The sequence below is a fragment of the Alicyclobacillus shizuokensis NBRC 103103 genome, from assembly GCF_001552255.1.
Taxonomy (GTDB): domain Bacteria; phylum Bacillota; class Bacilli; order Alicyclobacillales; family Alicyclobacillaceae; genus Alicyclobacillus_G; species Alicyclobacillus_G shizuokensis.
In genome coordinates this window covers 1-51,736 of sequence record NZ_BCQV01000031.1, presented here as the reverse complement: position 1 = coordinate 51,736, position 51,736 = coordinate 1, and the positions used below count along the sequence as shown (strand labels likewise).

General features: G+C 61.9%; 44 protein-coding genes and 1 pseudogene. 13 read left to right on the top strand and 32 right to left on the bottom strand.

Going from position 1 to position 51,736, the window contains the following annotated elements:
* Positions 1 to 461 precede the first annotated feature (461 nt).
* The 7 genes from ASH01S_RS12640 to mmgD form a co-directional block, all read right to left on the bottom strand.
* Entirely contained in the window at positions 462 to 1,907 is a 1,446-nt protein-coding gene (locus ASH01S_RS12640) for an NAD-dependent succinate-semialdehyde dehydrogenase (protein WP_067928771.1), read from the bottom strand.
* 101 nt (positions 1,908 to 2,008) lie between these two features.
* A complete protein-coding gene (locus ASH01S_RS12635; RefSeq protein ID WP_067928769.1) occupies positions 2,009 to 3,133 on the bottom strand; it encodes a zinc-dependent alcohol dehydrogenase family protein in 1,125 nt (374 codons plus the stop codon).
* Positions 3,134 to 3,244: 111 nt separating this feature from the next.
* Positions 3,245 to 4,090: an AhlS family quorum-quenching N-acyl homoserine lactonase gene (ahlS, locus tag ASH01S_RS12630; RefSeq protein WP_067928767.1), complete on the bottom strand. Its 846-nt coding sequence runs from the start codon at positions 4,088 to 4,090 to the stop codon at positions 3,245 to 3,247.
* Positions 4,091 to 4,249: 159 nt separating this feature from the next.
* Complete coding sequence (locus tag ASH01S_RS12625) at positions 4,250 to 4,945, bottom strand: Rpn/YhgA-type helix-turn-helix domain-containing protein (protein ID WP_067928765.1); 696 nt, start codon at positions 4,943 to 4,945, stop codon at positions 4,250 to 4,252.
* A gap of 36 nt (positions 4,946 to 4,981) precedes the next feature.
* Positions 4,982 to 5,899 carry a methylisocitrate lyase gene (prpB, locus tag ASH01S_RS12620; protein WP_067928763.1) on the bottom strand — a complete coding sequence of 306 codons (918 nt, stop codon included), beginning with the start codon at positions 5,897 to 5,899 and terminating at the stop codon, positions 4,982 to 4,984.
* A 119-nt stretch (positions 5,900 to 6,018) separates the two neighbouring features.
* Complete coding sequence (locus ASH01S_RS12615) at positions 6,019 to 7,461, bottom strand: bifunctional 2-methylcitrate dehydratase/aconitate hydratase (RefSeq protein ID WP_067928788.1); 1,443 nt, start codon at positions 7,459 to 7,461, stop codon at positions 6,019 to 6,021.
* Positions 7,462 to 7,552: 91 nt separating this feature from the next.
* Positions 7,553 to 8,668, bottom strand: coding sequence for a citrate synthase (gene mmgD / locus ASH01S_RS12610; protein WP_067928762.1), 1,116 nt, complete (start codon positions 8,666 to 8,668; stop codon positions 7,553 to 7,555).
* 199 nt (positions 8,669 to 8,867) lie between these two features.
* On the opposite strand from mmgD, the gene ASH01S_RS12605 reads away from it, so the two are divergent.
* Positions 8,868 to 9,599 (top strand): pseudouridine synthase, encoded by a 732-nt coding sequence (locus ASH01S_RS12605; RefSeq protein WP_067928760.1) that lies wholly within the window; start codon positions 8,868 to 8,870, stop codon positions 9,597 to 9,599.
* Positions 9,600 to 9,613: 14 nt separating this feature from the next.
* Here the strand turns inward: ASH01S_RS12605 and ASH01S_RS12600 are convergent, their stop codons facing one another.
* The 5 genes from ASH01S_RS12600 to ASH01S_RS19520 form a co-directional block, all read right to left on the bottom strand.
* Positions 9,614 to 13,408 (bottom strand): AAA family ATPase, encoded by a 3,795-nt coding sequence (locus ASH01S_RS12600; RefSeq protein WP_067928758.1) that lies wholly within the window; start codon positions 13,406 to 13,408, stop codon positions 9,614 to 9,616.
* Positions 13,395 to 14,672, bottom strand: a complete 1,278-nt coding sequence (locus tag ASH01S_RS12595) for an exonuclease SbcCD subunit D (protein WP_067928756.1) — start codon at positions 14,670 to 14,672, stop codon at positions 13,395 to 13,397. Before ASH01S_RS12595 ends, ASH01S_RS12600 begins: the two co-directional genes overlap by 14 nt.
* A gap of 119 nt (positions 14,673 to 14,791) precedes the next feature.
* Complete coding sequence (locus ASH01S_RS12590; protein WP_067928786.1) at positions 14,792 to 16,006, bottom strand: acyl-CoA dehydrogenase family protein; 1,215 nt, start codon at positions 16,004 to 16,006, stop codon at positions 14,792 to 14,794.
* Between the two features lie 6 nt (positions 16,007 to 16,012).
* Positions 16,013 to 18,283 (bottom strand): putative bifunctional diguanylate cyclase/phosphodiesterase, encoded by a 2,271-nt coding sequence (locus ASH01S_RS12585; RefSeq protein WP_067928754.1) that lies wholly within the window; start codon positions 18,281 to 18,283, stop codon positions 16,013 to 16,015.
* 53 nt (positions 18,284 to 18,336) lie between these two features.
* On the bottom strand, positions 18,337 to 18,462 hold the full coding sequence (locus ASH01S_RS19520; protein WP_281178222.1) for a hypothetical protein: 126 nt from the start codon (positions 18,460 to 18,462) through the stop codon (positions 18,337 to 18,339).
* A 243-nt stretch (positions 18,463 to 18,705) separates the two neighbouring features.
* On the opposite strand from ASH01S_RS19520, the gene ASH01S_RS12580 reads away from it, so the two are divergent.
* The 6 genes from ASH01S_RS12580 to ASH01S_RS12555 all read left to right on the top strand — a co-directional run bounded on the left by ASH01S_RS12580 (position 18,706) and on the right by ASH01S_RS12555 (position 26,128).
* The gene (locus tag ASH01S_RS12580) at positions 18,706 to 19,473 is read left to right on the top strand and encodes a TSUP family transporter (protein ID WP_067928784.1); all 768 of its coding nucleotides are present in this window, start codon (positions 18,706 to 18,708) and stop codon (positions 19,471 to 19,473) included.
* A 263-nt stretch (positions 19,474 to 19,736) separates the two neighbouring features.
* Positions 19,737 to 21,188, top strand: a complete 1,452-nt coding sequence (locus ASH01S_RS12575; protein ID WP_067928782.1) for an aldehyde dehydrogenase family protein — start codon at positions 19,737 to 19,739, stop codon at positions 21,186 to 21,188.
* A gap of 91 nt (positions 21,189 to 21,279) precedes the next feature.
* Positions 21,280 to 22,683 (top strand): sigma-54 interaction domain-containing protein, encoded by a 1,404-nt coding sequence (locus ASH01S_RS12570; RefSeq protein WP_067928752.1) that lies wholly within the window; start codon positions 21,280 to 21,282, stop codon positions 22,681 to 22,683.
* Positions 22,684 to 23,018: 335 nt separating this feature from the next.
* Positions 23,019 to 24,002 (top strand): agmatinase, encoded by a 984-nt coding sequence (speB, locus tag ASH01S_RS12565; RefSeq protein ID WP_067928751.1) that lies wholly within the window; start codon positions 23,019 to 23,021, stop codon positions 24,000 to 24,002.
* Positions 24,003 to 24,086: 84 nt separating this feature from the next.
* On the top strand, positions 24,087 to 25,460 hold the full coding sequence (locus ASH01S_RS12560; RefSeq protein WP_067928749.1) for a purine-cytosine permease family protein: 1,374 nt from the start codon (positions 24,087 to 24,089) through the stop codon (positions 25,458 to 25,460).
* A 5-nt stretch (positions 25,461 to 25,465) separates the two neighbouring features.
* Entirely contained in the window at positions 25,466 to 26,128 is a 663-nt protein-coding gene (locus ASH01S_RS12555; RefSeq protein WP_083517129.1) for a cyclase family protein, read from the top strand.
* A 222-nt stretch (positions 26,129 to 26,350) separates the two neighbouring features.
* On the opposite strand, the gene alr is transcribed toward ASH01S_RS12555, so the two are convergent.
* Genes alr through ASH01S_RS12540 form a run of 3 tightly spaced genes read right to left on the bottom strand, consistent with a single transcriptional unit; the run spans position 26,351 to position 29,712 of the window.
* On the bottom strand, positions 26,351 to 27,496 hold the full coding sequence (gene alr, locus ASH01S_RS12550; RefSeq protein WP_067928747.1) for an alanine racemase: 1,146 nt from the start codon (positions 27,494 to 27,496) through the stop codon (positions 26,351 to 26,353).
* 28 nt (positions 27,497 to 27,524) lie between these two features.
* Complete coding sequence (ald, locus tag ASH01S_RS12545) at positions 27,525 to 28,640, bottom strand: alanine dehydrogenase (RefSeq protein ID WP_083517121.1); 1,116 nt, start codon at positions 28,638 to 28,640, stop codon at positions 27,525 to 27,527.
* A 13-nt stretch (positions 28,641 to 28,653) separates the two neighbouring features.
* The gene (locus ASH01S_RS12540) at positions 28,654 to 29,712 is read right to left on the bottom strand and encodes a dipeptidase (protein ID WP_067928743.1); all 1,059 of its coding nucleotides are present in this window, start codon (positions 29,710 to 29,712) and stop codon (positions 28,654 to 28,656) included.
* A gap of 250 nt (positions 29,713 to 29,962) precedes the next feature.
* Between ASH01S_RS12540 and ASH01S_RS12535 the strand changes: the two genes are divergently transcribed.
* On the top strand, positions 29,963 to 31,339 hold the full coding sequence (locus tag ASH01S_RS12535; protein WP_245629059.1) for an APC family permease: 1,377 nt from the start codon (positions 29,963 to 29,965) through the stop codon (positions 31,337 to 31,339).
* Positions 31,340 to 31,551: 212 nt separating this feature from the next.
* The gene (locus ASH01S_RS18000) at positions 31,552 to 32,103 is read left to right on the top strand and encodes a cupin domain-containing protein (protein ID WP_083517120.1); all 552 of its coding nucleotides are present in this window, start codon (positions 31,552 to 31,554) and stop codon (positions 32,101 to 32,103) included.
* Positions 32,104 to 32,857: 754 nt separating this feature from the next.
* Here the strand turns inward: ASH01S_RS18000 and ASH01S_RS12525 are convergent.
* Positions 32,858 to 33,613: a Cof-type HAD-IIB family hydrolase gene (locus ASH01S_RS12525; protein ID WP_067928739.1), complete on the bottom strand. Its 756-nt coding sequence runs from the start codon at positions 33,611 to 33,613 to the stop codon at positions 32,858 to 32,860.
* A 128-nt stretch (positions 33,614 to 33,741) separates the two neighbouring features.
* On the bottom strand, positions 33,742 to 34,494 hold the full coding sequence (locus ASH01S_RS12520) for an MOSC domain-containing protein (RefSeq protein ID WP_067928737.1): 753 nt from the start codon (positions 34,492 to 34,494) through the stop codon (positions 33,742 to 33,744).
* A gap of 235 nt (positions 34,495 to 34,729) precedes the next feature.
* On the opposite strand from ASH01S_RS12520, the gene ASH01S_RS12515 reads away from it, so the two are divergent.
* Both ASH01S_RS12515 and ASH01S_RS12510 read left to right on the top strand, forming a co-directional pair.
* The gene (locus ASH01S_RS12515) at positions 34,730 to 35,425 is read left to right on the top strand and encodes a tetratricopeptide repeat protein (RefSeq protein ID WP_067928735.1); all 696 of its coding nucleotides are present in this window, start codon (positions 34,730 to 34,732) and stop codon (positions 35,423 to 35,425) included.
* A 161-nt stretch (positions 35,426 to 35,586) separates the two neighbouring features.
* Positions 35,587 to 36,060 (top strand): hypothetical protein, encoded by a 474-nt coding sequence (locus tag ASH01S_RS12510; protein WP_067928733.1) that lies wholly within the window; start codon positions 35,587 to 35,589, stop codon positions 36,058 to 36,060.
* A 309-nt stretch (positions 36,061 to 36,369) separates the two neighbouring features.
* Here ASH01S_RS12510 and ASH01S_RS12505 read toward each other — a convergent pair whose 3' ends face one another.
* The 11 genes from ASH01S_RS12505 to ASH01S_RS12455 all read right to left on the bottom strand — a co-directional run bounded on the left by ASH01S_RS12505 (position 36,370) and on the right by ASH01S_RS12455 (position 46,029).
* Positions 36,370 to 36,576 carry a DUF1657 domain-containing protein gene (locus ASH01S_RS12505; protein WP_067928731.1) on the bottom strand — a complete coding sequence of 69 codons (207 nt, stop codon included), beginning with the start codon at positions 36,574 to 36,576 and terminating at the stop codon, positions 36,370 to 36,372.
* 101 nt (positions 36,577 to 36,677) lie between these two features.
* Positions 36,678 to 36,890, bottom strand: a complete 213-nt coding sequence (locus ASH01S_RS12500; protein ID WP_067928729.1) for a CLC_0170 family protein — start codon at positions 36,888 to 36,890, stop codon at positions 36,678 to 36,680.
* 7 nt (positions 36,891 to 36,897) lie between these two features.
* Positions 36,898 to 38,220: a Ger(x)C family spore germination protein gene (locus ASH01S_RS12495; protein WP_083517127.1), complete on the bottom strand. Its 1,323-nt coding sequence runs from the start codon at positions 38,218 to 38,220 to the stop codon at positions 36,898 to 36,900.
* On the bottom strand, positions 38,186 to 39,316 hold the full coding sequence (locus ASH01S_RS12490) for a GerAB/ArcD/ProY family transporter (protein WP_157067130.1): 1,131 nt from the start codon (positions 39,314 to 39,316) through the stop codon (positions 38,186 to 38,188). Before ASH01S_RS12490 ends, ASH01S_RS12495 begins: the two co-directional genes overlap by 35 nt.
* On the bottom strand, positions 39,317 to 40,927 hold the full coding sequence (locus tag ASH01S_RS12485; RefSeq protein WP_067928726.1) for a spore germination protein: 1,611 nt from the start codon (positions 40,925 to 40,927) through the stop codon (positions 39,317 to 39,319).
* Between the two features lie 184 nt (positions 40,928 to 41,111).
* Complete coding sequence (locus tag ASH01S_RS12480; RefSeq protein ID WP_067928724.1) at positions 41,112 to 41,858, bottom strand: ABC transporter permease; 747 nt, start codon at positions 41,856 to 41,858, stop codon at positions 41,112 to 41,114.
* Positions 41,855 to 42,658 carry an ABC transporter ATP-binding protein gene (locus ASH01S_RS12475; protein WP_067928722.1) on the bottom strand — a complete coding sequence of 268 codons (804 nt, stop codon included), beginning with the start codon at positions 42,656 to 42,658 and terminating at the stop codon, positions 41,855 to 41,857. The genes ASH01S_RS12480 and ASH01S_RS12475 overlap by 4 nt, the downstream gene beginning before the upstream one ends.
* 2 nt (positions 42,659 to 42,660) lie before the next feature.
* The gene (locus ASH01S_RS12470; RefSeq protein WP_067928720.1) at positions 42,661 to 43,401 is read right to left on the bottom strand and encodes an MBL fold metallo-hydrolase; all 741 of its coding nucleotides are present in this window, start codon (positions 43,399 to 43,401) and stop codon (positions 42,661 to 42,663) included.
* 78 nt (positions 43,402 to 43,479) lie between these two features.
* Entirely contained in the window at positions 43,480 to 44,046 is a 567-nt protein-coding gene (locus ASH01S_RS12465; RefSeq protein WP_157067128.1) for a hypothetical protein, read from the bottom strand.
* 63 nt (positions 44,047 to 44,109) lie between these two features.
* Entirely contained in the window at positions 44,110 to 44,850 is a 741-nt protein-coding gene (locus ASH01S_RS12460) for a transglycosylase domain-containing protein (protein ID WP_157067127.1), read from the bottom strand.
* A gap of 9 nt (positions 44,851 to 44,859) precedes the next feature.
* Complete coding sequence (locus ASH01S_RS12455; protein WP_067928717.1) at positions 44,860 to 46,029, bottom strand: D-alanine--D-alanine ligase family protein; 1,170 nt, start codon at positions 46,027 to 46,029, stop codon at positions 44,860 to 44,862.
* Between the two features lie 162 nt (positions 46,030 to 46,191).
* Here ASH01S_RS12455 and ASH01S_RS12450 point away from each other — a divergent pair, with 162 nt between their 5' ends.
* Positions 46,192 to 47,577 carry a UDP-N-acetylmuramoyl-tripeptide--D-alanyl-D-alanine ligase gene (locus ASH01S_RS12450; RefSeq protein ID WP_067928715.1) on the top strand — a complete coding sequence of 462 codons (1,386 nt, stop codon included), beginning with the start codon at positions 46,192 to 46,194 and terminating at the stop codon, positions 47,575 to 47,577.
* A gap of 107 nt (positions 47,578 to 47,684) precedes the next feature.
* The gene (locus ASH01S_RS12445; protein WP_083517117.1) at positions 47,685 to 48,791 is read left to right on the top strand and encodes a 5-methyltetrahydropteroyltriglutamate--homocysteine S-methyltransferase; all 1,107 of its coding nucleotides are present in this window, start codon (positions 47,685 to 47,687) and stop codon (positions 48,789 to 48,791) included.
* A gap of 71 nt (positions 48,792 to 48,862) precedes the next feature.
* Here ASH01S_RS12445 and ASH01S_RS12440 read toward each other — a convergent pair whose 3' ends face one another.
* The 4 genes and pseudogenes from ASH01S_RS12440 to ASH01S_RS19035 all read right to left on the bottom strand — a co-directional run.
* On the bottom strand, positions 48,863 to 49,516 hold the full coding sequence (locus tag ASH01S_RS12440) for a J domain-containing protein (protein ID WP_067928713.1): 654 nt from the start codon (positions 49,514 to 49,516) through the stop codon (positions 48,863 to 48,865).
* A 29-nt stretch (positions 49,517 to 49,545) separates the two neighbouring features.
* Positions 49,546 to 49,722 (bottom strand): hypothetical protein, encoded by a 177-nt coding sequence (locus ASH01S_RS12435; protein ID WP_157067126.1) that lies wholly within the window; start codon positions 49,720 to 49,722, stop codon positions 49,546 to 49,548.
* Between the two features lie 16 nt (positions 49,723 to 49,738).
* Positions 49,739 to 51,286 carry an L-glutamate gamma-semialdehyde dehydrogenase gene (gene pruA / locus ASH01S_RS12430; RefSeq protein WP_067928710.1) on the bottom strand — a complete coding sequence of 516 codons (1,548 nt, stop codon included), beginning with the start codon at positions 51,284 to 51,286 and terminating at the stop codon, positions 49,739 to 49,741.
* Positions 51,287 to 51,502: 216 nt separating this feature from the next.
* Positions 51,503 to 51,736 (bottom strand): annotated as a pseudogene (locus ASH01S_RS19035) (ABC transporter permease); the annotation flags it as partial.

The window sequence follows — 51,736 nt, the reverse complement described above, 5'->3', positions numbered from 1 at the left end:
CCCCCCCCCCCCGGAGGGGGAATATGGTTTTTCACCCATATTCTGATTCACTCCGCAATACGGCAGCATTCTCTGGTCTCTCTCCTTTGTCCAAGAAACGCTCAACAGCGGCGCCAATCGGGGGCTGCCGCTGCTGTAAAAGATTCTATATGCCGATTCATCCCGTGGCAGCCCGGTCTCCCGTACCGTGTCTCCGTCCGGGACCCGCGGCTTTGCTTCCGAGCATTTCTATTGGTTGGCCATGATGGCCGGAATTTATTGGTAGATATTCTTGGCATGTGCCACCGACATGTTACGACACAATGTGCCACAATGCAAGACAAAATTCGCTTCGTCTGGGCCGCCGGCGCGCTCAGCGGGAGCGCGGCAAAACGGCCTGCTCCGCCGTCTGGCGCACAGGCCGCTCTCACCCTTTGCACGCGGCTCGCTTCGACCGCGTCGAAATATGCCGGGAAACCCGATTAACTGAGAATGCCACCCAGCGACACGTACTTAATGTCAAGGTACTCTGCGATCCCGTACTTGCTGCCTTCTCGGCCAACACCCGATTCTTTCACGCCTCCGAACGGCGCTTGGGCAGTAGAAGGAATGCCGTCGTTGGCGCCGAGAATGCCATACTGCAGGCGCTCCGCCAAGCGGAACACGCGGCCGACGTCGCGAGTGAAGTAATACGCAGCCAAGCCGTAAGGAGTGTCGTTGGCGTAGCGAACAGCCTCCTCCTCGGTATCGAACGGCAGCACGGCCGCCACCGGGCCAAACGTCTCCTCCTTCGTGATGAGCATGGAGTGATTGACGTCGGCCAAGACGGTCGGCGTGTAGAACCAGCCCGGCGCCGGTTTTGCCTCCCCGCCGACCACCAGGCGGGCTCCCTTGGCGACGGCGTCCGCCACGTGGCGCTTCACCTTCTCAATGGCCGCCGGCTCAATCAGCGGCCCCACTATCACGCCGTCCTCCAGGCCATTGCCCACCCGCATGCTGCCCATCCGTTCGGCCAGTTTCTGCACGAACTCTTCGTAGATGGGGCGCTGCACATAGATGCGGTTGGCGGAGACGCACGTCTCGCCCATGCCGCGCATTTTGCAACTGACCGCGTTCGCTACGGCCGCCTCCAAGTCCGCGTCCGCAAAGACGAGGAACGGGGCGTGGCCGCCCAGCTCCATGGAGACGCGTTTCACGGTGTCGGCCGCCTGGCGCATCAAGATCTTGCCCACCTCGGTCGATCCGGTGAACGACACCTTCCTGACGCGAATATCGTCCATGATCACCTTGGCCAGTGCGGGCGCGTCGGTGCCGACGAGGACGGAAAGCACGCCTTTGGGCAGTCCGACCTCCTCCAAGATGCGCGCCAATTCCAACGCGGACAGCGGCGTGAGCTCGGACGGTTTTATGATCATCGTACATCCAGCGGCCAGCGCGGGCCCGAGCTTGCGCGTGATCATAGCTGCCGGGAAGTTCCAGGGCGTAATCGCAGCCGTGACACCGACCGGCCGCTTGATGACCAACAGGCGCTTGTCGGGCGAACTGGAGGGAATCGTGTCGCCGTAGACGCGTGTGGCCTCTTCCGCGAACCAATCCAAAAACGACGCCGCGTAGTTGACTTCGCCGCGCGCCTCGGCCAGCGGCTTGCCTTCCTCCATGGTCATGATGCGCGCCAGCCTGTCCGCCTCCGCCCGCATCTTGACGGCCGCTTCGCGCAGGATGCGCGCGCGGTCTCCGGCCAGGGTGTCCGCCCACTCGTCCTGAACGGCCGCCGCCTTGTCAATCGCCGCCTGCATGTCTTCGGGCGTGGCGTTGGGCACCGTCGCCACGACCTGTTCGGTGGCCGGATTGACCACGTCGAACGTCTCCTTGGCGAAGCCGTTTGTCCACTCCCCGCCGATGTAGTTCTGATAGGTTCCCAGTTCCATGGCTGGCCGTCAACTCCCCCTTGACAAGGTTGTCCGAAGCGGCGTCCACAGGCACACGCGCCTCGGGTACACCGTTTCGGACATGCGCGTAGACGCGCGTGTTACATGCTGACTACTAGCCGGGAGACTTCTCCCCGGTCGAGTCGATCAAAACCCCTGTTAATGTCCTCCAAAGGCAGGGTGGCTGTCAACAATCTGTCCACTGGAAGCCTGCCCTGCTTAAACAATTCGATAAAGCGCGGGATGTCCCTGCTAGGAACACAACTGCCGACGTAGGACCCTTTGAGGGTGCGCTCTTCCGCTGTCAAGGTCACCTGTGGGAAGGAGAAGTGATGGTCCGGATGCGGCAGGCCGCTGGTCACGGTGGTCCCGCCGCGGCGCGTGATGGCGAAGGCAGTTTGCAGCGCCGGCACCGCGCCCGCGGTTTCAAACGCGTACTCCACCCCGCCCCGCGTCAGCTCGCGAATGCGGCGGGTGACATCCGGATCGCGCGCGTCGAACGTGTCCGTGGCGCCCAGGCTCTCGGCCAGGGACAGCTTGTCGGGATTGACGTCCACGGCCACGATGCGGGCGGCCCCGGCCACGCGCGCACCCAGCAAGGCGGACAGGCCGACGCCCCCCAGCCCAACGATGGCCACGCTGGCTCCCACCGGCACGCGGGCCGTGTTGACCACGGCGCCGACCCCGGTGATAACGGCGCAGCCAAACAGGGCCACTTGATGAAACGGAACGTCCGTATCCACCGGAATCAGCGAATTGCGGGCGATGACGGCGTATTCGCTGAATCCGGATACACCAAGGTGGTGATGGATGGGCGATCCGTGCAGCGACAGCCGGCGCGCGCCGGACAACAGGGTCCCCTCGGTGTTGGCGGCTGCCCCTGATTCGCACAGGGCGGGACGCCCCTCCTGACAGGGCAGGCAGTGGCCACAGCTAGGCACAAACGCGCAGACCACATGGTCACCGGGGCGCAGGTCGGTCACGCCGGGCCCCACTTCCACCACTTCACCGGCCGCCTCATGGCCGAGCGCCATCGGCGTGGGGCGCGGGCGCGATCCGTTGATGACCGACAGGTCGGAGTGGCAGAGGCCTGCCGCCCGGATGCGCACCAGCACCTCGCCGGGGCCTGGCCCATCCAGGTCCAGGGTCTCGATCTTCAGCGGCTGGCTCTCCGTGTACGGAGTGGGCAGTCCTATCTCATACAGGACTGCGGCTTTCGTCTTCATCGTGCATCCCCCTTTCGCGATGCTGGAAAACGGATTCCGCGCCATCCGAATTCGCCCGCAGCAAGCCCAGGCGTCTCGGGAGGCGCCCAATTCCGAGCGTTGTCGGCGCGCTTACTCGTAATACCCTTCGTCCGACGTGCGGAAGGTCGCGAACTGCTCGGCGTCGTGCCCAAACCAAACCTCTGCCCTGTACTCGTTGGCCAGCGTGCGAATGCGCTCGACCGTGCGGACGAAGCCGACCGAATCGTAGAGGATGCCCGGCGGCTTGACCGGGGGTCCGTAGCTCTCTTTGGCGTAAATCGCGTCCGAGGCGAGGATGATATTGCCTTTCTCAGGCAACTGCACGTACAGCCCCAGCATTCCCCAGGCGTGGCCGCTGCCGAAGTTGAGCACGCGCACGCCGTCGGCCAGCAGGAGGTTGTCCTCGTGCCGCTTGATGGTGCGCCACTGCAGGTTGTTGCGAATCCAAGCGTCGATGTCCGCCCAAATGTAGGCGCCCGCCTTTTGGTTGCGCGCATAGACTTCCAACGCCCCATGAAATTCGTCCTCGTGAACAATAATAGTCGCATTCGTGAACATCTCGAGGCACCCTGCGTGGTCAAGGTGCAAGTGCGAGGCAATCACGTACCGAATGTCCTCCGGCCGGACGCGCAGTTGCTCAAGGCGGTGGTGCAGGTAGCACTCCTCATTGGCGGTCCAAGGAAACTGCGATTGGGTGACTTCCGCCCAGCGCCCGCTCGGGCCCATGGAGTTTGGGTTGCAGGATGTGTCGAAGAGAATCTTGCCTTCCGGGTGGTCAATCAGCACCGTGTAGATAGGGAATTCCACCATCTCGTTGGGCCGGTTGGGTTCCTCGGCGGTGGCCGGGTTGTGCATGGCAATCATCCAGTTCTTGTCCATTCGCATGCGCCCGTTGTCCATCACGTACAGCTTTGGATGCGGTTTCATAATGTTCATAGCTTCATCACCTCACACGGTTCATGGTCGATGTCTATGAACGATCTGTCCGCCACTAGAACAGCGTAGCTCTGGATGCATGCCACGAGACCGGCGATTCTATGGAATTCCCAGTAACAAACGCACCGAGGCATGAACGTGAGGTCATTTCAGAAGGCATCAATGGATTTGCCGACGGAGTGCTTCAATTTCCTCCCGGGTCAAGCCGGTTGTCTTGACGACGACATCAAGGCTGACTCCTTCGGCGAGCAGCTTCAGAGCCACCTCCTGGCGGCCTTGCTGAATGCCTTCTTGGCGGCCTTGCTGGATACCCTCCTTGCGTCCCTGTTCAAGACCCTTCTGCCAACCTTCCTGCTCCGCCTCCTCCATCAGTTCACGAACCACGTCCGTCATCCCCATTGCCTCCTTCAGGAGTTGTCTCTGGTTATCTGTCATGCTCCCGCCGCTTAACCCGAGAATCAAGGCCGTGACGTAGTTTTGCTCCTGCCGGTCCGGGATGCTCTGCGTTAATTCCAGTACCTCACGAAATACCTCGTCCCCAGACCGGGTTTGAAAGTGCATATGAAACGCGAACGCCAGACGGACTCGGTCCGATTCAGTCCAGTGGTTCGAGTTCAGGTGTCTCCGTACCGTATCGAGAACCGCATCGCCGTCCAGCTCGCTGAGAAACACGTTGTCAATCCGGTAGATGGCGGCACCGATGTCAAGCAAGTCCGGCGCCGTACGAACATTCCCGGTATACAACACCACAGTCCGAACCTTTAGGTCAAACCGTTCGGCCAAGGCGACGTCGTAGGAAAGAAACCGATACAGCGTACGCTCCCGCCATGCCCCAGCCAGCCCACCACCCGACACTGCCCAGAAGCTCCGGACCGCCCTCCGGAACCGGCGTCAGCTCCCGATTTCAGGCAACACCGTTTTCGCGATGTGGTTGTCCAGGTCTTCGTAGTCGTAATAGCGGATGGTCTCATACAGTTCCTTGCGGGTCTGCATGTCCTCCAGGGATTTCGCCTGCGTCCCTTCTCTGAAGATCTCCTGGAACACCCGCTCGTAGGCCTTGGCGGCCACGCGCAGCGATGTGACCGGATAGATGACCATTTTGAAACCCCAGGAGGCGAATTGCGCGGCCGTGTAGTAGGGCGTTTTGCCAAACTCGGTCATGTTGGCGAGAAGCGGGACGTCCCCGCCCAGCTCCCGGCCGACGCGGGCAAACTCGTCTTCGCTGGACAGGGCCTCGGGGAACAGCCCGTCGGCGCCGGCGGCCACGTACTGGCGCATGCGCGCCAGGGCAGCGTCCAGACCTTCCACCGATTTGGCGTCGGTGCGGGCAATGACCACCAGCGAAGGGGCGATCTCCTTGATGGTGCGGATCTTCTGCGCCATCTCCTCCGCCGGAATCAGTTTCTTGCCGTTGAGGTGGCCGCACTTTTTCGGCATCTCCTGGTCCTCAATCTGAACGGCGGCAACATTGGCCTCCACCATCTCGCGCGCCGTGCGGGCCACATTCAGAATCCCACCGTAGCCGGTGTCGATGTCCACCAGGACCGGCAGGCCGGTCGCCCGCACCAGGTCGCGGGCGCGTTCGGCCATCTCCGTGGACGTGACGATGCCCAAATCGGGCAGCCCGCGGCTGGCGGTATACGCGGCGCCGGACAGGTAGAGGGCCTGAAACCCGACCTTGTGCGCGACCAAGGCGGCCATCGCGTCGTGGGCGCCGGGCATCTGCAGGATTTGCGGCCCGTGCATCAGTTCGCGAAAGCGCTGGGCCAGCTGCGATTGGTCGGCTTCGTCTCGTATCAACCAGGACAAGGGAAGTACCTCCTAGACGGTTGGAATCGCGGACCGGGCGGAGGGCCCGACGGGTCTCCGCCCCTGTCCATCGTGCTGGGCTGACATCCGGCCGTTCAACGGCAACAGTCTATCATCTGTCAGATCACAAACAGGTCCATGAAGTCCTGCACGTCGGTGCGCATCAAGCGCTCCTCGTCCTGAATGAGTTGGACAATCTGCTGCACCTGCTTTCCCGGGAAACGGGTCTCCAGGTTGGCACGAAACTTTTGCTCCAGTTTGGGCATCGCCTCGGCGCGGCGGAAGCGGTGCCCGAGCGGATAGTGCTGCTCTACCTTGTCCGTCTGACTGCCGTCGCGGAAGTGAACCTGAATCGCGTTGGCGATGGAGCGCTTGTCAGGATCTAGGTAATCGCGGCTGTACTGTTCATCCTCGACTACCACCATCTTCTCCCGCAGCCGGTCAATGCGCGCATCCGCCGCCACATCGTCCTCGTAGTGCTCGGCGGTGAGCGTGCCAAACAAGAGCCCGATGGCCACCACGTACTGGATGCAGTGGTCCCGGTCCGCCGGGTTGTGAAGCGGCCCGGTCTTGTCGATGATGCGGATGGCCGACTCCTGGGTGAAAATCGTGATGCGGTCGATGTCGTCGAGGCGGTCCTTGACCTGCTCGTGCAAGGCGATGGCGCACTCGGCAGCCGTCTGGGCGTGGAACTCGGCCGGATAGGAAACCTTGAACAGCACGTTCTCCATCACGTAAGACGACAGCGGCCGCTGCAGGGTCAGGCGCTTGCCGCGCATCACCACGTCCTCAAAGCCCCACCCCGGCGCGGACAGGGCGCTCGGATAGCCCATCTCACCCCTCTGCGCCATCAGGGCCAAGCGCACCGCGCGGCTGGCGGCGTCCCCGGCTGCCCACGACTTGCGCGATCCGGTGTTCGGCGCGTGCCGGTAGGTGCGCAGACTGCCGTTGTCGACGAAGGCGTTGGACAGGGCGCTTTGCACTTCCTCCCGACTCCCCCCGAGCAGGGCGGTGACCACGGCAGTGGAGGCCACCTTGACAAACAGGACGTGGTCCAACCCCACCCGGTTGAGGCTGTTCTCGAGCGCCAGCACGCCCTGAATTTCGTGCGCCTTAATCATCGCGGTCAGGACCGCTTTCATGTCGAGGCCCGGTTTGCCGCGGGCGGCGCGCTGGCGGCTCAGGTAGTCGGCCGTGGCCAGGATGGCGGCCAGGTTGTCAGACGGATGGCCCCACTCGGCGGCGAGGAAGGTGTCGTTGTAGTCCAGCCAGCGGTTCATGGCGCCGATGTTGAACGCCGCCTGGACCGGATCGAGCTCGAAGGAGGTGCCCGGCACGCGCGCGCCGCCGGGCAATGTGGCCCCTGGAACCAACGGACCCAGCAGTTTCGTGCACTCCGGGAAGCGCAGGGCGAGGATGCCGCAGCCGAGCGCGTCCATCAGCACGTAGCGGGCTGTGGTGTAGGCTTCCCGGCTGGTGATCTGGGTATCCAGGACGTAGTCCGAAATCTCGGTGATGAGCGCATCATACGGATGGGACTGCGGGTTTCGATTCGCTGGCACGTGAATGTCTCCCTTTCTCGTGTTGATCATGCGAAAGGCCGAGCACGACGAAGGCGTGGACTCTCTTGTTATGATACCAAGGTTACGTCGATTATGGACGCAGGCCCCGTGGGCCGGTGTAGCGCACCCGCGGACGAAACAGCCGGTTATGGTCATGCTGCTCCATCACGTGGGCCACCAGTCCCGCCGTTCTGGCCGCAAAAAAGACCGGTGTGTACAGAGGAATGGGAATGCCCAACAGGTAGTAGACAGGCGCCGCGTAGTAGTCCAGATTGGGATAGAGCCCTTTCTCCTGGTACATCACCGCTTCGCCGCGTTCGCACATCTCCAGCAGTTCCCTGTGTCCGCTTTCATAAACCAGTTTCTTCAGCGCCTCTTTCATCAGCAGGGCCCGCGGATCCGGACGTCTCATGTAGACGCGGTGGCCAAAGCCCATGATCCGCTCCTTCTGCGCCAGCCTCCTTTTCATCTCCTGCTCCAATTGGTCGGCCGTCTGCACCTGTTCCAGCATGTGCATCACGGCCTCGTTGGCCCCGCCGTGCAGGCTGCCCTTCAGCGAGGCGACCGCTCCAGTCAGGGCGCCGTAGATGTCAGACTGCGTCGAGGCGATGACGCGGGCGGCGAAGGTGGAATTGGGCATCTCGTGTTCGCTGTAGACGATCAGTGATTGATCAAAGACGGCCTCTTCCACTGGCGTGGGCCGCTTGCCTGTGATCATGTACAGCAGGTTGGCGGAAAAGGAGAGATCCGGTGCGGGCGCGACGGGCGTCTCTCCCTGCAGGATGTGATAGCCGTTCGCCACCAGATGAGGCATGCGCGCCAGGATGCGCGCGCCTTTTTCCCGATTGGCCTGGGCCGAGCGGTCGTCGAGCAGCGGATCATATCCGGCCAGTGCGGACAGGCCCGTGCGCAGAGCATCCATGGGATGGGTCCGCGGCGGCAGGGCATGGAAGACATCCAACACCCCGTCGGGCAGGTTCAGGTTCTCAGCCAAGGTTTGCTCCAGTTGCTTCCGTTCTTCCTCCGTGGGAAGGTGGCGATTCCAGAGCAACAAGACCACGTCCAAGTACCGTTTCGTCTTGGCCAACTCAATCAAATCGTAGCCCCGCACGACAATCTGTTCGTGTTCCACGTCAAGGTAGGAAATCTCGGTCTCTGTGGCGATGACCCCTTCCAAACCCGGATGATAGGCTTCGCTGACCGCCATACGATACACGCCCTCTCTCATGTTATGATAGGAGGCCCCACTCGCTCTTACCTATTATTCTATATCGGGATTGTTTGCTCTCAAACGATGTTTTTGAAAATTATGCCGGGTATGCCGGGTCAAGGTTGCCATTGGGCTCTGCGGGAAACGCGTGTACACTGGAGGGCAGAAGATTCATCCAGCGGAGGGACGCCAAGAGATGGACAAGCTGCGCATCGACAGGATGTTGGCGCATATGCGCGTGGCCACGCGCAAACAGGTGAAGAAGATGATCCGTGAGGAACGGATCTTTGTCAACGGCTTGCCGGCGCGCGATCCGGGCATGTACGTGCATCCCGAGGCCGACACGGTGGAAGTGGACGGACAGATCATTCCATTTCGAATGCATCTGTACCTGATGATGAACAAGCCGCAAGGGGTGCTGTCGGCGACGAAGGATTCGGCGCAGCGGACAGTGCTGGACCTGATTGAACCCGAGCTGCGCGCGTTCGCTCCCTTTCCGGTCGGGCGCCTGGACAAGGACACGGAAGGCTTGTTGCTCTTGACCACCGACGGCAAACTGGCACACCGGCTGATCTCGCCCAACCACCATGTGCCCAAGCGCTACTTTGTCCGGGTGGCGGGGGAGGTGACCGAAGCGGACGCACGGGCGTTCGCCGCCGGGGTGGTGTTGGACGACGGCTACAAGACCTTGCCGGGTGAACTCGCCATCCTGCGCCAAGGCGCCGCATCGGAGGTCGAGCTGACGATTTTTGAAGGGAAGTTCCACCAGGTCAAACGGATGTTTGCCGCCGTCGGGAAGCAGGTGGTTTATCTCAAGCGGGTGGCCATGGGCCCGCTGGAACTTGATGCGTCCCTGGCCCCGGGGGCGTACCGGGAACTGTCTCCCGCCGAGCTGGACCTGCTTCAGTCCACCGGCAGCCCGGGCTAGGCGTCCCCGGACGCCTACGCCAACTCCAGCCGCACGCGGCTGCCGCGTCCCGCCGGCTCGGCCGGCTGCACTATCAGGCGCCGCGGCATGCGCGCCCGCAGCTCTGGAACGTGGCTGATGACGCCAATCGTCAGTTGCTCCAGGCGCAGCCGCTCCAGCGTCGACATCACCACGTCCAGCCGCTCCGCATCCAAGGTGCCAAACCCCTCATCGAGGAAGAAAAACTCCAGCGGGTGGCGGCCGCGCAGTTGAATCTGGGTCGAGAGCGAGAGCGCCAGCGCCAGCGAAGTCAGGAACGTCTCGCCGCCGGAGAGCGAAGTGACTGGGCGGCGGACGCCGCCGTTGTAATCGTCGCGCATGACAAACCGGCCGTCGGCCGCCACCTCGAGCGCGTAGCGGCCGCGGGTCAACTGATGCAGCCTGTCCGACGCCATGCGCGCCACAAGCTCCAGCTGCTCCTGAGCGACAAACTCGACAAACCTGTTGCCGCTGAACAGCTGCCGCAGCGTCTGCAGGTTGTCCAGCTCCGCCTGCAGGGCGCGGCGCTGTTCCTCCAACCGTATCCACTCCGCGTGGCGTCGTTCCACATCACGCGCCACTTCCTCCGCGCGGCCGAGTTCGCGGGTGGCCGCGCTCAACGCCTCCTCCGCCTGTCGGTGCGCCTGGTCGATCTCCTCCCAAGCGGCATCGTCGACAAACCGACCAGCCAGTGCCTCGAGCAGCCGCCTTCGCTCCTCCGCCAGGCGGCGCCCCTCGTCCTCGTAAGCCTGCAGCTGCACCCTGGCCTCGGATTGCTCCGTATCGGTGAAGCGAGCGTCGGCCACATCCCCGATGGACGCAAATCCGGCGTCTGCCAGGGCCGCGTCCACCGCGGCCGCGGCCGTCTCCAGCCGCGACGCAGCCGCCTCCACCCGCGTCCGCCAAGCCGTGCGCTCGTTATCCAGCCGCCGCAACTGCTCGCTGGCCGCCGCCAGTTCCGCCTCCGCCTGCTCTACTGCGGCCGTCAGTCTGTCGGCCTGCGCCGCCAGCTCGGCCAACGCCTCGGCAATCGGCTGACCACCCGTTTCCTTCTCGAGTACGGCGGCCAGGTCGTCCGCTTTGGCGCTCCAATCCTGCATCTGCCACTCGACGCGCCGCCGCTCTTCCGCCAGGCTCTGCAGCTCTGCGCTGAGCGCCTCCAGTTTGGGCTGCACCTCTTGCTGCACTTGCCGCGCCGCCGCCAGTTGCTGATTGGCCGCCTCCATTTGCCGATCCCGCTCCTCCACGTCACTCACGGCCTTGGCCAGCCACGTCCCGGCGGATGAAGCCCAACCGAGGTCAGCCTTGTCCTGGTCCGCAAGCTCCGAGTCGGGCCAACCGGCGGCCTGCAGGGACCCGCGCCATTGCCGCCACGCCTCATGCAGCGCAGCGCTGGACTCCGCCGCCTCCGCCCGCGCCCGCTTCCACTCCAGCTCGGCTGAGGACAGCACCGTCTCCGCTCGCGCCAACCTCTCCTGAAGCTGGCGTCGCGTCTCCTCTTGCTGGGCAACCCGCGCTTCCCCGTCCGCCTGGCGCTGGCGCCAGTCCTCGAGACTCTGGGACAACTCCTGCAGACGCTGGTGCTCCGACTTGAGAAAGGCGGCAAACGCCTGGCACGCCGACGTATCCAGGTACACCGGCTGAAGCCCGTCGCCACGCCCGAGAGACCCGTCGTCCGCCTCCGTCCCGGCGCCCCCCGCGCCGCAGTCGCCGGCTGCCTGGACCTCCGCCCGTCCGCCCCGCGCCGGATACTCCCATTCCGGCCAGGCCGCCATCACCTGTTCATACACGCCCGCCAGTTCGGCCGCCTCCGCCCGGGCCGCCTGTTGGCCACTCTCGTACTGCGACGCCGCCACCGCCAACGCCTGTTGATCCGCCCGTATGCGCGCCTGCGCCCGGTTCAGCTCGTCCTGGGCCGCCTGCAGCGCGGCCGCGGTCCCGTCCATGGCGGCCAAACCGGCCGCATGGGCGGCACCGGCCTCCACAGCCAGCCGCGGATGGTGCACACTGCCGCAGACCGGACACGGATCGCCATCCTGCAACCCTTCCGCCAGACGCTGGGCCATGGCCAGTCGGTCGGCCCACACGGCCTCCGCCTGCAGGCGCTGCGCCTCCTGCTGGCGCGCCAAGGCCTGTTCCCACGCGCGTTCGGCCTCACTGAGGCGCTCCTGGGCCTTGGCGCAGGCCGCTTTCGCCTGCTCGGACCGCTGCATCCACTCTCGCCAGCGCGCCAATCCGTTGCGCCAGGCCTCCCACAAAGGGCGACCGGACGCCGCGAGCCGCGTCTGCCGCCGCCGCAGCTCCTCCTCGTCCAACGGCGGCACCGCCAACGCCTCCAACTGGGCCCGCGCTTCCCGCCACGCCCGCTCCACCCGCTCGTGCTCAGCGCGCAGGTCGGTGAGCTGAACCGCGGCCGCGTCCTTCGCCTCTTCCCGCTGGCGAACCCGCTGCTCGGCACGCTGCGCCTGCTCCGCCGCCTGCCGGTATTTGCCCTCGTCCTCTTTGGCCGTCTGCAGGGCCTGGCGAAACGGAATGGGAACGCGGCTGGCGGCCAGCTGTGCCTCGGCATCGGCAGCCTGATGCTCCGCTTCCTGCAGCTGCTGGCGCAGTTGCCGCTCCGCCGCCGTCTTGTCCGCCCACGCCCTGTCCATCGCCCGGCGTCTTTCGTCCAGTTCCGCCAGGCGTTGGCGCAAATCCAGCAGTTCCCGCTCGCTCTCCTGCAGGGCGCTCAGCCGGTGTCGGCGCTCGGCCAGGACAGGTTGCTGCTCCGCCAGCGTTTGTCGGGCCGCTTCATATTGGCTGCGCACCGCCTGTTCCCGGGCATGGGCGGTATCCCAGGCCGTCTCCGCGGCCGCCAGCTGCGAACGCGCGGCCCCCGCCTCCAGCGCCGCCGCTTGCTGCGCCTCCACCACCGGCCACACCGTCTCGGCCGCCGCAGCGCGGGCCAGACGCCCTGCCAGCTGTTGCATCGATTCCGCCCGGCGCTGGTGTGCGGCTAGCCCCATCTCGACCTGAGCCAGATCCGCCTGCACCGCGCGCAGCCGGCGCGCTTCATCGTACTCGGCGGACAGCTTGTCCAGCTGCTGCCGGCAGGCAGCCTCCGCCAGGGCGGCCTGCGCCTCTGCCTCCCGCGCTGCCGCCAGGGCTTCTGGCGAGGCGTCGCCCAGACCCTGCTGGCGGTTGACCACGGCCTCGTACTGCAGCCGCCGCTCATCCCAGCGCTCCCGCAGCCGCTGCATCAGTCCGTCGCCGTACCGCTCCAGCGCAAACAGGCGCTGCAGCATGCGGTTGCTGTCGGCGCCGCGCAGGTTGAGAAACTCGGCAAACCGCCCCTGGGGCAGCACCACCGCCCGCGTGAAGTCGTCCAGCTCCAAGCCGAGGATGTCCTTAACGCGAGCCGTCACCTCCGAGTCCCGGTCCGCCAGGACCACCTCGTCCCCGCCCATCACCTGGACCAAGCGGCTGCGCACGTTCTGCACGGCCACCTCGTCGCGCCGTCGGTACGTCCGCTCCACCCGGTAGCGGCGCCGGTCCTGCGCGCGGCCAATGGCAAACTCGAACGCCACCGCCAGCCGGTCCTCGGCGTGGTTGAGGATGCCGCGCGTATTGTGATCCGCCCGCGTCACACTGCCGAACAAGGCCAACGTCATGGCGTCCAGGATGGAGGACTTGCCGCTGCCGGTGGGGCCGAAGATGCCGAACACCCCGTCTTGGGCCAACTCGGCGAACGGGATGACCTGCTCCTCGCGAAAGCTGTGCAGGCCGCGGATGCGCAGTTCAATCGGCTTCACGGGCAACAACCTCCTCGTCGGCTATATCGGCGGGTCCGTCCGAGACCGCGTCGGCCCCCTCGGCGGCCAGTTCCAAAAACAGGCGCACCAGCCCATCGTCCGGCGCCACACCGCGCTGCTTCTCAAAGAAGCGAATAAAGATTTGCTCTATCGACAGGTTGGCCAGCTCCTCGCTTTGCCGCAGCTCGCCGCTGCCCACAAAAACCGGGCGGATGCTGACAAAACCCGGGTGCAGCTGGCGCAGATTCTGCGCGTCCTGGATGGACAGGGCTTCGGTCAGGTGAATTTCGAGGTCAATCCAGGCGTTCGCGTCGCGCCCTTCCTCCACCCAGCGCACCGCTTCGGGAAGCCCGCCCCGCGCCACCCAGCGCACCAACGGCCGGCCGGCGGACAGGTGAATCTCGCGTACAGCGGCCGGCCGAGCCGGTTCCACATCCGCCAGCACCACCGACTTGGCGTATCCAACTTCGGAAAAGCTGTACGCCAGGGGCGATCCGGAGTAGCGCGCCGGCACTGGCGTTCCCTGCACAATCTGCGGCCGATGCAGGTGCCCTAGGGCGACGTACTGGGCCGCCGTCGGGAAGGCGTCCGGGGCGACGGCGTAGGTGCCGCCGACCTGAATCGGGATCTCCGACTCCGACTCGATGCCACCCTGCACGAACAGGTGGCTCATCGCCAGGTTGACCGTGTCCGCCCGGTAGTGGGCGGCCAGCTCGGCAAACAGGCGGGCGACGCGTTCACTGTAGCTTTGCTGCAGGTCCTCTTCGTCCAGGCTCCGGGTCAAGAGCTCGCGCAGCCGCGCCTCCGACGGATACGGCAGGGCCGCGATGACGGCGGTGTGCGGACAATCGGGCACGGCCACCTCCAGCCATGACGGGCCGGCGGCCAGGCGGCGCACTCCGCCGGCCAGGGGTGGACTCGGCGGCAGTTCGTCGTGCGGGCGGCCGATGAGCGTGATGCCGAGCCTATCCGCCAGCGGTTTGGGCGCGGCGATGCGCTCCGGGTTGTCGTGATTGCCGGCTATCACCACCACCGCCCGCCGCCCTCCGTCCGCCAGCCGGTCCAGCGCCTCATAGAACAGTTCCTCCGCCTCCGCGCTCGGATTGACTGTCTGGAACACGTCCCCCGCCACCAGCACCAGCTGCACACTTTCTTCCTCGCAGATGCGCACCAGTTCGTCCACAAACTGCGCCTGCTCCGCCAACCGCTCCCGGCCCTCCAGCGTTTTGCCAAAGTGCCAGTCGGCCGTATGCAAGACCCGCATCGGACTCCTCCTCGTTCACCCGCGTGCACTTGCGGGAAAGGCCGCGATCGACATCCGAGGCCCGTCCCAGCCTCCGCGTCTGTGCGTACATAGGTTCCGATTCTCTGATTCTACTTCTTCTACTTCAACGGCGCACCGCCAGGTTCCTCCCCCTCCCACTTCGGCAGCGGACGCGAAAGCGGTTTATCCCGGCGGTAACCCAGAACGTAGTCCGCCTGCATGAGGGTGTGGATTTCCCGCGTGCCTTCGTAGATGACGAGCGCCTTGGCGTTGCGCAGGAAGCGCTCCACCGGGTATTCGTTCGAGTAGCCATACGCGCCGTGAATTTGCACGGCGTCGCAGGCGCTGGCGAAGGCGGTGTCGGCGGCCACCCACTTGGCGAGCGAGGTCTCGCGCGTGTTGCGCAGCCCTTGATTTTTCAGCCAGCCGGCCCGATACACCAATAGCCGCGAGCTCTGGTAGCCGGCCTCCATCTTGGCAATCATCTGTTTGACCAGTTGGTGCTGGCCGATTTCGACGCCAAACGTCCTGCGCGTCTTGGCGTAGGCAACCGAGGCGTCCAGGCAGGCCCGCGTCAACCCGACGGCACCGGCGGCCACGCTGAAACGCCCGTTGTCCAGCGCTGACATGGCAATTTTGAAGCCCTCACCCTCTTCTCCCAGCCGATTGGCCAGGGGCACCCGCACGTTCTCCAGCACCACCTCTCCGGTGTCGCCCCCATGAATGCCCAGCTTCCCCCGAATCGGGCGCGTGCTCACGCCCGGGAAGCCGCGCTCGACCAGGAACGCCGTGATCCCTTTATGGCCGAGCTCTGGTTGTAAATTAGCAAAAATCAGGAAATTATCCGCATAGTCGGCCATAGAAATCCACACTTTCGATCCGTTCAGTACATAGGCATCCCCGTCCCGCCGGGCGCGGGTCCTGATGGCGCCCGCGTCCGACCCGGCATCTGGTTCCGTGAGGCCGAAGGCGGCGAGCTTTTTCCCCTGCGCCTGCGGCACCAGGTACTTTTGCTTTTGTTCCTCGGTCCCCCACTGCAGGATGGTCAAACTGTTGAGAGCGGTGTGCACGGAGACGGCGGTACGGTAGGCGGTATCGCCGTACTCCAGTTCCTCGCACACGATAGCCAGGGCGTTGTAGTCCATGCCGGCGCCCCCGTACCGCTCCGGGATGCAGACGCCCATCAGGCCGAGGTCGGCGAGCTTGCGGATGACCCCCATCTCAAAATGATGGTCTTCATCCCACTTCTGGATGTGAGGCAAGATTTCGGTCGCGGTGAAACGGCGCACCATCTGCGCCAGTTCCACCTGCTCGCGACTCAGGGAAAAATCCAGCACGTGTCACCCCTCCTCGTTTGTGGATCCGAACTCTGCCGAGTTACTCCTCGTGGATTCCGGCCCCTCGGCCTCCAACGCGGTCGATTCCTGTGCGAACGGTGGCACAGTGGGTGGCGCCGCAGCCGCCGTTTCCCACGCCGCAGGTGGAGAGAGCGGTGGAACGGACGGATCGGCCGCCAGGCGCTGGGAGTAAAACCACTCGAATTTCTCTCCCGGCTGGGGCTCCAAAAACAGATACCCCTGGGCCTCGTCGCAGCCGCACTGGCGCAGGCGCTGCAGCTGTTCCTCGCGCTCCACGCCTTCGGCGACCACCCGCATGCCGAGCGCATGGGCCATCTGGATGATGCCGGAGACAATATGAGCAGCCCTGGGATTGTCATCAAGGCCTTGGATGAACGACTGGTCCACCTTGAGTTCGTCGGCGCGGATGTGCGCCAGGTACTTCAGGGACGAGTAGCCAACGCCGAAGTCGTCCACGGAGACGGCAACGCCCAGGGACGCGACCTGCTCAATCACGTTGGCGACGTGCTCCAAACGATTGACGAAAGCCGACTCGGTGATCTCCAGTTCCAGACACCTGGGATTCAGCCCAGTGTCATTGAGAACCCGCTTGAGTACCGCCAGAAAGCCGGGGTGCTCTAGCTGCACCATGGATACGTTGACCGATACCCGGATGGCCGGCAGGCCCTGTTCCTGCCACGCCCGGCTTTGGCGGCAAGCCGCCTCCAGCACCCAGTTGCCAATGTCCCAGATGAGGCCCGACTGTTCCGCGACGGGAATGAACCCGTCTGGAGACACCAGCCCGTGCACGGGCGAGTGCCAACGGATGAGGGCCTCGACGCCCGACAGCCGTCCGCTCGCCATGTCGATCTTCGGTTGATAATAGAGGCGAAACTCCTCGCGTCGCAGCGCTTCGACCAACGCGTCGTACAGGATGGGGCTGTCCTTCGCCCCGGTGGCCAGCTGCGGCGAATAGAGGACGCAGCGCTGCCCGCCACTCTCCTTGGCGAAATACATCGCCACGTCCGCATGGCGCAGGAGAGCCTGCGCGTGATCGCCGTGATCCGGATAGATGGAGGCGCCGATGCTGCAGTGCAGGGTCAACCGATCCTCGCTGCCGAGCCACAGGGGGGACCGGAATCGGTCGAGGATGGCCCGCGCCAACTCTATCACGTCGCGATCCTCGTTTACACTTGTAGCCAGAACCGTGAACTCGTCGCCGCCCATGCGGTACACCCGCACGTTCTCGGATGCGCACTGCTTCAGCAACGCCCCGATGCGCCCCAGCACCTTGTCGCCAAACTGGTGGCCGAAGGTGTCGTTCACGTCCTTGAACCCGTCAAAGTCGACAAACAACACGCCGAACTTGCCGCCGTTCACCGCCGCCTGTTGAATGGCTTGGCCCAGGTCCTCATGGAACTGACTCTGGTTGGGCAGCGAGGTCAACGGGTCCGTGTACGCCATCTCCTGCAATCGTCGTTGATGCTCTTTGCGCTCGGTGATGTCCATCGCGATGCCGTCGACAACCGCGGGCAGGTATTTGTCGTTACTGCGCGGGTACAAGGTCACCTCCAGCCAGCGTTCCTGGCCGTCCTTGCGCAGCACTCGGTATTCCAACTTGACTGATCCGTCCGGGGGCAGTTTGTCTGGCACCAAGGCCCGATCCTCGGGGTGAATCACCTTGCGCCACAGATCACCATCGGCCATAAACTCCTGTTCCGTATACCCGTACAGTGGCTCGGTTCCAGTGCCGAAAATTTGCCGATTATGGACCACATCGTGCGAGAAGATGGCGATATTGGCGAGGGACACCACCCTTTCGATGGTCGCATGTGCCTGCTCCAAGTCTCGATACAGCTGCGTGCTCTCGCAGTTGTCAGAAGTGAACACGGCCACCCCGGTGACAGCGCCCGCCTCTACAATGGGGCAAACCCAAACCAGCGTGGGGATAATCTCGCCGTTGCGCCGCTGTTGCTTCACCACCCGCCCGTCCACGCGGCCTCGCTGCAGCACATGTTGAAACAGTTCCACGGCATGGGCCCATTCGTTCTCTGGGATGGTGGGAATGCGCCGGCCCAGAACCTCGTCCCGCGCCCAGCCGAATAGGCGCTCGGCGGAGCGTGGCCAGAGCAACACAAGGCCCTTCGTGTCCAAGCAGTACAGGGCCCCCGGCGCGTGGTCGGCCAACCATATGGAAAACCTACGCCGGTCGATCTGCTTATGAGCCCCGTCAGGACGGTGTGCATCGGCGGAGTATGCATCCGCTGCTGCCATGAGACTTCCTTCCCCCTCTTTCCTAGCATGGCTCCTGCATTCGCCCGCGTGGACTAACGGGGCTCCGGCACAGAATCGACCTGCGGATGCGATGCGGCCCGGTTCCCACGCGTCGTGGCGATGACAAACAACATGCTGAGAACCACCAGCACCAGGTAGTCCGCGCCCTCCCTGGTCACTGTCCAGGCTGCCTGACGTACCCAGATCTACACAACTTATTGTATACCTGCGGGCAGGCTGCGGAAAGCGGTCCAACCGGGGGACAGGAAGGTTATGGATCGAGAGGCACGTCTGCCCGGATGGATGGGGCTTGGCAAACATCCCGATTGAGGCAGGAGGCCAGTGGGCGGTATCATGGGGAGGTGGCGGCTCATCGGCGCGCCTGTCAGCGCGCGCAAGACTGCAGCAAGGGAGACCTTGGCGTGGATCACCTGCATTTGACGCTCGGACTGATTTCGTTCCTGTTTCTCTCTGGTTTTGTAGCTGCCTTCATCGATTCGACGGTGGGTGGCGGCGGATTGGTCACTCTGCCTTCCCTGCTGCTGGCCGGGTTGCCGCCGGCGCTGGCACTTGGGACCAATAAGCTGGCCGGCACGATGTCCTCCCTGACCAGCACGCTCAACTACCTGAAAAGTGGGAAAGTCGACTTTCGCTTGACCCGCTGGTTGTTCCCATTGTCGGTTGCCGGCTCCATCCTCGGTGCGGACCTGGCTCGCCACCTGCCCTCCGAGTTCCTCAAACCGCTGGTCGTCGTGTTGCTGGTGGCAGTCACCGTCTACACCATCTGGAAGAAGGACTTCGGCCTGCGCGAAACCCGCCGCACGTTGACCGCCAAGCTTGTCGTCGCGTTGGCCGGGCTGGCCCTTGCGATTGGCTTCTACGACGGCTTTTTCGGCCCCGGCACCGGGTCTTTCCTTATCTTTCTGTTTGTCTTTCTCGGCTGCGACTACGTGGCGGCGTCGGGCAACGCGAAAGTGCTCAACTTCGGCAGCAACATCGGCGCTTTGGCCACGTTTGCCTGGCTGCGCGCCGTTGATTGGCGTATTGGGCTCATCATGGGCGTCGGCATGGTACTGGGGGCTGTGGCCGGATCGCAGGTGGCCATTCGTAAAGGCGCGGCCTACGTGCGCCCCATCTTCATCCTGGTGACGGTGATACTGATAGGTAAGCAGGTCTGGAACTGGTTGTGAAGGCAAAGATGGAAGTCTGACGTGGCCCGACTCGGTGCCGGGCCTATCCATATCCGCGCCGTTCCCCCACCCTTGTCTCCCGGCCACCCCTCATGCCGCTGATGCCGCTCCCGGCCGCCATTGGCATAGTTCTTGCTTTCACATTCCCTCGTCCGACTTATTTTGCATCCAGAAAGGTGTGGGGTGTGATGTCCAATTTGACGGAAGCGGCAGCGCGCCAGGAGGCAGACCTGTTGCCGCACGACACAGACGGTGTCCTCTTCATGTACATCGATGGACGGTTTGTCCCGGCCACAGCCGGGCGTACGCGCACCTTGATCAATCCGGCCACTGGCGAGGCGATTGTCCGCGTGGCGGAGGGCGGACCCGAAGACGCCGAACGGGCCATTGATGCCGCTCGGCGCGCGTTTGACGACGGTCTGTGGGCCGACTCACCAGCCCGGGAACGGGCGCTCCTCCTGCTGCGTCTGGCCGACGCGCTGGAAGCGAACGCCGACACCTTCGTTCGCTTGGAGACCTTGAACAACGGCAAGCCGCTGCGCGAGGCGAGATTGGATGTCGAGGATGCGGTGCACTGTTTTCGTTATTACGCGGGGCTGGCGCTGCAACCGCAGGGCCAGGTGCTGACCGTCCCCGGCCCCACAGAGACCTACACCCGGCGCGATCCGGTCGGGGTTTGCGCCCAAATTGTCCCGTGGAACTTTCCGCTGCTCACGGCGGCCTGGAAGCTGGCCCCCGCCTTGGCTGCCGGCAACACGTGTGTGCTGAAGCCGTCAGAGTTAACACCTCTGACCGCTCTGCGCCTGGCCCAACTCATGGATGAAGTGGGCTTCCCGCAAGGCGTCGTCAACATCGTGCTGGGGACCGGCCAGGCGGTCGGCCAGGTGTTGGCAGAGAGTGCACGGGTGGACATGGTTGCATTCACTGGCGGCACGGCCACCGGGCGCAAGGTCATGCAGGCCGCGAGCGGCAACCTGAAAAAACTGGCCCTGGAGCTGGGCGGCAAGTCGGCCAACATCGTATTCGCGGACGCCGACTTGGAGGTGGCGGTGGACCACGCCCTGCTCGGTATCTTCTTCGGCAGCGGCCAGGTGTGCGCCGCCGGATCGCGCCTGTTGGTGGAGGCCTCCATCTATGACCGGTTTGTGGACGAGCTGGTCCGGCGCGCGAGGCGCATTCGGGTGGGCGACGGGTTTGACGCGGAGACGGAGATGGGTCCCCTGATCTCCCCACAACACCTGGAGCGGGTCGTCGGCTACGTGGAAGCAGGCCGACGGGAAGGGGCCACCCTCGCGTGCGGCGGGAACCGGCCGTCGCACCTGCAGCGGGGCAATTTCCTGAACCCCACAGTCTTTCTCGACGTGCGCCCGGACATGCGGATCGTACAGGAAGAAATTTTCGGTCCCGTTTTGGTGGTTGAGCGGTTTGCGGGCGAGGAAGAAGCGGTGCGCATGGCGAATGATAGTGTGTACGGTTTGGCCGCGGGGGTGTTTACCGGCGATGTCGCCAAGGCGCACCGCGTCGTGCGACGGCTGCGGGCCGGCATCACCTGGGTGAACACCTACCACCCTGCCTATGTCGAAGCCCCGTGGGGCGGATATAAGCAATCGGGCATCGGTCGTGAACTGGGCATCCATGGATTGGAGGAATACACGGAGGTCAAGCAGGTGAGCATCCAGCTCCATCCGGAACCGTCTGGGTTTTACCGCGGCTGAACGTTCACCTCCACACTTTGGCCCCGACGGCCCCCAGACCCCGATGGAGAACAGACTCAGGCACAACGCGCCAAGGACGAGGGGGCTCGTGATGGCAGAGATCGACATCACCGAGGAACTGAAACGGATTCTCGACTTCGTCTACGAGGATGTGCTCATCGCCGACGGCAGCGGTCGTGTCCTGTTTGTCTCGAAACTGTTTGAGCACCGCTACGGCGTGTCCTTGGAGGAGATTGCCGGGCTGTCGGTGGTGGAGTTGGAACAGCGCGGTGTGTTCAATCCGTCCATCACCCGGCGCGTGCTGGAGACCCGCGCGCGCCAGAGCGTGGTGCAAAAGACGCTGGACGGGCACCGCGTCCTGGTGTCCGGTGTGCCCATTTTTGACGAGCAGGGTGAACTGATTCGCATCGTTTCCTACTCCTACGACGTGACGGAACTGCTGGAACTGCGCGAGCACATGCTGGAACTGGAAACGGAAATGGACCGCGTCAAGTCGGAGCTGGAACGCCTGCGTGAACAAAACGCCCGCGTCGAAGGCGTGATAGCCACCAGTCCGGCGATGCGCCGCACGGTGGACACGGCGCTGCGCGTGGCCGCCCACGACGTGCCCGTGCTGATGCTGGGCGAATCGGGCGTCGGCAAGGGCGTGCTGGCAAAGCTGATGCACTCGAAAAGCCCGCGCAACAAGGGACCGTTCATCAGCATCAACTGCGCCGCCATCCCGGAGGCGCTGCTGGAATCGGAGCTATTCGGCTACGAGCAGGGAGCGTTTACCGGCGCCAAGCGCAGCGGCAAACCGGGGCTGATTGAACTCGCCGACCAAGGCACCCTGTTTCTTGACGAGGTCGGCGAGCTGCCTTTGGCCATGCAGGCGAAGCTGCTGACCGTCATCCAAGAGCACCGGTTTTTCCGCGTTGGCGGCCAGAAAGAGCTGTTCTCCGACTTCCGCTTGATTGCGGCCACCAACCAGGACCTGGAGCGGATGGTGGCAGAGGGTCGGTTTCGCAAAGACCTCTATTTCCGCCTGAACATCGTCCCACTCGTCATTCCCCCGCTGCGCGAGCGTCGGGACGATATCATCCCCCTGGCCCGCCACTTCGCCGCTGAGATGTGCCGCCGCCACGGTGTGCAGCGGACGCTGTCCAGCGCAGTCCTGCAGCGGTTCCACGCGTACGATTGGCCTGGCAACGTACGTGAGCTGGAGAACATGGTGGAGCGGCTCATCGTGCTGGCGGAGAGCAAGGTTGTCACGGAGGCCGATCTACCTTCGCACCTCCTGGGCACCGAGGCGACCCCTGTGCTGCCCCCGGTTGGATCCGTGTCTTTGCCCGCGCTGCTTGACGCTTACGAACGCCGCATCCTGGAGGAGGCGCGCAAGCGCGCCCGAAGCACCATGCAGTTGGCCAAGCTGCTCGGCATCAGCCAACCGACGGTTGTACGAAAGCTGCGAAAACACTTCGGCAACGCGGCGTCCCGTTCCGGCCAGAGTGACTGAACCCACCACTGCGCGATCGACCTATACACATGTGAATCAGATGATTCACTTCTGTATAGGCGACCGTATACAGGCAGACGTACCCGTGGAATTCCCCGTCACCAGCGGCGCACCGGAATATGCGGCCGGTCACGGACGACACCGGCAACCCATGCCCCTGTCCGCGTTATTCACATTTGCATCACCCAGGCGCCTCTTTTGTTATATTTTCTAACATAAGTCGTTTGGTGAATTCGCTTTCCTGTGCCCATTTTTCGATTGTGGCATGATTCTTGCTTCTTTTTTTCATACAGGGATGCAGCTATTCTCCCAAACGCACCGAAGGAGGCACACCGATGAGCAAGTTTCAACCAAGAGATTCCTTCCAATCGCCACGCTTCTGCGGCGTACGCACGTTCATGCGGCTCCCGTACGTGGAGCAGCTCAGCGACGGGATTGACTTCGCAGTGGTCGGGGCGCCGTTTGACACCGGCCAGTCGTTCCGCACCGGCGCCCGCTTCGGCCCGGAGGCCATTCGCGACTTTTCCGTCCTGCTGCGCCCCTACAACGTGGAGCAGCAGATTGACATCTTCGCCCATATCTCCGGCATTGACCACGGGGACCTGACGGTCATCCCCGGCTACATCCAGGAGACGTACGAGCGGATGGTGGAAGGCCTGATGCCGTTGGTCGAACGGGGCATCGTCCCGATTGTGCTGGGCGGCGACCACTCCATCACCCTGGCGGAATTGCGCGCCGTGGCGCGGCGCTATGGGCCGGTGGGACTGGTGCACTTCGACTCGCACTCGGACACGTGGGACGCCTATTTCGAGCAGAAGTACAACCATGGGACCACCTTCCGGCGCGCCGTGGAGGAAGGCCTGCTAGACGTAGGGCGCGCGATTCAGGTGGGCATGCGCGGACCGCTGTATGCCCCCGATGATTTGGACGCGGCCCGCGCCCTGGGCCTGGCCGTGTACACCACGAGCGACCTGCGCCGGCTGGGCATCGCCAAGATGCTCGAGACCATCCGCGAGCGCGTGGGAGATGGCCCCACCTTCCTGTCGTTTGACATTGACTTTCTCGATCCGGTCTACGCCCCAGGCACGGGGACGCCGGAAGTCGGTGGCGTCACCAGCAGTGAAGCCCTGCAGCTGGTGCGCGGGCTGACCGGCATCCGGTTTGTCGGATTCGACCTGGTCGAGGTCCTGCCCGCGTTTGATCACGGTCAGGTGACGGCGGCGGCCGCGGCCAACATCGTCTATGAATTCATCACCTTGCTCGCCCTGCAAGCCAAGACGCAGAAGGAGACCTCGGCAAGTTCGGCGACGGCCCGCTAAAGAGCGTCCCATGCGGGGGGAGCGCACGCTCCGCCCGTCCGCTTGGCGGCGCCGACCGCAGCAGAGAAAAAGGGGGTTTCATAGATGGCAGAATCTTTTGCGTCGATGACCCATCTTGGTCAGGATTCGGTCCGGCCCGTTCCCGAATCCGAGCGCACGATGCGCTGGTTTTCCACGTTCAGCCTGTGGGTGGGCGCGAACGTGGTGGTTACCACCGTGTTCACCGGTATGCTGCTCGTCCCGGACCTGAAGTTCGGCACCGCCATCCTGATCATCGTATTGGGGTCCCTGGTCGGCGGGATTCCCCTCGTCCTCACCGGCAACATCGGCACCCGCACCGGATTGCCGACCATGATTTTGACGCGCGGATCGTTCGGACACAGGGGGGCCGCCCTGCCGTCGGCGGTCAACACCCTCTCCCTCATCGGATGGAGCTGGGTACAGGCGTATATGGGCGGCCTCAGCCTGGACCACGCGGTGCAGTACTTGACCGGCTACAGCAACATCGATTTGTTTGTCATTCTGACCGAGGCTTTGGTCGTCCTTATCACCATTTACGGCCACCGGGGAATTGAGAGAACGGAGAACGTGGTGGCCACTATGATGCTCATCCTGTCGGTCCTGGTGTTCGGGTACATGTTCACCCACTTCCACATCTCCAAACTGCTGGCCATGCCGCAGACGCCGAAATCGGGCACCACCGTGATGGTCGCGTTCGACATCGTTGTGGCGACCGCCTTTTCCTGGGTCACGTCCTCCTGTGACTACAACCGCAACTGTGTGTCGCAAAAGGTCAGCCTGTGGGGAACATGGATTGGCTACACCGTCGCCACCCTGGTGGCGATGGGACTGGGCGCCGCCGTGTCGGGCTTCTCGCTGATGGGCCACCAAGCGCAAACGTACGATCCGACCGATCTCATCGGCTCCATCAACCCCACCCTCGGCTTTGTCGCCGGCGTGGTCATCTTCTTCTCGGTACTCTCGACCAACGTGATGGCCCTGTACAGCGCATCGATGTCCTATCTGGCCATCTTTCCCCGCCAGCGGTTTTTCCTGCCGACGCTGTTCATGGGCATCGTGTGTGTGATGGGGGCGCTCTTGAAAGGCTGGCTGCTGGACAACTTTGAAAACTTCCTGTTGATGATAGGCACGCTGTTCATCCCGGTGACGGCGGTGGTATTGGTCGACTACTATGTGCTCAAGCGAGGTGTCTACGACCCCGCGGAGATTATCGAAGGGAACCGCAGGCAGTACTGGTACAGCGGCGGTGTCAACGTGTTGTCCTACATCGCCTACATCGTCGGGGCTGCGTTTGCCTACTACTTTTCCTATATCCACACCCTGCCCACCGGGGCGACACTGCTCACGTTTATTCTCACTGCGCTCGTGTACTATGGACTCATGAAGACCGTGGGCAGCCAAGCGTCGGTGGAGCGGGCGCCCGCCCTGGAGGAGTGAAGGACGTGCTGTTTCCGAAGAAGATTGTCGACCTGTCGCTGGTCATCGACAACCACACGCCGATTTACCCAGGAGACCCGGAGCCGCGGCTGTCCGTCGCCACGACGATAGCCGGCGAAGGGTACAACCTGCACCATGTGCACATCGGATCGCAAACCGGCTCACACGTGGATGCGCCGTACCACTTTCTCGATTCGGGCCAGCGCATCGACGAGATGGACCTCAAGGCGTTTGTCGGGCCGGGGCTGCTCATCCCCGCACTCGGTAAATCGGAGCAGGAGCCCATCACGCTGGCGGACGTGGGCGACTATGTGGAGCAGGCGCAGGCTGGGCAAATCGTGCTCTTCCACACCGGCTGGTCGGCCTATGCCGGACAGGAGAAGTACTTTCGCCATCCCTACGTGCACATCGAGGTGATCCAGGCTCTGCTGGCCAAGGGTGTGCGGACGTTTTGCATCGATTGTATCAACATGGACATCACCGGCGGCAGCGAGTTCCCGGTGCACGACGCGGTAGCCGCTGTGTCGGGCGTGATCGCGGAAAACCTGACGAATTTTGCGGCGATAGACTTTCCCGATCCATTCATCTCCATTCTTCCGCTCAAGCTGGCCGGGTGCGATGGGGCGCCGGTGCGGGCGGTGGCGATGCAGTTGTTTGGACACGGTTGAACGCTCCTTGGCGAATCCCGACAGGAGGTCAAATTCCGCTTCGCGGTACTCCGCGGTTCTCCACCAGTGGATATCCGTTTGGCTGTCAAAGATAAGTTATAGGACTGCTTGGCCAACGATGGGTCTGTCGCCCATTCCCTCTCGGAACTTTCACCTATAGATTCGGGCCATGTCGGGTGTGTATGATAACGGGTGTGCCTTTTCTGGCACCACCCGTTGTCATTACTCACCACGCCAATAACAGCGTGGCACCCTGGGAGCGATGGCGCAGAGGAGCTCGTAAGGAATTGTGTTTGCGAGTTCAGCCAGTTCGATCAAGGTCAGGTTGTCATAGATGACCACTTCATCTCCTTCCTGCACGTCTGAGAGCGAAGTGACATCCACCAAGGTTTGGTCCATGCATACGCGACCGATGATGGGACACCGTTCACCGTGAATGCGGAAGTATCCTCGGTTCGAAAGAGAGCGCGGGAGTCCATCTCCGTATCCAATCGGGATAGTCGCCACGCGTGTCGTCCTGGTTGTCACGAACGTACCGCCGTAGCCGATGGCCGTCCCTGGTGGTACTTCCTTGAGCATACCAATCCGCGACATCAGACGAAGCGACTGAATCAACGTTACGGAATGATTTTTCAGGTTTTTGGAAGGATACACCCCATACAGGCTAATGCCGAGCCGGACCATATTGAAATAGCTGTCTGGCAGTTGCAGAATGCCTCCCGAGTTCGCCGCATGGAACAACAACGGACCCTCATTTGGAATGGCCTGCTTCAATAGCTCAAAGAATGCGCGGCTTTTTTTCAGTTGTTCTATGGAAAAAGAAAGATCACGTGCGTCCGACTGCGCCAGATGAGTAAATGCACCCGTCAGCCGAATATATGGGTGTCGCCCAATCAGCATCACGGCCTGCAGTAGCTCGTCCGCGTGACGCACACCAAGTCTGGCCATGCCTGTGTCAATCTTCAGATGAACGTCCAGGAGTGGGCCTTGAGCCGTTGTCATACTTGCAGCCAGCTGCTCAGCGTGGCTCACAGACACCACGGTAAGCGTGATCTGATGGCGGGCTGCAACGACCGCATAACGTGGGGAAACATGCCCGAGCACCAGAATCGGCACGTCTATACCGGATTGCCTCAGTTGCAGTGCCTCATCCAGCGTCGCAACGCCTAAGCAGCGGGCGCCCGCCTCCAGTGCGGCCTCAGCGACTTGACAAGCCCCGTGTCCATACGCATTTGCCTTGACGACCGCCATGATTTGAACGTCGGGTCCGACATGCTTTTGGACCGCCCGTACATTGTGGATAATTGCGTCGAGGTTTACGTCCGCCCACGTATCCCTGTAGTAGGTGCCCTGTAAACTCGTCGTCATCACCCTCAGTCTGACCTGGTGCCCTCTGTCAAGAAACGACAAATTCGTATTCGTGGTATGGCATATCCAGGGCCTCAGCCACCGTTTTGTGAGTCACTGCACCGCATGCGACATTCACCCCGCCCCGAAGCGCCGGGTTTTGCTGTGCAGCCTGCTCCCACCCGAGGTTTGCAATTTGCAGTGCAAATGGGAGAGTGGCGTTGGTCAGTGCGATGGTTGAGGTTCGAGCCACTGCACCCGGTATGTTGGCAACCGCGTAATGAATCACACCGAACTTTGTGTATACGGGATTCTCATGGGTCGTGATGTGGTCGATGGTCTCAACTGAACCGCCTTGGTCTATCGCAACATCTACAATAACGGAACCAGGTTTCATGGATTGCACCATCTCGGTGGTCACCAATTTCGGAGCCTTCGCGCCAGGTATCAGGACCGACCCAATGAGCAGGTCCGCCTCTGCGGTGCACGCAGCGAGGTCGTAGGGATTAGAAGCCATAGTCTGAACCCGATTCCCAAACAAATCGTCCAGAAATGCAAGGCGCTCAGCGCTCTTATCTAGAACCGTGACGCGCGCACCCATTCCCACAGCGATTTTCGCCGCATTCGTGCCGACTGTGCCCCCACCGACAATCACCACATAGGCCGCGCGTACGCCGGGGACACCACCGATAAGAATGCCAGGTCCCCCATAGTGGTTTTCGAGGAATTGGGCACCGATTTGCGGCGCCATTCTTCCGGCAATCTCGCTCATGGGCGCTAGTAGAGGCAGTGCACCACTTTGGGTTTGGACGGTTTCATACGCGATCGCGGTCGTCCTGGACTCCATCAGTTGTTTTGCGAGTTCCGGTTCTGCCGCAAGATGCAGATAGGTAAACAGCGTCAGACCTTCCCGGAAAAACGCGTATTCTGACGGCTGTGGCTCTTTCACCTTGACGACGAGATCCGCTTCTGTCCAGGCATCTTCGTGGGAGACCAGCCGTGCCCCCGCCGCTCGATATTCCTCGTCAGTGAAACCGCACCCCTGACCCGCACCCGCTTCGACAAGAACTTGGTGACCTTGCGCGACAAAACTCTTTACACCCGTCGGTGTTACGGCGACTCGGTTCTCATTGTGCTTGATTTCTTTTGGGATGCCAATCAACATGCGTATGTTCCTCCTACTGTACATTTGGCCGCGACATCACTCGTGCCGCGTTGCGGAAGGTGAGCATCGCGATCTCCTCGTCGTTAAATCCCCTCGCATATAACCGCTCAATCAGGCGAGGCACATCCTCCACGCGCGCCAGTCCATCGGTTCGTTCTGGAAACCCAAAGCTGTCCGGCAGATAATCCATGAAGTCAAAGCCCAATCCTACGTGCTCAATGCCAATCAGATTGGCTATATAGACAATGTGATCAATAAAACGGTCGACAGTCGCATGGTCTGCATCCACAAAGCGCGCATACGAATTGATACCCACCACTCCTTGCCGCTCGCCGATTCGGCGCAAGTGTGCGTCGGACAAATTGCGCGGATGATTGCACAATGCACGTGCATTGGAATGGGAAGCGATGACCACTCCCTCTGTAGCCTCAAGCACATCTGTCGTGGACGCTTCATCCAAATGCGACACATCGATCACGATATTCGATCGCTCACACGCTTGAACGACAGCACGGCCAAAGTCCGTCAACCCCTGTCTCGCATCTGGATCGTAGAATTGACCTGGGCCGCTTGCAAGTTCGTTCTGTCCTCCCCAGACGAGGATTGCGTGGCGAAGTCCCAGCGCTTTCAGAATGCCGAGCGACTGGGCGCATTGTTCATTCCGCAATTGGTCGAACTGCAGGCCGAGCGACGTGGGTCTCCACCCATCGTGAAAGACAGGCCATTGTTCAATGAACGTCATTCCTTCTACGCCCAACATCACCGCGAATTTTCCGGATGCGATGCAATCCAAAAGTTCATTCACATCCGTCACCAATTGCACGCACGCTGTGGATTCCGCGAGATCAGCGCGAAGTGCGCCGGCAATCTGCAGGATCCGCCTAGCAGCGTTAGCGCGGTAGGCAGGTTCTACCCAAAGCGCGAGGATAGCTGCCTTCACTCCATGATCCATCAGGCGCCTGGCATGCCGGTTCTGAAACACGGCGTGTTCACCGCTCGCCCGTCTCGCTACGATATCGGCGGGAATGTCCGAATGTAGATCGAAGATTGTCAACCCGGATGTGTTACACAACGAACTCCCCCCAATCTTTGTGCTCCCCGCCGAACATCAATGGGTCCCTTCCTGCTTCACGTGCATTATAAGATGGAGAATGGATGTTTTCAATATCCTAAATAACAAAAAATAAATTTACATGATATTAAACGACTAACGGTCCGACCTATCCGTTCGTACATTGACAAACAGGGATAAGTTAAGATAATGTACTCAATGGGTAAAAATTTTATTTTATTGAAATCTATTTGGAGAGGGAGGAGAGCGCGTGAAGGCTGAGGGATCTAAGACACATGGCGGTTTTAAACCGGTTATGGGACTGCGCCAGGTACTCGCAATTGCCATTGCTGCCATTTCCCCCACCACATCCGTATTTCTCGTTTATGGTGCTGGCTTGGATTCGGCAGGGACCGGTGTATTTTGGGCATTCATCATCGGGGCGTGCATCGCGATCTCTATGGCGTTTTGTTACGCGGAACTGGGGTCCATATACCCAGGTGCAGGGGGAGCCTATACAATCGTCCGGCGCGCGCTGGGAAAACCGCTCGGATTTGTTGCAGTTTTCTTGTTTTTGGTTCTGGGGGTTGTGGTGACGGCAAGTATTCTGGTGGCTTCTTCAACGTATCTGAATTCACTTGTACCCCAAATCCCCGTGAACTGGGCGGCCGTGGCCATGATGGCGATTGTCACGTGGTTCTCACTAGAACGTATCGGTACGGCCAGTTGGGTTGCCATGGTCATGCTGGTCATTGAGCTTGTCGTGATCCTGGTATTTATCGCTGTTTCCTTTTCAGGCGCCAGTCACCCCATCGGATTCATTCTTCATCCGACCATGGTGAATGGGCATGGTACCCTGACCGGAGTAGGGTTGACCTCCATGATGGCCGCAGTGGTGCCAGCATTGTTCGCGTTTAATGGCTACGATTGGCCGCTCTATTTTGCGGAAGAGACGGTAGAGCCACGTCGTAACCTACCACGGGCGGTCATGATTGCCGTGTTGACTTCCGTCGTAGTGGAAGTCCTGGCCGTTGTGGCTGCGACGCTCGCCATCCCGGACTTTGGCACCGCCATGAAGTCAAGTGCGCCACTCACCTATGTGGCGCAGTCTGTGGCGGGCCACGTGGGCGCGACCATACTAATCATCGGTGTCGTCATTGCCATGTTTGACACTGGATTAAGCGGCAATCTGGCGTACGCCCGCATCTATTTGGATTCGGCGCGTAATGATAGCTGGCCGGAACCTATCAACCGCTTCTTCTTAAGCATGAATCGACGCAATGTCCCGAAGTGGGGGTTTGTCTTCCTCGGTATAGGTAACGCGATCCTATGTTACTTCACATCGTTGAACAACCTCATCACGTTCACCGGTGTCATCATTGTGACCATCTATCTGCTGATTGCGATCTCCGCAATTGTCAGCCGCTTCAAAGCCCGATCGGAGCAACGGCCATTCCGGATGCCAATTTGGCCCCTCCCTCCCATCATCGCGATACTTGGCGTCGTCGTAGCCCTGACTCAACAATCGTCCGGCGACATCATAAAAACTGCGGTGATTGTGGTTGTGGCACTCCTGTACTGGCTTGCATATTTGAGACTGAAAGAACACGAAAAGGTAGTTGAAACCGGAACTGAAATGCAGCCATAGAATTTCGACAGTGCTGCATACGAATTGAAGGTAGGGGATTGAACGCATCCAAACCTTTGTATTGGGATTCGCGCACCGTGCATAACAAGTGACTATAGGATCCGCCGTCGTGTTTTGCACGGTGCACCTATTGTAAGTTATTCTATTGATTGAAAAGATGATAGAAAAGAGCGCCGCCGTATCGGTCAACGTCAGTTGGAGGAACGAGTCAAATGTCGGAATTTGACTATGCAAAATTGAGAGAGGTTCGGCAACAAAAGGGGTATACGATTAAGGAACTCGCTGACGCCTGCGGAGTGAGTACCAGCCTCATCAGCCAAGTTGAACGCGGAAGAGTAGTTCCAACACTTACCGTTTTTTGGAGGATATGCAACTATCTAAACATTCCTATGCACGATTTTTTTCAAAAGCAAGAGACCGACGAAAATCTGGTTGTACGTAAACATCAACGAAAAATCATCCATTTCCCGGACTCTCATGTACGTTATCACCTATTGAGTCCGAACATGCAAGGCCAAATCGAATTTCTTCTCGTCGAGATAGACCCCGGCAACGCTCATGACCCAGAAGGCCTTGTGATGCATGCTGGCGAGGAATGCGGCTATGTGCTGGAGGGAGAACTCATTGTTCGTCTCAACAACCGTGAAATCCATCTTTATGAGGGGGACAGTATTTCATTCCCTTCTTCCACCCCTCACCGGTTCGCGAATCCTGGATCTGTAACATGTCGGTCCATTTGGGCCATGACACCTCCAAGTTTTTGAAGAAAGGCCCTCCATTAGGGTGTCCCTGCATAGGGGCTGCTAAACGGGTTCTCTGGTAGGGTGGCGTTAGCTTCATGAGTGAGGTCGGGCACGTCTACTGAGAGACTTAGCCTATCCTCTCCAGCCGCACCTGTTTCACCCGCCCTGCCTGCGATGACCTCCCCAGCGGCGAACCGCTCAAGCGAATTTCGCGTTCCTTGAAGATAGGACGCTCATGCGGTTGTGAGATGCTGACAATCCGGTCGCCCAACAAGCCATGTGAATGGTTTACACGCAGGTATGGATTTGGAGAGACTTGTTCCTGTATGGAACCCCTCCGTTGCCTAACCTCTCAGCGTTCGATCACCTCCAGCAGGGCACGCACGCCCTTTTCGTATTGCTCTCGCAGCCGCTGATTCTCCTGTCGTAAGCGGACGATTTCATTTGCCTCGAAGAGTTGACCACAGAACTTCCTGCTCTAAGTCCTTGCGTACGTCCGGTGCGAGGAGCGTATACTCTTAAAGTGTGAAATGCCGTTGCATCATGTGGGGTTGAGTAACGTTGTCTTAGCACGACGTAAGAGCCGCCCTGGACGGCCACTGCGATCCTTAAAATGTATACTCCATTGTTGTCCTCACATAGTTGTTCTCTTGCATTTAGTTTACATTTAGTAGATACGTCTGGTTGATGTCAAACGTCGTCAAGGCGTGTTCTTCGAGGGCCAGGTTGAGTGTGGCGTCCATGATGTTCTGATTGTCGATGAAACGCATGCCCTTCACCTCGTGGTAATGCGGTCGCTCAACAGCCGCTCAATCGCCCTGGCGACCCCGTGCGCCTCGCAGACGTCGGTAACAAAGTCTGCCTCCTGCTTGACCCTCTCCTGGGCGTTGCCCATGGCCACCCCAAGCCCGGCCCACCGCATCATCGGGATGTCGTTCAGGCTATCGCCCATCACAATCACCTGATCCTGCGTGATGCCCAAGTGGTCGCAAACCGTCTGCAGGCCGCTGGCCTTCGTGACCCCGCGCGGATTGACCTCGATGTTGTTCGGATTGGAGTTGGACAGTTCATACCGGCCGCGCGACTCGAGGAGGGCCCAAATGCGCTCCACGGTATCCATATTGTCCGCGTAGAACCCAAACTTCAGCCACGTAGCCTGCCGCAGGTGCGGCTCAATGTCGACATCGCTGACCACCCCGTCGACCGTGGTGGCCCACCAGTGCACATCAAACTGGCGGGCCAAGTCGTAGAGAAATCGGATATCGTCCGGGTGCAGAGGGTGCCGCTCCAACAACCGGTCGTCCGCCGTCCAGACTTCGCCGCCGTTGAGTGTGACGACCGGCCATGTCATGCCTAGCTCGCGCATGAATTGCCGGACCGGACCGAGGATGTGCCGGCCAGTGGCAAAGGTGACGGCGACGCCTGCCTGCATCGCCCTTTGCATCCAGTGCCGATTCTCCTCGGAGATGTCCAGGCCCAGGTCGAGACTGGTCCCGTCCATGTCCAGGGCAATCAGCTTCCAATCGGGCATTTTCTCTCCTCCTAGCTCTCGTTCGTGCTGAACCCATGCGCTCGCCGTCCGATCCTAGAGGTCCAATCGGAATCAGGACAGCGCATGCCATCTGGAAGAACACCGGCCCCGACGCAGGCGCCATGCGTCTACGGACCCGTGCGCGCCTGAAGCCGCTGCTGTACCTGGTCGCGGACGGCGGCCGCCAGGGGCGGGACCTCCAACAGGGCCCGCAGCGCCGATATGCTGGAACACCGCCCGTGTATCAGGTCGTTGACCCGCGCCACGGTCCATTCCAAGTAGGGCCGCTGCAGCAGATGCACCGCTTGTCCTGCCTGAATCCACCCTGGCTTGCGAACCCGCAGGTACCAGCCGCTGCGCCCGCTGCTGCGCACCCGCTCGGTCAAACCTGGCAGACCCCAGTAGCGCTCAATCTTCCAACAGGGGACGCGCGGCTGCGCCACCTCGACTTCTGCCGTCCCGACCAAGTACACGTCGCCGATGCACACGGCGTGCTCATCGAGTCCATCGACGGTGAAGTTTTCCGCAAACGATCCGTACGGCAGGGCGCGACCGAGTTCTTGGCGCCACAGATCATAGTGGCTGGCCGCATACGCCAGCACCGCCTTGTCCGGGCCGCCGTGGTTCTTCCTGTCCGCCTGCCCATCCCCCTCCAGTTGCTCGCGCCCCAGCCACAGCGGACGGTTGACGGGCGCCTTGGCAAACCCGGATTCCCAGGTGGCCGGAACGGCCTCCCCGCCGTCCTGTCCATCGCCGCCTCGGGGCGCCAGCGCCCCCGTCTGTCGGCCTTCCAGTGGGCGGGCCGGCGCGGACGGCCGCGTCTGTACCAGATAGGCGCGCGGACGGCCAACCTGCACGGAAACCAACCTTGCCTCCTGCATGCCCTTGCCCCCATTCGCACTGTCGATCCTCAGTATAGCAGTTGCGCCCTTTCCGGGCATCGGATGGACAGGTTGCAACCAAGCCGCGGCGAATTAGCGGCATGAGACGAAATGAGACGGGATGACCATGCCCCGTGCGCCATCCATTCCCTGAGCAAGCGGCCGCTCAAGTTGTATACTGAGAGGAACAGAATGTACGCAACCGAGTCAACCTGCGCGCGGACGCAAAAGGGGTGTGGCGGCACTGAAGTTTTTGTTCCTGTTTATGATCTGGCGGCTCTTGGCGGCGTTGTTTGGAAATCCGTGGCTGGCCGTTCTGGTCCTCCTCGCCGCTTACTACGTGGTGGATAGGCGCTATATCGGGCTTTTACCCAGCTTTCGCCGGCCGCTGCGGCGCTGGCGGCGGATGGCCGAATTGAAGCGCACGATTGCGCAGAGCCCGCACCATGCGGATGCGCGCTACGAGTTGGCCGGCTTGCATATGGAACGGAAAAACTGGTCAGCGGCGCAAAAGCTGCTGGAAACGCTGCCGGATTCCGTACGGGAGTCCCCTGACGTGCAGTACGACGAAGGCGTGTGCGCCGTGGCACTGGGAGACCCGGACCGCGGAGAGCGCTTGATGCGGAGCGCCGTCGCGCAGACCCCCAACCTGCGCTACGGGGAGCCCTATCTGCGCCTGGCTGCGCTGCACGTCAAAGACCATCCCGAACAGGCGCTGGCGGACCTGCACGATGCTCGGAAATACAACGAGTCTTCGTGTCAGGCCCTGTACCAGATGGCATCCCTCTACCACAGGCTGGGGCAGCCAGCGGAGGCCACCGCCGCCCTGCGGCAGTGTCTGGATACCTACCGTTGGCTGCCCCGCTTTCGCCGGCGAACGGAGCGGCGCTGGGCTCTGCTGGCGCGTCTGCGGCTGCTGGGGCGCGGGTGACGCGACGGGAAGGCGGCTGCTTCGGAGAACTCGTCAAAACGCCTAGTTGCCACTGTCTAACCGTCACCGTGATTGTACGCACGCCCGCTGGCAAACGACCATATTCTGCAGGCAGGCGAACCGGGTAGCTTACTTCGGCTGACCAAGAGGAGGAGTGAACGATGGCGGAAGCGACAGACAGCCTGTGGCAGCGCTTGTATCGGCGGGTGCAATCGGCCCTCTACGCGGAGCAGGTGTTCTGCTCCATCACGTCGGAAATGAATTACCTTCCCAATTTCGCGCGGCAGCCGGTGTTGCGAAGCCTTCACGCGGAGAATTATGAAAGCAGCTACCACCTGAACACCGCTGCCGGCAATCTGGTGCGCATCCTGGCGGGCGCCCACAGCCAACGCCAGCAACGGCGGTTGGTCCTCATGACCATCGAGTGCTTCATCGAAGCACGTGAGCACATGGACAAAGCCGCGGGCTATTTACGGCGGCTTGAGGTAACAGACAAGCGGGACAGGGCTTGGATAGACGCGGCCTGGCACTGGCACGAGCAACGCGTTCGCTGGTTGACAAAGGCGATGCGGCGCCTGCAGGCAAGCGTCCCCGAATCGGTGTGGCAGGAAGGCGTCGGTCTGGTGAAATCCTGAACAAGATGGCGGATGCGACAAAAGTCGGATGTACCCTGCGGCTTTTGACCGATTTCGGCGCACGCCCATCGCCTTATCATAGTTGGCAGAAGGCGGGAAAAGGTGAGGGTGTGAGAGGAATGGCGCTGCATCCCCCGAGCGCAGGCGCGATTGTCCTGATTATTGTGGCGCTTTTGGTGCTGATTGCCCTGTGGATTATCGTCCGAGCGTCCGACTAGCCATCCGGTCTGTATCCCATTTGCAACCTCACGCCGGACGGCGCGCTGATGGCACGCCGCCCCGTGACGGTTCTGCCCCGGTGTGTATGCCTCAAAACCCTTGGTACTGCGGCTCCTCCTGCTCGAGCACCTGCACCCGCTGCTCCAACGACTGAACCAGGGTCTTGGTCTGGTTGGCCGCATCGGTGTACAACTGCTTGGCTTGCTGATTCTGCGTCTGCAGAGCGAACTGTTCAAAGCTGGCCTGCGCGCTCTTCAATCCCGCAAGAGTCTGTTTCACCTGAGTCGCGACCGTCATCACCGATACCTCCTCATGGTTGTTCTGATGGAGACGTGTATCATTATTTCTCCTGGCCCCATTGGTATGCGTCTGCGGCGACGTGTAGCTGCATCCAGAAGCTACAAAACGTACCAATACAGCTCGTACGCAAGGATGAGCCCACACCCGATGACCAATTGCACCCACCCCCACAGCCGACTGTTCCTTTGCTCGTAGCCATGCCCAATCTTACCGTACCGCCAAGCCTCAAAAAAGATGAGAAGCACCCCACATACGACGAACAACACGCCGCCCATCAGTGGATACGCTTCAGACCAGTCAAACTCAATCATGGGGCATCTACCTGGCCCTCATGCCGTACACACGCACGCGCGATTTCACATGCAGGTGCACAGGCAGTGTCTTATAGACCTCGCGCCAGCGGTCTTTCGTCTGTATGTGCGCATCCCACCACCCAGGCCGATACGCGCGGACGAATTCGCCAAAGCCCACGATGTCGGAGCCCGCTTGCTGGGTACGGCGGATCAAATCCTTCTGCGCGGAGATGATTTTTTCCGACTCTCTGCGCTCAATCAAGCGGAGTGTGGCCGGATTCGATAGGTTGAGCGGATCGCCCGACGTCTGATGGATGTGAAAATCGATATGCACATAGACATCAAACACCGGCTGGTCCTGCACCATCTGCAGGCGGATACTGCGGCGCCGGCGATACGACTGCAATACCACCCACGATCCGCCCGGCAACTGGGCCCGATCTACAATCCCGCCTTGACGAATGCCGCATAGCTCCATATACGTGTAGACCCCTGGAATGCCGGTAACCACCCCGGCCAACCGATAGTCGCGAAAGAAGGCCATGCCTTGCAACAGCATGGTCTCACCGTGTTGCACATCCACATACGGCAGCACCATGTCGCGCCCTTTCATGACCACTTTGCTCTCGGCCACACCCAAGAACTCGGTGGGAAACTTACCTAAGCGAATCGCCTGATCCATCGTCGAAATCAGGTACAGCGTGGGGACACGCTTCAACGGCGGCGCGGTCGCCAGCAACTTGGCGGCTTCGTGTTCCGACACCAGAATCCAGAGTGTCCGGCGCACCTGTGGATTGCGGCGCAGATAATCCATCAGGTCGGATAGGCCACGCTTTTGGGCGAACTCACGAGAGACCACAATCACGCGCAGGTGGCCGAAGAACAGAGGATCAGCCACTTGCTGCTGGAGACACTGGAGCGCCTCTGTCACCGTTTCGCCGGTTGAATGGACCACCCAAACGGACTGCGACGGATTGTTTGCGCCCCCGCCTCCCGATTCCCCAGGCCCCAAGGGAATACGGCCAGGTATAGGAATCTGGGCCGTCAGGCGAATCGGCATGCGGGCTGTCTCCTTGGCGGTTGCCCTTGCAGTGGCGGCCTCGGACTCCGGACGACCCTGCACCTGCAGCGGCCGCGGGCTTTCCGAAGCGTTGCCGGTATTCCGTTCTGTAGCAAAATGGCTGTCATCGGATGGGACTTGCGCAATATCAACCGACAGGCCCAGAACCATAGCCCGCTGCTCAATTTCGAGACTGTCCCAACAGCCGGTCGTACACAGGCAAACCAAGACGGTGAGACCTGCCTGAAACCACCTACAGAGTGCTGTCCGCTTGCTCAGGGAGACCACGCTCCTCCCGTACGCCCCTCATCCAAGCCACCGCAAGCAAGATGAGCGGGTAGCCGATGGTCAGCACGAGTCCAATTCGCCCCAACCACTCCATCGCCCGGTACACCTGCACCACATTGGGAGGCAACATCGCCGCCATGAAGATAAACGGCAGCAGGGCCCAGGAGAGAAAAGCATGGTCTTCAAACCGCAATACGTCCTTGATGACCAGCGACGCAATGAAATAGGTGGTGTACAATCCCGCAAACGCGGCGGTGACCCAAATCGCCAAGAACGCCGCATCGAGGCGCTCCAAGACCTCGCCGGGCAACATGGTGATCTTGGCCATTTCGAGCGTCGGCCACATCAGATTGCGGATTTCCATGCTGCCAAACACCGCCAAGGAAGCGATGACAAACAGCAGGTAGACGCTGCCGATGAAGATGCCTCCCCAAAGCAGCACCTGCGGCATTCGCCTGGGTTCAATCATGGCAGGGACTAAAAACCCGAGCACAAAACCGCCCTGCAACAACGCCGCTACCGATGCCATCCCAGCCCACCAGTGCCCCTCCCCGTTGCCCCACAGCGGCAACAGGTTCGTGAAGATGGCGTTCTTCAGCGCCAATGTCGGAATTAAGACACTCGGGATGAACAGAAACGGCTGATAGAATAGTTGGATGTAGGCAAAAGAGGTGAAATTGTTCCGCACTGACGAAGCGGCCAACAGCAACATCACCAGCGTCGTCGCCTCAACCGGGGTGCGCGGCAACACGGCTACGGCGACCACGGTGGTAAACTCACGTGCCCCCAGCGCCGTGAGCAGAATGAAAAACACAGCCAGACATACGCCCATAAGGCGCGCTGGCCATTTCCCAATGACACGCTCCCCCGCGCGCACCACGGTATCATTAGGGAATCTGCGCGCAAGCAGGGTTATGAGCAAGGCCCCGAAAAGGGTCAGACACAGCCCACACAGGGTGAGCAAGGGCGCGCCGGTGTCGGCCGCCTCAACGGCCATGCGGGGCAACGCGAGGATGCCGATGCCAAAGGAGGAACCGATGAAAATGGCCACCGCCTCCATGACGGTGATATGGCGATAGACTGTCTTGTGGATCATCTATCTAAGCCTCCGCGGTTTGACCGGATCAAGCGTGTTGCTGTTCTGGGACAACAGTTTTCGCGCCGCACCCGGCGCCAAACGGCGAGAGTCGATAGGATCAAGCTGCTGGGGACGACGCCACATCCACCACAGCGGCGCCCGCATCAAGGCGTCCTTGAGCCCCTGCATATTCATCGGCACAACTGGGCTCAGATACGGGACCCCGAAGGAACGCAGCGAAAGCATGTGGTTACTGATGAGGATGAGCCCGACGACCACCCCGTACAAACCGAAGAAACCGGCCAGGATGGTCAGGACAAAGCGCAGGATGCGCAGGGCGATAGCCGCGTTGTAGGCGGGAGTCGCAAACGATCCGATGGTGGTCAGGGCGATGATGACCACGGTGATGGGGCTCGCAAACCCAGCGGCCACGGCTGACTGGCCAACGATGAGCACACCGACAATGGACAGGGCGCCGCCGACCTGCTGCGGCAGGCGAAGGGTAGCCTCACGCAGCACCTCCATCGAAATCTCCATCACCAAGACCTCAACCACAGCCGGAAACGGGACGCCGGCCCGGCCGCCGGCCACAGCAACAGCGAAATTGGTCGGTATGAGTTCTGGGTTGAAGGCGATAATGGACACGTAGATGCTTGGGAAGACCAAGGAAAAGATCAGCGCGACCAAGCGAACGAGCCGAACCAAGCTGGCCATTAACCAGCGCTCCGAATAGTCGTCCATCGTCTGGTAGAACTGGACAAACACAGCTGGCACGATGAGGCTGAACGGTGTGCCGTCCGTTAGGATGACGATGCGCCCCTCGAGCAAACTGGCCACGCACTTGTCTGGACGCTCTGAGTTTTGCACCTGGGGAAACGGGCTCCAGTGATTGTCTTCAATGAACTGCTCCAACGTGCCTGCGTCAAGTACGCCGTCGACATGAATCATCTTGAGCCGGTCGAGCACCTCCTGTACGAGCGCAGGTCGGACGAGGCCCTCGACGTAACAGACGGCCACCTTAGTCCGGGACAATCGCCCAATCTTCATCATCTTGATGCGAAAGTTGGGGGTCTGCAGCCGATAGCGCAGGAGCGTGATGTTGGTCGAAAGCTGCTCGACAAACCCGTCGCGTGCGCCTCGAATCACCTGCTCAGTATAGGGTTGCTCCGGCGTGCGGTGCGGCACCATGCGCGCATCGACGACGATGACCTTGTCGCACCCTTCCACAAATACAGCCGTGTGGCCGTGCATGATATCTTCGATTACCTCGATCATGTCGGTGCGCAGGTACACTTCCTCGTGGTGTAAAGCTTCCTTGACGATGACCTCGCGCAAAGCGCGCCCGCGCAATCGTGCGCGGGCCGCGCTCGGTTTCATGTCCATCAACGGCCGGAAGATGTTTTCGTTGCTGGTATCGCGATTCACAATGTTGGCGAAATAGGCTGCGGCCGCGTCGTGCGTCTGACAGACGCGAAAGTCGCGGATGACCAAGTCGTCGTTTTCTCCCAGCATCTCTTCAATCAAGCGGAGAGCCTTCTTCACGTGTCCGTCGAACTTCTGGCTCTTGTACTCTTGCAGGACCTTGTCAGGAGGGAGTGGCTGCTTCCGTGGACCGGATTTCGGTTTCATCCAACGACTCCAGAGAGTCATGTCCTCACCCTGCTCTGCATGAGTTCGACAATACCCCTTGATTTCCGGTATTATAATCCAATTATTGGTCTTTATGCATATGTTGGATAACGGAAGGGGGTATAGCGAGTACGGTGAGCCTGCATCCAGGACAATCCCAGCCTATGCCGACTTCAAGCGCGCATCAAACCAACAATTGCCAGAAGCGGTTAAACAGCCGCGGATAGGTGAGCAGACCGAGGACGATGCTGGTGATAGCAGCGGAAGCCATGATGGCGAACACAATCAGCAACTGGTAGCGGACAGCCTGAATCGGGTCTGCCCCGGCAATGATTTGTCCTGTCATCATCCCGGGAAGTTGGACCAGGCCCATCGTCTTTGCGCTGTCAATTGTCGGAATCATACTGGCTTTGGTGGCCGCTTTGACCACGGCGCGCGACGCTTGTTTTGGGTTAGCGCCCAGAGCCAACAGCGTCCACACTTCGGCACTGCGGGCCTGGGTCTCGTCGCGCAGGCGGTTCAGGAACAGACCGCAGGCCACCATCGAGTTGCCGACAATCATGCCGCTGATAGGGATGATATAGGAAGGTCGGACGGGAATGACGTGCCCGGCCAACAAGAAGCCTTGAGTCAACACCTCGGTCGCAGCAATGGCGACAAACGGCCGCCAAAACCGCCCGGCCAGGCCGCGCCCGCGACGCCCCGCGTTATCGGCCGCGACGCAGGTCATAACGGCTACCATGGCCGCCGTCAAGGCCAGGTTGCCGACGTGAAAGACAAACTTGAGGATATAGCCGATGAGAAGCAGCTGCACAGTGGCGCGGACAGTCGCCACCAGCATGTCCTTTTCGAGGCCGAGGCGCTGCCAGAGCGAGACCAACATCGCCGCAACGACAAACGCCAGCGTCAGTGACAATGTCCACAGGCTCATGATTCGTCCTCCTCACCTGGGGCCAGCGTCCGCCTGTCCGCTCTCAGACCCGCCCGCAGGAAACGTTTGGCTATCTCAGTCTGCGGAGCTTCAAAAAACGCCTCGGTTATTCCTTGTTCGACTACCCGCCCCTTGTCCATCAGCCACGTCTCATCGCCCATACGCCGGGCCTGCTCAAGGTCATGCGTCACCCAGACGACCGTCAGACTTCGTGAAGCGACAAGACGACGGACATGGCGCTCCATGATCTCGGCCGACTCGCGATCCAGTCCGGAGGTCCCTTCGTCGACCAGCAGAATGTCCGGCTCGTTAGACAAGATGCGCGCCAGGGCCACGCGCTGCTTTTGGCCGCCCGACAACTCCGCTGCCGGACGCTGCAAAAGGGATGGGTCCAACCCCACCTGCTGCAAGAGTCTGTAACCGTCTGGCTGCGGCCGACCGTGCAGACGACTGGGAACGGCCAGGTTGTCCGCGACCGTGCCGGGCAGCATGACCGGCTGCTGCATAACCAGACCCACGCGGCGGCGCAGCTCGGCCAACAGCCATGTGCGCACTTCCCGCCCCCAGATAAAGACCTCCCCCATATCGGGCGTCTGCAACAGGTTGCAGAGCGAAAGCAGGGTGCTCTTGCCAGCCCCGGAAGGGCCGATGAGCGTCAGCACACGACCGCGCGCCAGTCTTCCAGAAACCCCAGTGAGGATGCTTTTCGGCCCATCCTCACTTGGCAACGTACGTCCGACGCCGCGAAATTCAATAGCCCAAGGCGAGGGCTCATGCTTGGCTACGGGTGCGTGCGGCACCGTCACACCTCCAGCACCTGACGCGTGAACAGCCGCTCCACGCCGCGCCCGTACGCCGTCTCCGCCTGCTGGATGAGCTTGTCGAGATAGCCTTCGTGAGGATAGTGGGTCAGCGCCAACCGCGCTGCCTCCGCTTCCCGAGCCAACTGGCCGGCCTGCCGCGCGGTCAGGTGGCCAGCCTGCACGGCCTGCTTTTCCTGCCCATCGAACATGCTGGCCTCGCAGACGAACAAGTCGGCTCCTCGCGCCACCTGGAGCAGTTCCGGCACCAACGAAGAATCGGCGGAAAAGGCGAACACGCGGCCTTCGGCTTCGGCCCGCACGGCCAGGCACGGAACCGGATGTTGGGTCGGGGCAAACGTGAACGAGACACCGCCGACAGACACGCTTTCGTCCGGCTTCAACATGTGCAGGCGGACGAGCGGCTCACGCCGCAGCTCCTCCATCAACCCTCCGGGGCCCGGCAGCATATACATCGGGAGCGGAACGCTGCGCCGGCCACTCAATCGCGCTTGCAGCAGCGCGTAGGCGAGCACGCCGAGATCCGCATTGTGGTCATGATGGTGGTGAGTAATGACGACACCGGTCAGCCTCTCCACCGGACATACGTGCAGGAGTTGGGCCAGCACACCGGAGCCGCAGTCGAGCAGGATGCGCTCATCCCCTGATTCGAGGAGAAAACCGGTGGTGGCTTCCCCCGCCTCAGGATACGTGCCCCAGAAGCCAAGCACATGAATCTTCATGGGCTCATCTCCTTGTCGCATGGTATTTGGTGCGGCCGCTGCAGCGAGCGCCCACAGAGGATGCCAGAGGTTGAGGATTCAGACCCACATCAGCACCTGCAGCAGCCAACCAAACAACAAAAACCCCCAAGCAGTTGGACTGACGACGCGCCTGGGCCGGATCTGCGCCGACGACCACGCGCGTGGGGCCCCGCCCCCATTCTGCCACACCACGTGCACGTGGGCGCCGCCGTAGGCCCGATTGACATCGCCCGTACTCCCCTCCGGCCACAAACGGCGCAGGAAGTGGAACAGCCAGACGAGGAGCGCAAGGCTCAACGCGAGGCCGATGAAGAACCAGGCCAGCACACCCCCGAAAGTGGGATGGGCCAGCCAGCGCAGACCGGGCCAATTGGGCCACACGTCATGCCAGAGGCCCACACCGCGGAGGATGGTCAGGACGAGCTGTACCAAGCCATCGAGAAACTCGACGACAAAGGCCAGGGACAGGACGCCGGCGCCGGCCAGAAACAGGTAATCCCACAGAGTCAAGCGTTCGAACACGTACTCAAACGCCTTGTCCATCAGGTAAGCGGTGGGACTAAAATTGCGGACAAAACTGTACAGTTCCCACGCCCACAGCAGTTTGCCGAGGCGGCGAAACACTCGCTTCCTCCCCTTTCCCAGGCCCGTGGCGCCGCGCGTCCCGTGCATCACATGAAAGCCCGCTCACGTTCCGGCCCCTCCTTTCAGACGCAGCGGCTGGTGGTAAATCGCTTCGGCGGCGGCTTCGCTCAGCCGGCCCGCGTCGACCATGTTCTCCAGCACCACCCATTGGCGGGCGCGCGCCCGCTGCAAAGAAACGAACGGATCGTATAAAGACGGGCCGTTGGGCAGTCCGGCCAACAGGCTCAACTCGCCTTCGTTGAGGGCGCCGGGCGGGAGCCCGAAGTACGTCTGGGCGGCGTTGTAGAGCCCGTACGCCCCGTGCCCGAAGTAGATCATGTTGACGTAATCGGTCAGTGTCTGCTTTTTGCTCATCGTGTCGTAAATGCCGACGGCGTAGACCATTTGCCGCAGCTTGCGAGCCAGCGTCTTCTCCTTGGAAAGCAGGGTGTTGTCCACCAGCTGCTGGGTGATGGTGGACCCGCCTTCCACATACCCGTCCGCCTCAATGTCGACGTACAGCGAACGCACGATGCCGATGGGATCTATCCCTGGATCCCACCAGAACCGTCGGTCCTCGGTGGCGATGACGGCTTGGCGAAAGAAGTCGGGGATCTGGTCATAGCTGAGCGGGTGGACATGGTACTGGCGGGTGCGCTCTTCTACGACCGCCTGGACCGCCTTGTCGATGGGCCGCAGCCGGGTGAAGTAGACGTACAGGCCGCCGTACACCGCCGCCAGCAGAACGACGGCCGTCAACGCCAACTTCACGATAGCCTTGAGCAACCGCCCCAGGACGCGCATGCGTGCGGCTCACCCGAGCGTGAACTCGGTTTGGTTGCGACGTTTGTCGGCGTGCCGCTCCAGGGCCAGCTGCACAAGCCGATCAATCAGTTCCCGATAGGAGATGCCGCTCGCCTCCCACAGCTTCGGATACATGCTGAACTCGGTAAAGCCGGGCATGGTGTTGATTTCGTTGACCAAAACCTGATTCGTCCCCCGCTCGATGAAAAAGTCCACGCGCGCCAAGCCGCCGCCGTCAATCGCCTGGAAGGCGCGCACGGCCAACCGCTGCAGTTCCGCCACCGTTTCCGCCGGGAGCTCGGCCGGAATGATGAGCATCGATTTGCCGTCGATGTACTTGGCCCGGTAGTCGTAGAATTCGTTGCATGGCACGATTTCCCCCGGCACCGAGGCGATGGGGTGTTCATTGCCGAGCACCCCCACCTCCACCTCGCGCGCATCGACGGCCGCCTCGACGATGATTTTCCGGTCGTATTTGGCCGCCTCACGCAGCGCCCGCTCCAGCCCGGCACGGTCCTTAGCCTTGCTGATGCCGACGCTGGAGCCCAGGTTGGCCGGCTTGACGAAGCACGGGTAGCCCAGCTTCTCCTCCACGTCCGTCAGCACCAGCTCCGGATCGCGCTCCCATGCCGATCTTAAGTAATGCGTGTAGCGCACCTGGGGCAGGCCGGCGGACGCAAACAGGGCCTTCATCACCACCTTGTCCATGCCGACCGCCGAGGCCAGCACGCCGGCGCCGACATACGGCAGGTCCAACATTTCCAGCATGCCCTGAAGCGTCCCGTCTTCGCCGTAAGATCCATGCAGCACCGGAAACACCACGTCGATGCCGCCGACGACCGCCTCCGGCACCCGCTCGCCCCCACGGCCGACGGCGGCGCTCGGCACAGCCTGCAGCCCCCCCGTGCCCGCGATGGCTTCATCCGGCTCCCCGTCCCGGTTTTCCAGCAGTGGAGCCTGGGGTTGCCCGGCCAAGACGGGCGCTTCCACTTCCCCGCGCAGCCAGGCCAGCGCCCGCTCGCCCCCGTGCCAGCGTCCCGCCTTGTCGATAGCGATAGGCACCAACTCATAGCGCTCCTTGTCCAGCGCAGCCATCACGGACCTGGCCGACTGCAGCGACACCTCATGCTCTCCCGACTTGCCGCCAAACACGACACCCACTCGTATCCGTTTCGTCACGTTGCCACCCCTTTAGACTACTGTCACATTGTACTGCCCACGTTTCCACCTTGTGAAGCCGATCCGCGAAAAGTTGCGACATCTGTGCCCTTCCGCTGGCCGTCTCATGATACGATAGGACGCAGGGAACAAGCCGCGAATTACAGGAAGGACGGTGCTGTCGTGACCCCGCTCTCCGTATCCGAACTGACCGCTGTCGTGGAGGGACAGCTGATGTTGGGCGATCCGCACGCTACCGTCACGGGGGTGGCGATTGACAGCCGGCGGGTGGCGCCAGGAGACGTGTTCATCGCCTTTCGCGGCGAACAGGCGGATGGGCACGCCTTCGTCCGCCAGGCGGCCCAGGCGGGGGCCGTCGCGGCGCTGGTGGAGCGACCGCTGACCGCCGATGAACTCCCGCAGGGCGACGCGCCGGCTGTCGTTGTGGTGCACAACTCGCTCGCCGCGGTGCAGCGACTGGCGGCGCGGGAACGCTCCTTGTTCACAGGCCCGGTGATTGGCGTCACCGGCAGTAACGGCAAGACGACGACCAAGGAGATGCTGGCCGCCGTGCTGTCCGTGTCCGCGCCCTGCCTGGCGACGGCCGGCAACCACAACAACGAACTCGGCCTGCCTCTCACTCTGCTCTCCCGCCGTCCGGAGCATCAAACGGTCGTGCTGGAGATGGGAATGCGCGGGTTTGGCCAGATTGCCCACCTGTGCAGCATCGCCCGCCCGACCAGCGGTATCATCACCAACATCGGCCAGAGCCACCTGGAACTGCTCGGCAGCCAGGAGAACATCGCCAAGGCGAAGGCGGAGCTGCTCGAAGCACTGCCGGCCGACGGAAGCGGGTTTCTGCTGAAGACTGACGCCTGGCTGCGACGGGTGGCGGACAGGTGCCCGGGGAGGGTGTATTGGTACGGCCTGGACCCCACCGCCGACGCCTGGGCGGAAGGCTTGATCCTCACCGCTCAGGGAGTGCGCTTTACCGCGCATGTGCTCGGTGAGACGGCGGAGGTGGAACTGCCGACTTACGGAGAGCACAACGTCAACAACGCCCTCGGTGCCTTGTTGGTCGGTGCGGTGCACGGGCTGGCCTTGGCCGACATGGCACAGGGACTAGCGCGGCTCGCCCCAAGCAGTGGCCGCCTGCGCATCCTCCCGGGAAAGAACGGGCGGACGGTAATTGACGACTGCTACAACGCCAGCCCCCTTTCCACCCGGGCCAGCCTGCGGGTGCTCACCGACATCGCCCGGGGCGGCCCGACGGCCGCAGTCCTGGGCGACATGTACGAGCTGGGCGCGTACACGGAGGCGGGCCACCGCGCAGTCGGCGAGGAGGTGGCGAGGCTGGGCATCGATGTGCTGGTGACCATTGGTCCCATGAGCCAGTGGACCGCGGAGGCGGCCGAAGCGGCCGGGTGTCCCCGGGTGCACCCGTTCCCGGACAGGGACAGCGCCATCGCCAGGCTGCAGGCATTGCTGCCCGCCGGCTGCACGGTGCTGGTCAAAGCATCGCGCGGCATGCGGCTGGAGCGGGTGGTCCATGTGCTGGCGGGCGAGTAGTTGCGGCTGAATCCAGCTGTGGTTTCACCTGGTGGTTGCACCTTCTGGTTCCGCCAGCGCGGTCCAGCGCCGCGTCTAGGAAAAAGACGAGAAAGAGGGAGATTGGATTGGCAGAACAGAGCACACAGCGTCCCCCGTTCCGGGGAGACATGGTCGGGAGCTTGCTGCGGCCGGATCGGTTGAAGGAGGCGCGGGCCGCTCGGGCCGCCGGCCACCTTGACGCCGCCGGGCTGAAGGCGGTGGAGGACGAAGAGATTGCCCGCGTCGTCGCCAAGCAGAAGGAGATTGGCCTGCAGGCGGTCACGGACGGCGAATTTCGGCGCGCGTACTGGCACTTTGACTTTCTCGAGGGCCTGGATGGGGTGGAAGGATACGAGGCGGAACACGGCATCCAGTTCCAGAACCAGGCCACCAAGGCCCACAGCGTGCGGGTGGTGGGCAAGGTGGGGTTCAGCAACCACCCGATGCTGGACCACTTCCGGTTCCTGCAGAGCGTCGCGGGCGACCATCTGGCGAAGTTGACCATCCCGAGCCCCAGCATGCTGCACTTTCGCGGCACCGGCATTGCGGAAGCGTACCCGGACGAGGACGAATTTTTCCACGACCTGGCGCAGGCTTACAAACAGGCGATAGGGGCGTTTTACGCCCTGGGCTGCCGCTACCTGCAGCTAGACGACACGGCGTGGGCGTACCTGTGCTCGGAGGAACAGCGGGAGCAGATGAAGGAGCGCGGCTGGGACCCGAAGCGCCTAGAGGAACGCTACGCGGCGACCATCAATGAAGCGGTGGCCGACAAGCCGAGCGATTTGACGATCACGATGCACATCTGCCGCGGCAACTTCCGATCCACCTGGATCTCCTCCGGCGGCTACGAGCCGGTGGCGGAGACCCTGTTTGGCAAGCTGCGCATCGACGGCTTCTTCCTCGAATACGACAGCGACCGAGCGGGAGGGTTTGAGCCGCTGCGCTTTGTCAGCCGCAAGGACCTGCGCATCGTCCTGGGACTGGTGACCTCCAAGTTTGGCGAGCTGGAGGCAAAGGACGACCTCAAGCGACGCATCGACGAAGCCACCCGCTATGTGCCGCTGGAACAGCTGTGCCTGAGCCCGCAGTGCGGGTTCGCCTCGACGGAGGAAGGCAACCTGCTGACGGAGGAGCAGCAGTGGGACAAACTGCGCCTGGTGGTGGAAACGGCGCACGAGGTGTGGGGATAGGCGTACAGATTAAGGGCATGCGGCTCCAGGATGGGGCCGTACGGGGGCGGGCTCGCGCACGCGGTCAAGGTTCAGGCACCCACGCTGACCAGCCAGAGCACCCCCACGACCGCGGCGGCGCAGAGCACCAGCGCGTTCAGCACCACCTGCAGGGCCGTGTCCATGGGTGCGCCATGACCGGGCGCGTCTCCTTGCGTGCTGTACCGGCGCTGCCCCTCGTCCGGCCCTGCCCCCGCAGAAGCGGCGGTGGTCCCGCGGGCAGCGGCGCCTCGCTGGCCTGCAGCACCCTGGCTCGACGCACGCTGGCGGGGCGCTGATGCCCCGCCCGAATCCGAATTCCCATTTGTCGCCCCACCTCCACCCGCGCGCTTCCCCTGCGCAATCTTTGCCGAGCGGGCCTGCAGCAGAGCGTCGTAGGCGCGGCGCGAGTCCGGGTTCGACAGCGTCCGGTACGCCTGGAGCACCGTCTGAAACAGGCGATCCGCCCGAGCCTCGCCGCCCGCCTTATCGGGATGCCAGACCTGCACCAGGCGCCGGTATTGCTGCCGGATCTCCGCCGCCGAGGCGCCGGGCGAGAGGTTCAGTACGTCGTAGTGGCTGATGAACAGCGGCCGCTTGCAGGTGCCGCACACCGCCTGCTGCGCCCTGCCCAGGTCGACACGGTTTTTGGCCTGACACAATGGACACGTCGTGAACCGAACGTGGGCCTCGGATGCCATCCCCATCGCAAACCTCTATCCCGATTCTGAATCCATCACGCGCAGGACTCCCGCTCTTCGCCTGGGCTTCGCCGCTGCGCGCCGCCGGAATCGATGATTTTGAGTCCAGGATACACCAAGCCTGTCTGCAAAGGAACATCCACCGGCCCAGAGCACACCTCGGCGGCAAACCGGGCCGCAGCCTCCACCTCGTCCCCGCCAGGCAGCGCCACGGCGGGAAACATCCGGTTAGAGCCGCTCCGTCACCGTCTTTGGCTGGACAAAATTCAGCAGATAGTCTTTCGATCCGGCCTTGGCATCGGTCCCGGACATGTCGAAGCCGCCAAACGGCTGCACGCCGACCAAGGAGCCTGTGCACTTGCGGTTGAAATACAGGTTGCCGCAATGCATGTGCCAGCGTGCGTATTCGAGCCGGTCGCGGCGGCGGCTGTAGACCGACCCGGTCAGTCCATACTCGGTATAGTTGAACACTTCGATACCCTCTTCAAAGCTGTTGACCTTGCAGACGGCCAGCACCGGCCCGAAGATCTCCTCCTGCATGATACGCGCGTCCGGCGCCACGTCCGCGAAAATCGTGGGATGGATAAAGTACCCGCGCGAATCGTCGTACGTCCCGCCGACAACCAACCGCCCCTCCTGCTTGCCGATGGCAATGTACTTGGTGATCTTGGCGAACGCCTTTTCGTCGATTACCGGCCCCACGTCCGGATTGTCCTCCGCCGGCCCCAGCGTCAGCTGCTGCGTCCGCTCGACCACCCGCTGCAACAGTTCGTCGTACACCGCCTGATGGATGATGGCGCGCGATCCGGCCGAACACTTCTGCCCCTGGAACCCGAATGCGGAGGCGACGATGCCGGCGGCCGCCTCGTCCAAATCTGCCGTCTCGTCGACGACGATGCCGTCCTTGCCGCCCATCTCCGCGATGACCCGTTTAATCCACCGCTGATCGGCCGTGGTGCGGTGGGCCACCTCGTCGATATGCAGGCCCACCGCTTTCGATCCGGTGAACGAGATGAAGCGGACGTCGCGATGCCCGGTCATGTAGTCGCCAATCTCCTCCGGTGGTCCGGGCACAAAGTTGAGGACACCCGGCGGCAGGTGGAGTTGGCGCATGATGTCGACAAACTTCGCCGCCATCACCGACGACAGCGGAGACGGCTTGAGCAAGACCGTGTTTCCGGTGACCAGGGCCGACACCGTCGTGCCCGTCAAAATCGCCAGCGGGAAGTTCCAGGGCGGGATGACGACGCCGACGCCCAGGGGCATGTACATCATGCGATTGTCCTCGCCTGGATACGGGGTGAGTTCCTGCCCCTTCCCCAGTTCCATGGCCGCCCGGGCGTAAAACTCCAAAAAGTCGATGGCCTCGTTCACATCCCCGTCCGCCTCCGCCCAATTCTTGCCGGACTCGAAGATCTGCCACGCCATCAACTCCGCCTTGCGCCGGCGCATGATGGCCGCCGCCTTCAACAGATACATGGCCCGTTCCTCGAACGAGGTCAGCTTCCAGGTTTCAAACGCCTTCTGGGCGGCGTCCACCGCCTCATCGATCACCCGTCTGTCCGCCTGGCACACGTGGCCGACCACTTCCCGGTGGTCGGACGGATTGAGCGACGCCAGCGTTTTGTCCGTCCGGATCTCTCGGCCATTCACGAACAGCGGATACGTCTGGCCAAACTGGCCGCGCACAGACTCCAGATTCCATCTCAGTTCCGCCGCCCTCTCCGATGCCGTCCAGTCGATGGTCGGCTCGTTGCGATACGGCATCAGCGTCATCGGCACCCTCCCCTTTCATGGACTGACTTATTTTGCACCCACCATGTTTATGCCCATACCATTGTGGACCCGCACATCATGCAATCGGCCAAATCGAACCCATCAGGGAGAACCATGAGCTAGTGCTGGTCCCTGAAATGGAAGTTTCTCGTTTCTGAGTGGTTCGAAAGACATGTCGGCTAATGAACCAGCCAGCGTGAGAAGTGACCTTCGGTATTACGCATGTATATCCCGTCTCGTAAAGTGCACCCAGCCGCCAATGATGAAGACGATTCCCGCAATCGTAATGGTCATCGCAGTCTCCGTCGTTATGTTCAACGTTCCTTGATGTCCGGGTAACATCGCCAGCATCGGTTGCGCCCAAGGATAAATCGGCGCATAGATACTCGAGTTTGCGACAGCCATAGCGGGAATCGTAAAAATGATGTTCAAAGCAAAGGGCGCGCCAAA

Bases quoted from the DNA above. Each gene is read 5' to 3' on its own strand.
- ASH01S_RS12640 (WP_067928771.1), bottom strand. From the start codon at position 1,907: ATGGAACTGGGAACCTATCAGAACTACATCGGCGGGGAGTGGACAAAC.
- ASH01S_RS12635 (WP_067928769.1), bottom strand. From the start codon at position 3,133: ATGAAGACGAAAGCCGCAGTCCTGTATGAGATAGGACTGCCCACTCCG.
- ahlS (WP_067928767.1), bottom strand. From the start codon at position 4,090: ATGAACATTATGAAACCGCATCCAAAGCTGTACGTGATGGACAACGGG.
- mmgD (WP_067928762.1), bottom strand. From the start codon at position 8,668: ATGGCGGTCAGCGAAGCCTATCATCCGGGTTTGGAAGGGGTCATCGCC.
- ASH01S_RS12605 (WP_067928760.1), top strand. From the start codon at position 8,868: ATGGACAAGCTGCGCATCGACAGGATGTTGGCGCATATGCGCGTGGCC.
- ASH01S_RS12595 (WP_067928756.1), bottom strand. From the start codon at position 14,672: ATGCGGGTCTTGCATACGGCCGACTGGCACTTTGGCAAAACGCTGGAG.
- ASH01S_RS12585 (WP_067928754.1), bottom strand. From the start codon at position 18,283: ATGGCAGCAGCGGATGCATACTCCGCCGATGCACACCGTCCTGACGGG.
- ASH01S_RS12575 (WP_067928782.1), top strand. From the start codon at position 19,737: ATGTACATCGATGGACGGTTTGTCCCGGCCACAGCCGGGCGTACGCGC.
- ASH01S_RS12570 (WP_067928752.1), top strand. From the start codon at position 21,280: ATGGCAGAGATCGACATCACCGAGGAACTGAAACGGATTCTCGACTTC.
- speB (WP_067928751.1), top strand. From the start codon at position 23,019: ATGAGCAAGTTTCAACCAAGAGATTCCTTCCAATCGCCACGCTTCTGC.
- ASH01S_RS12560 (WP_067928749.1), top strand. From the start codon at position 24,087: ATGGCAGAATCTTTTGCGTCGATGACCCATCTTGGTCAGGATTCGGTC.
- alr (WP_067928747.1), bottom strand. From the start codon at position 27,496: ATGACGACGAGTTTACAGGGCACCTACTACAGGGATACGTGGGCGGAC.
- ald (WP_083517121.1), bottom strand. From the start codon at position 28,640: ATGTTGATTGGCATCCCAAAAGAAATCAAGCACAATGAGAACCGAGTC.
- ASH01S_RS18000 (WP_083517120.1), top strand. From the start codon at position 31,552: ATGTCGGAATTTGACTATGCAAAATTGAGAGAGGTTCGGCAACAAAAG.
- ASH01S_RS12525 (WP_067928739.1), bottom strand. From the start codon at position 33,613: ATGCCCGATTGGAAGCTGATTGCCCTGGACATGGACGGGACCAGTCTC.
- ASH01S_RS12520 (WP_067928737.1), bottom strand. From the start codon at position 34,494: ATGCAGGAGGCAAGGTTGGTTTCCGTGCAGGTTGGCCGTCCGCGCGCC.
- ASH01S_RS12510 (WP_067928733.1), top strand. From the start codon at position 35,587: ATGGCGGAAGCGACAGACAGCCTGTGGCAGCGCTTGTATCGGCGGGTG.
- ASH01S_RS12505 (WP_067928731.1), bottom strand. From the start codon at position 36,576: ATGACGGTCGCGACTCAGGTGAAACAGACTCTTGCGGGATTGAAGAGC.
- ASH01S_RS12500 (WP_067928729.1), bottom strand. From the start codon at position 36,890: ATGATTGAGTTTGACTGGTCTGAAGCGTATCCACTGATGGGCGGCGTG.
- ASH01S_RS12490 (WP_157067130.1), bottom strand. From the start codon at position 39,316: ATGATCCACAAGACAGTCTATCGCCATATCACCGTCATGGAGGCGGTG.
- ASH01S_RS12485 (WP_067928726.1), bottom strand. From the start codon at position 40,927: ATGAAACCGAAATCCGGTCCACGGAAGCAGCCACTCCCTCCTGACAAG.
- ASH01S_RS12480 (WP_067928724.1), bottom strand. From the start codon at position 41,858: ATGAGCCTGTGGACATTGTCACTGACGCTGGCGTTTGTCGTTGCGGCG.
- ASH01S_RS12470 (WP_067928720.1), bottom strand. From the start codon at position 43,401: ATGAAGATTCATGTGCTTGGCTTCTGGGGCACGTATCCTGAGGCGGGG.
- ASH01S_RS12460 (WP_157067127.1), bottom strand. From the start codon at position 44,850: ATGCGCGTCCTGGGGCGGTTGCTCAAGGCTATCGTGAAGTTGGCGTTG.
- ASH01S_RS12440 (WP_067928713.1), bottom strand. From the start codon at position 49,516: ATGGGGATGGCATCCGAGGCCCACGTTCGGTTCACGACGTGTCCATTG.
- pruA (WP_067928710.1), bottom strand. From the start codon at position 51,286: ATGACGCTGATGCCGTATCGCAACGAGCCGACCATCGACTGGACGGCA.